A 45,219-nucleotide genomic window follows, 5' to 3' on the forward strand; every position below is an offset into this window, starting at 1 on the left:
GGGGGGCGCCCCGCCGGGGGGCGCGGGGGGCGGGGCCGCCGCGTCCTTCCCCCCCCCCCGCGCCGCCCGGCCCCCCCCCCCCCCCCCCCCCCCGCGGGGGGGGGGGGGGGGCCCCCCCCCCCCCCCCCCCCCCCCCCCTCCCCTCGTCCCGCCTCAGCGCCCGTCGGGCGCGTGCAGCTCACCCGAGCGCGCCACCCGCGCGTACCAGCGGGCGCTGGACTTCGGGGTGCGCTCCAGGGTGTCGTAGTCCACCCGGACCGCGCCGAACCGCTTCGCGTAGCCGTACGCCCACTCGAAGTTGTCCAGCAGCGACCAGAGGAAGTAGCCGCGCACGTCCACCCCGTCCGCCATCGCCCGGTGCACCGCCTCCAGGTGCGCGTGCACATAGGCGGCGCGCTCCGGATCGTGCACCGAACCGTCCGGACCGACCACGTCCTCGTACGCCGCCCCGTTCTCGCTGATCACCAGCGGAAGATCGGGGTACGCCGCGGAGACCCGGGTCAGCAGGTCGTACAGCGCGCTCGGGTCGACCGCCCAGCCCATCGCCGTCGGCTCGCCCGGCGCCCGGTGGAAGGCGACCGAGTCCGCCCCCGGCCACGGCGAGTGCTCGCTGTGGCCGTGGCCGTCGTCCTGCGGCTTCTCCGTGCCCTCCGGCACCGACGAGACCACCGTCGGCGTGTAGTAGTTGATCGCGAGCAGGTCCAGCGGCTGGTGCGCCGTCGCGGCGTCGCCGTCCCGGACGAAGGACCAGTCGGTGAGGTGCGCCGTGTCGGCGAACAGGTCCTCCGGGTAGGCGCCCTCCAGCATCGGCCCCAGCCAGATCCGGTTGCCGACGGCGTCGATGCGACGGGCCGCCTCCAGGTCCTCCGCCGAACCGGTCAGCGGCCGGATCTCGTGCAGGTTGAGCGAGACCGCGATCTGCCGGTCCGCCGGCAGCGCGGCCCGCAGCGCCTGGACCGCGAGACCGTGCCCGAGGTTGAGGTGGTGGGCGGCGCGCAGCGCGGCCACCGGATCGGTCCGGCCCGGCGCGTGCACCCCGGAGCCGTACCCCAGGAAGGCACTGCACCAGGGCTCGTTGAGCGTGGTCCACCGCTTCACCCGGTCGCCGACGGCCGCGGCGACGATCCCCGCGTACTCGGCGAACCGCTCGGCGGTCGCCCGCTCCGGCCAGCCGCCCGCGTCCTCCAGCTCCTGCGGCAGGTCCCAGTGGTAGAGCGTCAGCGCCGGCTCGATCCCGGCGGCGAGCAGCTCGTCGACGAGCGCCCGGTAGAAGTCCAGGCCCTTCTGGACCGCCGGGCCCCGGCCGGTGGGCTGGACGCGGGACCAGGAGACGGAGAACCGGTAGGCGTTCAGGCCGAGTTCGGCCATGATCCCGACGTCCTCGCGGAACCGGTGGTAGTGGTCGACGGCCACGTCACCGGTGTGGCCCTCGAAGACCTTGCCGGGGGTGTGCGAGTAGGTGTCCCAGATGGAGGGGGTACGGCCGTCCTCCGCCGCCGCTCCCTCGATCTGGTACGCGGCGGTGGCCGCGCCCCACAGGAAGTCGGCGGGGAAGGAGCGGACGGCGGTGAGCGGCCGGGTTTCGGGCGCGGTCATAGGAGAGGGCTCCCAACAGGGGTACGGGGGTTACGGAGACGAGTGGCCGGTCAGCTCTTGACGGCGCCGGCCGTGATGCCGCCGACGATGTGCTTGCCGAGGAGGGCGAAGACCAGCAGCAGCGGCACGGTGGAGATCAGGGCGCCGGTCAGCACCACGGCGTGGTCGACCGTGTGGTTGCCCGCGCCGAGACCGGCGAGCGCCACCTGCAGCGTGGGACTGCCGTCCGGGGTGAGCGCGATGAACGGCCAGAAGAAGTCGTTCCAGGCCTGGACGAAGACCAGCATGCCGAGCACGGCCATGGCCGGCCGGGCCACGGGGAAGACCACGTGCCAGATGATCCGGAGGCTGTGCGCCCCGTCCATCCGGGCCGCCTCCACCAGCTCGATCGGCAGCGCCTCCAGCAGGAACTGGCGCATGAAGAACACGCCGAAGGCGGCGACCAGCGAGGGCAGCACGACCGACTGCAACTGGTCGAACCAGCCGAGGTCCGTGATGATCTGGTAGAGCGGGATGACGCTGAGCTGCGGCGGGATCGTCATCGTGGCGACCACCAGCGAGAGCAGCATCCCCCGGCCCCGGAAGGGCAGTTTGGCGAAGGCGAAGCCGGCGAGCGTGGAGAACAGCACGGTGGACAGCGCCACCAGGCTCGCCACGACCGTGGTGTTGACCAGCGCCTCGCCCATGTCGACCTGGTTCCAGGCGAAGCTCAGGTTGTCCAGGAGCCGCTTGCCGGGCAGCAGCGGCGCCGGGGCCTCCACGACCCGCTCGCCGGTGTGGGAGGCGGCGACCAGGTTCCAGTACAGCGGGAAGAGCGAGACGAACGCGGCGACGACGAGCAGGACGTACGTCACCGGCCCGGCGTGGTGCTGGCGGCCGGCCGACCGGCGGAAGCGGCGCACAGGGGCGGGGGTTTCGAGTGTGCGGGCCATGAGGTCATCTCCCCGGCTTCGTGCGGTCGCGGCGGGAGAGCAGCGCCTGGACGCCGCCGATCAGGAGGAGGAGCAGGAGCATGACCCAGGCGATCGCGGAGGCCTGCCCGAGGGCGCCGGTCACCCAGCCCTTCTCGTACATCAGCAGGCTCAGCGTCTGGAACTGGTTGCCGCTGCCGCCGCTGATGCCGACGCTGCCGCCGAAGAGCATCGGCTCGCCGAACAGCTGGGTCGCGCCGATGGTGGAGACGATGATCGTGAACAGGATCGTCGGACGGATCGACGGGATGGTGACGCTGAGGAACTGCCGCCAGCGCGAGGCGCCGTCGAGCGCGGCCGCCTCGTAGAGGTCCTGCGGCACGGCCTGCATCGCGGCCAGGTAGATCAGCGCGTTGTAGCCGGTCCAGCGCCAGGTGACGATCACCGAGATCGCGATCTGCGCCGGCCACTTGGACGACTCCCAGTCCACCGGGCCGACGCCGACCCAGCCGAGGAGGCCGTTGACCATCCCGTAGTCGGTGTTGAACAGCTGGGCGAAGACCAGGGTCGCCGCCGCGATCGAGGTGGCGTACGGGGCGAGGATCGCGACCCGGAAGAAGCCGCGGCCGCGGAGCCGGTAGTTCAGCAGGTGCGCCAGGCCCAGGGCCATGAGCAGCTGGGGAACGGTCGAGATGACCCCGATGGTGAAGGTGTTGAGGAGCGCGTTCCAGAAGAACTCGCTGGTCGCGAGGTCGGTGTAGTTCTCCAGGCCCTTCCACGTCGGGTCGCCGCCGAGCTCGACCCGGTTCAGCGAGAGCCAGCCGGTGTAGAGCAGCGGGAAGAGTCCGAAGGCGGCGAAGGTGAGGAAGAAGGGGGCGACGAAGACGTACGGGATCGCCTTGATGTCCCAGCGGTAGAGCCTGGCGCGCAGGCCGGCCGGGGCCCCGCGGCGGCCGCGGGGCCGGCCGGGGGAGGGGGGCGGTGCGGCGGGCGGCGGGGAACCGGCCCGCTTCGCCCGAACGGAGGTGGCCACGGGGGCGTCCTTCCAGGTCGATGCGTGCGGTGGTGCGGACGGTGCCGGTCCGCCGCTCGCGGGCGGCGGACCGGCAGGTGTCCCCGCGTTACTGGTCGATCTTGTCGTCGACCAGCTTCTTGACGTTCTCCCAGGCCTTGGCCGGGTCGGTGCCGCGCTGCTCGATGTCGAGGATGCCGTTGTCGGTGAGGAAGGTCTTCACCTGGCCGTCGTAGCGGCTGATGGTGGCGGGCGTGATGCCGTTGGCGGCGCCGGCGAAGATCTTGCCGACCGGTGTGTCGCCGAAGTACGGCAGCTTCGCCTCCTGGACCGCGGAGGAGAGGAGCGTGTCCTTGGACGAGGGGATGTTGCCGTTGACCGCGAACACCTTGGCGTGCTGCTCGGGGGCGGTCAGCCAGGCGGCCAGCTCGGCGGCCTCCTTGGTGTGCTTCCCGGCCTTGGGCACGGCGAGGAACGAGCCGCCCCAGTTGCCGGCGACCGGCGGCGCGGCGATGTCCCACTTGCCCTGGTTGGCGGGGCCTGCCTGGTCCTTGATGATGCCGGTCATCCAGCTCGGGCAGGCGACCGTGGCGAACTTCGAGTTCTTGAAGGCCGCGTTCCACGTCCCCTTCTCGTCGAACTGGCGCAGCTTGGCGGTGAGTCCGCCCTGGGCCGCCTTCACGGCGGTCTCCCAGGCCTTCTTCACGCCGGGGCTGTTCTCCCAGTCGAGCTCGCCGCTCGCGTTGGCGTACTGCACCGGGTCGCTGGAGACGACGGCGTTGAAGAGGCCGCTCGCGGAGTCGTGGAAGGCGGTGCCGGCGGGCGCGGCCGCCTTGTACTTCTCGCCGGTCGCGAGGAACTTGGACCAGTCGCCGGCCCACAGCCTGCCGACCTCCTCGCGGGCGGTGGGCAGCTTGGCCTTGGCGAAGAGCTCCTTGTTGTAGCAGATGGCCATGGGGCCGATGTCGGTGCCGAGGCCGATGACCTTGCCGTCGGCCGTCGTCGCCTGCTTGACCTTCCAGTCGAGGAATTCGCCGAGGTCCGCGCCGCCCTCCTTGCCCAGGTCGACCCACTTGTTCGCCATGGCGGGGCCGGTCGCCTCGGCGATGTAGCCCACCTCGACGGCCTGGATGTCGGCGACGCCGCTGTTCTGGGCGAGACGCAGCTTCAGCGTGTCCCAGTACTTCTGGCCGTCGGAGACGTTCGACTCCTCGATCTTGATGTTCGGGTGGAGCCGCTCGTACTCGGAGTAGAGCTTGGCGCCGGTCTTGTCGTCGTAGCCGAAGGAACCGAAGGTCCCGATCCGCAGCGTGATCTTTCCGGCGCCCTTGCCGCCCGCGGCGGCGCCGTCGTCCTCGTCGCTGCCGCAACCGGTGAGCAGGGCCGTGCCGGTCACGACGACGGCGACCGCCGCGATCGCCGCACGGCGTCCGCGTCTGCTGCTGGAAGTGCGCATTCCACTCTCCTCGTCCAAGGTGGTGCTCTTCGTGCGCCAAAGGGTCCGGCCGGCCGATCGCGGCTCGGCGGAGGCCGCCAGGACCTGATGCAAGGCTGTGTCGCGTCCCGATGGGAGCGCTCCCACGTCGTTGCCGGAAGGTTGCTGCCTGGGGGGTGCGAGTGTCAAGACGTGAACGCGGATTCGTTACCGGAAGGTTTTCCCGGGGTTTCGCGGCCCCCCGCAGGGGTTTGAGTCGTCATCTCCTGAACGCGGGCGCGTGGCGCGGCGGGTGACGGTGGACTAGTGTGGGAGCGCTCCCATCCGCCTGGGGATCATCCCGGCGGAGGGGCGGCGCGTTGTCCTACGAGGGGAGTTCGGGAGTCGTGAACGGACGGCAGAGCGGCAGACCCACCCTGGAGCAGGTCGCGGCCCGGGCCGGAGTCGGCCGGGGCACGGTCTCCCGGGTCATCAACGGCTCCCCGCGGGTGAGCGAGCGGACCAGAACGGCCGTCGCCCGCGCCGTCGCCGAACTCGGCTACGTGCCCAACCAGGCGGCCCGCGCCCTGGCCGGCAGCCGCACCGACGCCGTCGCCCTGGTGATCCCCGAGACCGAGGCGCGGCTCTTCGCCGAGCCGTACTTCCTCGACCTCATCCGCGGGGTCAGCGCCGAACTCGCCGCCGCCGACAAGCAGTTGCTGCTGACCCTCATCCGCAGCGAACAGGAGCGGCAGCGCTTCGAGCAGTACCTCGCCGCGCAGCGCGTCGACGGGGTGCTGCTCGCCTCGGTGCACGGCGACGACCCGCTGCCCGACCGCGTCAGGGAACTGGGCCTCCCGGTCGTGCTGAACGGCCGCCGCGCGGAGGCCGAGTCCGTGCCGTACGTGGACTCCGACAACATCGGCGCCGGCCGGACGGCCGTCGCCCACCTGGTGGGGCGCGGCCGGAGCCGTGTCGCGACCGTCACCGGCCCCCTCGACATGTACGTGGCGCGGGCCCGGCTCGGCGGCTACCGGGCGGGCCTCACGGAGGCCGGACTCACACCCGACGAGGGCCTCGTCGCGGCCGGCGACTTCACCGAGGAGGGCGGCCGGCGGGCCATGCGGGAGCTCCTGGACCGCCGGCCCGACCTGGACGCGGTCTTCGCCGCCTCCGACGTGATGGCGGCCGGCGCGCGGAGCGTCCTGCGGGAGGCGGGCCGCCGGGTGCCGGAGGACGTGGCCCTGGTCGGCGTCGACGACTCGGCGGTCGCCCGGCTCATGGACCCGCCGCTGACGAGCGTGCGGCAGCCCATCGAGGAGATGGGCCGCACCATGGCGCGGATGCTGATCCAGGACGGGGCCGGCACCCCGGACCGGCCGAGCAGGGTCCTTCCCACGGAGCTGGTGGTGCGGGGGTCCTGCTGACGGCCCTCCCGGCCCCGGCGGCCGGGGCCTCCGTCACCACGGCTCGTACGCGGAGAGGGACGGGGTGCCGCCGCCCGGGTGGACGGCGATGAGCAGGTCCCCGTACGGAAGCACTTCCCGGGCCGGGGCCTCCAGGTCGCGGAAGACGCGCTCCTCCTCGTCGCCGGTGGCGGCGTCGAAGGTGTACAGGACGTCGCCGGACCGGGCGGAGGTCTTCAGCGCCATGACCCGGCCGGCCTCCGCGTGCAGCCCGCCGAGGGTGGAGGCGGCGCCGCCCAGGCCCTCCTCCCACAGCTTGTCTCCGGAGGCCAGGTCGTGCGCGACGACACGTCCCCACCGGCCGCCGCTCGTGAGGTCGTAGACCCGACCCTCCGAGACGGCCACGTCGCCGCCGTCCAGCCTGTGGGGCGGGCCGACCGGCTCGATCCGCGGACCGGGGGTGCCGTCCGGCCCGAAGACGAGGAGGTCTCGGGCGTCGATCCGCAGCACGATCGGCTCGGCGGACACGACCGTCACGATCGACCCGGTGGGGACGCCACGACGGGCGTCGAGCGGGACGGCCCACCGCGCCGATCCGTCCGCCGGATCGAAGGCGGCCACCTTCGTCTCGTCACGGCAGGTGAGGACGGTGACGATCTGCTTCGGGCCGGCGGCCGACACGCCGGGGACGCAGCCCTTCGGCACGGCCGCCGCGCACGACGGTGTCGCCGATGAGCCAGGTGCGGTCCGGGGTGTCCTCCGGCGGGGTCCCGTCGGTGTCGCTCCGCGCCGTCCAGGCCGTCGTCATCGACGACCCCGGCCAGTAGCCCATGGGCTCCAGGAACGCCCAGCCGATGCCGGCGACGAGCGCGAGCAGGAGACCGACGGCGGCCAGGAGGCAGCCAGGCCCTCCTCGCCGTCCGGACGGCTCCGCCGCCCCGCCGTCGCGTTCCCCCTGCGTCCGTCCCGCCATGCGGATCCCCACCCCTGGTCCGGCCGAATCGAGCGATGCGCAGCGTGGGGGAGCGGTGATCGTCCGCACCGCCGGGGGAGGACGCGGAAGGAGAACGGCCGGACGGGGCCCGTGGCCCGTCCGGCCGTTCGCCGTCTCCCCGTCCGGTTCTACGGCCTTCCCGCCGGGGTGTTACAGCGCCGGGTGGGCGTTCTTCAGGAGCTCCTGGAACTGGGCCGAGAACCACTGGCCCGCGAGCGGCGCGTCCGGCAGCGCGCCCGACATGCTGTTCCCGTTACGGACGTTGCCCGTGTACGTCGGGTCGCACATCCGGTCGAAGCCCTTGCCCTCGTTGTTCGGGATCTCCTTGGAGGCGCCGTCGGACTCGCCCGGGGGCTTCATCCAGACGTACGCGTCGATGCCCGCGGCCGGGGCCGCCTGGGGCCGCTCGCCGAGGCCCGCACCGGACTGGTTGCACCAGTTGCCGGGGTTGATGCGCCGGTCGTAGCGACCGCCGTTCACGTACGTGTCGACGCTGGTCGTGGCGCCCGGTCCGGTGGGCCGGGCGGTGCCGCCCCAGCCGTTGCGGGAGGTGTCGATCAGCATGCCGAGGTTGGGGTCGAAGCCGATCGAGACCAGCTTGGCGCGCATGGCCTGGGCGTACGACAGCTCGTCGGTGTACCGGTTCCAGTCCACCCACTTGGACTGCCGTACGGAGACGCCGTTCACGCTGTCGTCGATGGTGAAGTGATCCTCCTTCAGGGCGCTGTAGTTGGCGGTGTTGACGATGAAGCCGTGCACGTTGGAGAGCGTGGAGCCCTCCGCCGTGGCCGCCTGCTTGAACAGTTCGGCGGACGGGCCGAAGTTGTCGTCCCAGCCCAGCCAGCCGTGGTGGCCGGCGTCGAGGTAGTTGTAGACGTTGGCGATCGCGCCGAGCTTCTTGAGCGCGTAGCCGACGCCGGTGATGTAGTTGCCGTTCGCCTTCATGACGTCGCAGTTGGCGGTGGCCGTGGCACGCCCGGAGACGTTGGTGACCAGGTTGGGCAGCGAGTCGAGCTCGACCGTGGTGACGATCCGCAGGCCCGCGTACTTGGAGTCGGAGAGGATCGCGGCGATCGGGTCGATGTACTCGGTCTTGTAGCGGCCGATCTCCGTCGGGCCGAGCTCGCCGTTGGAGGCGAGCGCGGCGCAGTCGCGGCCGGGCAGGTCGTAGACGACCAGCTGGACGACGAGCTCGCCGGAGCCCTTCTGCTTGAGGGCCTCGTCGAGGTGGGCGCGCAGTCCCATGGAGGTGCTCGAACCGTTGATCGCGGCGATCCGGTCCAGCCAGATGCCGGTGGGCTGGTTGGAGACCTTGGTGCCGCCGGGCTCGGCCGCCGCGTGCGCGGACCACTCGGGGTTCACGTACACCTTGGCGCCGGCGTACGGGTTGTCGGCCCTGGTGCCGGCCGGCGGGGTGGTGGGAGGCGTGGTCGGCGGGGTCGTGGGCGGGGTCGTCGGGGGAGTGGTGGGCGGGGTCGTGGGAGGCGTGGTGGTGTTGCAGGTGACGCCGTTCAGCTTGAAGGCGGCCGGCACGGCGTTGGTGCCGCTGTACGAGCCGTTGAAGCCGAAGGAGGTGGAGCCGCCCGTCGCCAGGGTCCCGTTGTAGGAGACGTTCTTGGCGGTGACGGCGGCGCCGGACTGGGTGAGGGTGGCGTTCCAGCCCTGGGTGACCTGCTGGTTGCCGCCGTAGGTCCACTCCAGGGTCCAGGCGGCCACCGGGTCACCGGTGTTGGTGACGGTCACGTTGGCGCCGAAGCCGGTGTTCCACTGGTTGGTGATCTGGTAGTCGACCTTGCAGCCGGGCGCGGCGGCGCCGGCGGTGGCGGTGCCGAAGACCGTGGCGGTGGCTCCGGTCGCGGTGATGAGGCCGAGTGCCGCCAGGAGGGCGGTGCGGCTGGTGCGGCTCATGGGTGGGGGTTCCTCTCAGGGGTTGAGGGCGCGCAGGTGGTCGCGCAGCCCGATGCCGAACGCGGTGGGGGTGCCGTCGTACGAAGTGATCAGGGCGGGACCGGAGTTGCAGTTCCAGGTGTTCCAGGTCCAGCCCAGGTACGAGAGGCCGCGGTCGTCGAACCACTTCATGACGCGGTCGACGAACGCGTGTCCGCAGGTGTTCTCGCCGATCTCGCCCGCGAGGACGGGCACCTCGGCGGCCACCGGGGCGAGGGTGTCGTTCCAGCACGTCTCGTCGGCGCAGGTGTTGAAGTTGTAGACGTGCCAGGCGGCGGCCAGATTGCCCGCCGGATCCGTGGGGCGGTGCGTGAGCCACTGGCTCAGGTCGTTGGAGTACGCCAGGCCCGGGACGAGGACGAGGTTCTTCGCCCCCGTGGCGCGGACGGCGTCCACCAGGTCCTGCATGCCGGCGACCTCGTAGCCGATGCCGGGGCAGGTGCCCCCGTCGCGCCAGCAGGACCAGGCCTGCGCCGCGGTGGAGGCCGCCCGGTCCGGGTAGGGCTCGTTGAAGAGGTCGAAGACGACCCGCTCGTCGTTCTTGAAGGCGTTCGCGACCGAGGTCCAGAACGCCGGGGTGTACCGGGCGTCCGGCATCGGCTTCTGGCAGGTGGCGTGCACGTCGGAGCAGCCCGCCGAGTTGCCGGTGTACTGGCCGTGCGTCCAGTGGAGTTCGACCACGGGGGTCATGCCGTGGGCGAGCACCCTGGCCACCAGGTCCTTGACCGCGGCGACGTAGTTCGCGCCGCGGTACTCGGCCTTGACGTTGTCCAGGCCGAGCCAGCACTCCTCGTTGAGGGGGATGCGGACCGCGTTGGCCTTCCAGTCGGCGATGGCCTTGACCGAGGCGTCGTCGACGGGACCGTCGAAGAAGCCGTGGCCCTGGACGCACATGAACTCGCCGCCGGAGCGGTTGACGCCGAGGAGACGGCGGGTGGCGCCGTTCTGGTCGGTGAACCTGTTTCCGGAGACGCCGAGTTCGGGCGCTCCGGTGACCGGGGTCGGGGTGGTCGGGGGAGTGGTGGGCGGAGTGGTGGGAGGGGTCGTCGGGGTCGTCGGGGTGGGAGTCGGCGTCGTGGGGGTCGGGGTGGGCGTGGGTGTCGGCGCGTTCGTGTCGCACGGGGTGCCGTTGAGCGTGAAGGCGGCGGGGGCCGTGTTGGCGCCCGTCCAGGAGGCGACGAAGCCGGCCGAGACCTTCGCTCCCGTGCCGAGCGAGCCGTTCCAGCTCTCGTTGACCACCGTGACGGACGTTCCGGACTGGGACCACTTGCCGCCCCAGCCCTGACCGACGACCTGGCCGGCCGGGAAGTCGAAACCGAGGCTCCAACCGTCCAGCGCGGCGCTGCCGTTGGTGACGGTCACGGCGCCCTGGTAGCCGCCGGCCCACTGGCCGACGACCGAGTACTCCACCGTGCAGGCGGGTGCGGCCGCGGCTCCTGAGGCCGTACCCGTGACGGCGAGAGCGGTGCTCGCCATCGTGAGCGCCGCTCCTGCGAACAGCGCTGACAGACGTGGGGGATGTCGCATGAGCGAGTCCTCGCAGCGAGGGCACACCCCTGACGGTGTGCCGACTGGATGGAATCGCTCCCACTGGGTCGGGGCAGACCGTAGCGTCAACTGCCGCCAAGCAAAAGAGGAGTTGAGTAAATTCCCCGGCTTTCGGCTTCGACTTCCTCACACATCTTGACGGCGTTGGGCCCCAACTGCACAGTGGGAGCGCTCCCACTGGTTCAGAGCTTGACCGTGCACCTCCCGCTCTTCGCACCCCCGACCTCCCGAGCCGCGAGGAGAACCACCCCCATGGCACGACTTCGTCCGAGAACGCGACCGGGCCGGCGGCTGACCGCGCTGGCCGCGGTGCTCTCCCTCCCCCTCGGCCTCACCGCCGTCGGCGCCACGACCGCCCGGGCCGCCGCCGTCCAGTGCAGCGTCGACTACAGGACCAACGACTGGGGTTCGGGCTTCACCGCCGAACTCACCCTCACCAACCGGGCGTCCGAGCCCCTGAACGGCTGGACGCTGACGTACTCCTACGCCGGCGACCAGAAGCTCACCAACGGCTGGAGCGGCGTCTGGTCGCAGTCCGGCAGGAACGTCACGGTGACCAACGCGTCCTGGAACGGCGCCCTCGCCCCGGGCGCCGCCACCACCACCGGCGCCCAGTTCACCTACAGCGGGACCAACGCCGCCCCGACCGGCTTCGCCGTCAACGGCACCCCGTGCGCCGGTGCCCACCAGGCCCCGGTCGCGGTCCTGACCAGCCCCGCGCCGGGAGCGGTCTACACCGAGGGCGACGCGGTGCCGCTCGCCGCCACCGCCGCCGCGGCCGACGGCGCCACCGTGAACAAGGTGGAGTTCTACAGCGGCACCACCCTCCTCGGCACCGACACCACCGCGCCCTTCACCTACGGCGCCACCGGCCTCGCCACCGGCGCCCACTCCCTCTACGCCAAGGCCTACGACACCCTCGGCGCCTCCGCCGAGTCGGCGCCCGTCGGCATCACCGTCGCCGCCGGGCCCGCGCTCGTCGCCTCCCCGACCCAGCTCGGCGTGCGCCAGGGCGGCACCGGAACCTTCGACCTGAAGCTCTCCACCGCCCCGACGGCCAACGTCACGGTGAGCATCGCCCGTACCTCCGGCAACACCAACCTCACCGCGACCCCGGCCACCCTCACCTTCACCCCGGCGAACTGGAACACCGCCCAGAAGGTGACCGTCGCCGCCGCGGCCACCGGCACCGGCTCCGCCGTCTTCACCGCGACCGCCCCCGGCCACGCCAAGGCCGAGGTCACCGTCGCCCAGCTGGCCGCGGACTCCACGTACGACGCCCGCTTCCTCGACCTCCACGGGAAGATCACGAACCCGGCCAACGGCTACTTCTCGCCCGAGGGCATCCCGTACCACTCCGTGGAGACCCTGATCGTCGAGGCCCCCGACCACGGGCACGAGACGACCTCGGAGGCGTACAGCTACCTCATCTGGCTCCAGGCCATGTACGGCAAGATCACCGGCGACTGGACCAAGTTCAACGGCGCCTGGGAGACCATGGAGAAGTTCATGATCCCCACCCACGCCGACCAGCCCACCACCGGCTCCTACAACGCCTCCAAGCCGGCGACGTACGCCCCCGAGTGGGACCTCCCCTCCCAGTACCCGGCGAAGCTCGACTCCGGCGTGACCTCCGGCTCCGACCCGATCGCCGCCGAGCTCAAGAGCGCCTACGGCACCGACGACATCTACGGCATGCACTGGATCCAGGACGTCGACAACGTCTACGGCTACGGCAACGAGCCCGGGAAGTGCTCCGCCGGACCGACGGCGACCGGCCCCTCGTACATCAACACCTTCCAGCGCGGCCCCCAGGAGTCCGTCTGGGAGACCGTCACCCACCCCACCTGCGACAACTTCTCCTTCGGCGGGAAGAACGGCTACCTGGACCTCTTCACCGGAGACTCCTCCTACGCCAGGCAGTGGAAGTTCACCGACGCCCCCGACGCCGACGCCCGCGCCGTCCAGGCCGCCTACTGGGCCGACCTCTGGGCCAAGCAGCAGGGCAAGGGCTCCCAGGTCGCCGCGACCGTCGGCAAGGCCGCCAAGATGGGCGACTACCTGCGGTACGCCATGTTCGACAAGTACTTCAAGAAGATCGGCAACTGCGTCGGACCCACCGCCTGCCCGGCCGGCACCGGCAAGGACAGCGCCCACTACCTGCTGTCCTGGTACTACGCCTGGGGCGGCGCCACCGACACCTCGGCCGGCTGGTCCTGGCGCATCGGCTCCAGCCACAACCACAGCGGCTACCAGAACCCCCTCGCCGCCTACGCCCTCAGCTCCTACGCCCCGCTCAAGCCCAGGTCGGCGACGGGCGCGGCCGACTGGGCCACCAGCCTCGGCCGGCAGCTGGAGTTCTACCGCTGGCTCCAGTCGGACGAGGGCGCCATCGCGGGCGGCGCCACCAACAGCTGGCAGGGCCGCTACGCCACCCCGCCGGCCGGCACCCCCACCTTCCACGGCATGTACTACGACGAGAAGCCCGTCTACCACGACCCCGCGTCCAACCAGTGGTTCGGCTTCCAGGCCTGGTCCATGGAGCGGGTCGCCGAGTACTACCAGCAGACGGGCGACGCCAAGGCGAAGACCGTCCTCGACAAGTGGGTCTCCTGGGCGCTGTCCAAGACCACGATCAACCCGGACGGCACCTACCGCGTCCCCTCCACCCTCCAGTGGTCCGGCGCGCCCGACACCTGGAACGCGGCGAACCCCGGGGCCAACGCCGGACTGCACGTCACCGTCGCCGACTACACCGACGACGTCGGCGTCGCCGCCGCCTACGCCAAGACGCTCACCTACTACGCGGCCAAGTCCGGCCACGCCGAGGCCAAGCGCGTCGCCAAGGCCCTCCTCGACGGCATGTGGGACCACCACCGGGACGCGCTGGGCATCGCCGTCCCGGAGACCCGCGCCGACTACAACCGCTTCGACGACCCCGTGTACGTGCCGAGCGGCTGGACCGGCACCATGCCGAACGGCGACGCGGTGAACTCCACCTCCACCTTCGCCTCGATCCGCTCCTTCTACAAGGACGACCCGGCCTGGCCGAAGGTCGAGGCCTACCTGGCGGGCGGAGCCGCCCCCGTCTTCACCTACCACCGGTTCTGGGCCCAGGCGGACATCGCCCTGGCCATGGGCTCGTACGCGGAGCTGCTCGAATAACAGCCCGCCCCGCGAGAGCGGGCTCCGCGTACGACGAGGCCGGGCGGTCCCGAGAAGGGCCCGCCCGGCCTCCGGCCGTCCGCACGCCGGTGCGACGCTCCCGCGCCGGTGCGACGTTCCCGCGCGGGGCGGGACGTGAGGATTCGGCAACACCCACGCCATACGAAACACGGCGGAAACTTCCGTGTACGCATCGCGAAATGCGCCGCCACGAGGCTCTCCCCGAACCCGTAGGAGGAGACCTTCGATGCCCCTCGCCGCCGCACCCCGGCTCGACACCGGCGACACCGCCTGGCTGCTCGTCGCCACCGCGCTCGTTCTGCTGATGACCCCCGGCCTGGCCCTGTTCTACGGGGGCATGGTCCGTACGAAGAGCGTCCTCAACATGCTGATGATGAGCTTCGTGTCGATCGCCCTCGTCACGGTGGTCTGGCTGGTCGCGGGCTACTCGCTCGCCTTCGACGACGACGCCTTCGCCGGCCTGGTCGGAGGCGCGGGTCACCTCGGTCTGGCGGGCATCGGTCCGGACACCCTCACCGGCACGGTTCCCACGTTCCTCTTCAGCACCTTCCAGCTGACGTTCGCGATCATCACGGCGGCGCTGATCAGCGGCGCGGTCGCGGACCGCACCAGGTTCGCGGGCTGGCTCGTCTTCGTGCCGGTGTGGACGCTCCTCGTATACGTTCCCGTGGCGCACTGGGTGTGGGGCCCCGGCGGCTGGATCGCGCACTCGCTGGGCGCCCTCGACTTCGCGGGCGGACTCGTCGTCGAGATCGCGTCGGGCGCCTCCGGCCTCGCCCTGTGCCTGGTGATCGGTCCGCGCATCGGCTTCAAGAAGGAGGCGATGCGGCCGCACAACCTGCCGATGGTGCTGCTCGGCGCGGGGCTCCTCTGGTTCGGCTGGCTCGGCTTCAACGGCGGTTCGGCGCTCGGCGCGAACGGCCTGGCCGCCGCGTCCCTCCTCAACACCCTCGTCGCCGGGTGCACCGGCCTGCTCGGCTGGCTCTTCGTCGAGCAGCGGCGCGACGGTCATCCGACCACCTTCGGCGCGGCGTCCGGCGCGGTCGCGGGGCTCGTGGCGATCACCCCGGCGTGCGGGGTCGTCGGCATGCCCGGGGCGGCCGCGGTCGGTCTCGCCGCGGGCGTCGTCTGCTCGTACGCGGTCGCCTGGAAGTTCCGCTTCGGGTACGACGACTCGCTCGACGTCGTGGGCGTGCATTTCGCCGGTGGTGTCGTCGGCACGCTGCTGATCGGCCTGTTCGCGACCTCGGAGATGACCGGCGGCGAGGAGGGGCTGTTCTACGGCGGCGGGGCCGCCCAGCTCGGTCGGCAGGCCCTCGCGGTGGCGGCCGTGGCGGCGTACACCTTCCTCGTCACCTACGGGATCGGCAGGGTTCTCGACCGGGTGATGGGACTCCGGGCCTCCGCCGAGGAGGAGGTGACGGGACTCGACCAGACGGTGCACGCCGAGACCGCCTACGATCACGGCGTGCTCGGCCACGGTGGCTCGCCGCTGCACGCCGCGTCCCCCGTCACCTCGCTCGTCAAGGACAGGAAGCCCTCCGCATGAAGCTGATCACCGCGATCGTCAAGCCGTTCCGCCTTGACGAGGTGAAGAACGCGCTCCGGGAACTCGGCGTCAACGGGCTCACGGTCACCGAGGCCAGCGGCTACGGGCGCCAGCGCGGGCACACCGAGGTGTACCGGGGCGCCGAGTACCGGGTGGACCTGGTCCCCAAGGTCCGCATCGAGGTCGTCGTCGAGGACGCCGACGCGGACCCGGTCATCGACGCCCTCGTCCGCGCCGCCCACACGGGCAGGATCGGCGACGGCAAGGTGTGGGCGGTGCCGGTGGAGACGGTGGTGCGCGTGCGCACGGGGCAGCGCGGCCCGGACGCGCTCTGACGCACGGGCGACGCGGGGGAACCGTCCCCGACCGGGAGACCTCTTTCCGGGTCGTCGCGACGCCGGATCGGTGCACACACGCATAACCGTGCCGCCCACACGGTATGTACGCCCGCACACGCGTCGCCCTCACCACCCGTGCCCCACCGGCCTGGCCTCCCGGGGTGGTGCCGAGCCCGAGGAGGACCCCATCGCCGGAACCCCACCGCAGCCCCGCTCGGCGGACGCTCCGGGAAGCCAGCCTCAGGAAGCCGACCTGCTGCGGACCATGCTGCGGCGACCCGAGTACCGCAGGGGACTGGTGTTCTCCGGGCTGATCGGCGTCCCGGTGGCGCTTCTCGCCTTCTGGTTCCTCGTGGCGCTGCACCAGCTCGAACAGTTCGTCTGGACGGACTGGCCCGAAGACCTGGGCTGGAAGCAGGCCCCCTGGTGGTGGGGGCTCGCACTGCTGCCGGTCGCCGGCCTCGTCGTCGGCCTGGTGGTCGCACGCCTTCCCGGCCGGGGCGGGCACGTTCCGGCCGGCGGGCTGCATTCGGGCGGGGTCTCGAAGGCGGCACTGCCCGGTGTCGTCCTCGCCGCGGTCGCCGGTCTTCCGCTGGGCGCCGTCCTGGGCCCCGAGGCGCCGCTGATCGCCCTCGGAGGGGGGCTGGCGCTGTTCTTCGCCGGCCTGGCCCGGGCACCGCAGACGGAAGCGAGCACGGCGCTGCTCGGCGCCGCCGGAGCGGCAGCGGCCATTTCCGCGCTCTTCGGGAACCCGGTGGTCGGCGCCGTGCTGCTCATGGAGGTGGCCGGGGTCGGCGGACCGCAGCTGTTCGCGGTGATGCTGCCGGCCCTGCTGTCCAGCGGCGTGGGAGCGTTGATCTTCACCGGGTTCGTCCACTGGACGGGACTGGAGACGGGGAGCCTGGACATCGGCCTGCCCGAGCCGCCACCGCTCGACGCGGCGGACGTGCTGTGGGTGCTCGTGGTGGCGCCCGCTGTCGCGTTCGTCGTCCACTGGACCCTCGTGGGCGGCCGGTTCGCGGCACGCTTCGTGGTGAGCCGGATCGTCCGGAACACCGTCCTCTGCGCGACGGGCGCGGCGGTCTGCGTCACGCTCTACGCCGTCACCACCGGCCGCTCGCCGGCGGAGGCGGCCCTGTCCGGCGAGGCCACGCTGTCCGACCTGGCGCGGGACCCCCACGCGTGGTCGGTGGGCGCCCTCGTCGCGGTGCTGGTCTTCAAGGGGCTGGCGTACGTGCTGTGTCTGGGCAGCCTCCGCGGCGGCCCCGTCTTCCCCGCCCTGTTCCTGGGCGGGGCGACCGGAGTCCTGCTGGCCCCGCTGCCGGGCCTGGGCCTTGTGCCGGCGATGGCGGTCGGCATGGCGGCCTCGGTGACCGCGGCCCTGCGGCTGCCCGTGAGCAGCGTGATCCTGGTCGTCCTCCTGCTGGGCAACGTCGAGACGGTGGCCCTGGTCGTGCTGGCCGCCGTCCTGTCCTTCGTCGTCACCGAGCTCCTGCCGCAGGGTCCCCGCGTCCCCGCCTTCGGCGAGCGGCCGGCCGGGCGGGCGAACCGGCCCTCGTCCCGGCGGCCATGAGCCGCCGGGGGCGGGGCCGGGCCCGGCCCCGGCGGTCAGGAGGAGAGGAGCCTGCTCTTCTGGGCCGCGAACTCCTCCTCGGTCAGGATTCCCTGCTCCTTCAGCTGCCCGAGTTCCTTGAGTTGAGCGATCTTGCTGCTCATGTCGTCGCCCGGCACGGGAGGCGCCGGCGCGGGAGGTGCCGGCGCGGCGGCCGGTGGCGGCGCGTACTGTTCGGACGCCGCCACGTCCTGCTGGGCCCATCGGCCCGCCTGGCGCCGCGAGACCCTGTTGGAGACGGCGGTCGCCGTCCCGGCCACTACCGCGGTGCGCGCCACACCTCGAAGAAGTCCTGGCATGTCGGTCCTCCTTGGCCGCAATTCGAGTGGATCGGCTTTCCCGGCGGTCCGGGGGCCTTCGCGCGCCCCGAGGCCGCCTCCCCGGGGCGGCCGCACGACGGCGATCGTCCGCCGGTGTCAGGCGGCGGCGGTGCCGCCCGCCGCCTCCTCGGCCTCCAGCGAGGCCAACAGGGCCTGTACGGGGATGCGCCCGCCGGCCACGAGCTGCGCGCCGCCGCGCCGCAGTTCCCGTGCGAGGGGGGCGGCCCAGAGGTTCTCGTAGACGAGGATGCCGGCGGAGTTGCCCGGTTCCAGGGCCGCCCCCGCCTCGTCGAGGTCGTCCTGTCCGAGGAGCCCGGACGAGGAGCCCTCGAACACGGACAGGTCCAACTCGCCGTCGGCGTCGAAGTCCCGAAGCGTCATGCCGACGACACTGCCGTCGGCGTCCTTCCGGACGAACACGAGATCGAGAATGCGGACGATGCCTCTGTCGACCAGATCGAGGAGCATGGGCAGCCCCTTGCCCGTCATGCGATTGCCGGGAAACTCGATGACCAGGAAGTCCACCGGTCCCATGTCCTCGAATTCGTCGAATTCGTCGCTCATGACCACTCCACACGCGGTTGGGGAGGACCTGACCGAACCCGCCCCCGTCCGTGTCGCACGTCGGCGGGCGCGACCGGGGGCAGTCCTGATCCCATTCGAGCATCCGCCGGAGCGCTTCGCACGTTCGCGGGAGGAGATCCGGGCGTCGGCGTCCTCACGACCCTTCTGGACAGCCCGTCGGGCCGCCGCCTAGGGTCGGGAGCCGAAGCGGGCGGCTCGACGGGGGCTGTCGCCCGGAACACCGGGAACCGTCCAGGAGCACGCGCGTGGTCACCCTCGCCGCCCGCCACCCCGGGCTCTCGGCCGGCACCGTCCGCCGCGTGCCCGGCGGCAGACGTTCCCTGTCCGCCCCCACCCGCGAGCGCGTCCGGCACGGCATCGACGCCCTCGCCCTCCCGCGCCGCCAGGGACGTGCCGTGCCCGAGGACGTGCCCGTCGTCTCCCTCCGTCCCGACCAGGTCGCCGTGCACGCCTCCGTGCCGTTCACCTCGGTCTCCGTACCGGTTCAGGAGAGGGGCCGGGCGGCCGTCGAGCGGCCCGTCGCGCGCCTGTCGGGCCGGGCCCCGCGCGGCAGGGAGCGCATCGCGCCCCGACCGACGCCCCGTGCGAGCACGGACCCGGCGACCGCCGCGGCCTCGTGATCACGGAGGACGCCGGATCCGAGGACGGCGCGACGGAGTTCCGGGCCTTCTTCGAGCGCCACTACGCGGAACTCGCGCGCCTCGCCCACCTGCTGACCGGCGAGACCGACGCCGCCGACGACGTGGCCGCCGACGCCATGCTCGCCCTCTGGAACCGCTGGGACCGCGTCCGCGCCGCCGACCACCCCGCCGCCTACGCCCGGGGCGTCGTCGCCAACCTCGTCCGCACCCGCATCCGCGGCACCGTCCGCGAACGGCGCCGGATCGCCGCCTTCTGGGACCGGCGCCCGGAGCACACCGAGGACCCGGACGTACCCGCCGTCCTCGACGTCCGCACCGCCCTGCGCGCCCTGCCCTTCCGCAAGCGCGCCTGCGTGGTGCTCCGGCACGCCTTCGACCTCTCCGAACGCGACACCGCCCTCGCGCTCGGCGTCTCCGTCGGCACGGTCAAGAGCCAGACGGCCAAGGGCATGGCGGAACTCCAGCGGCTGCTCGGCGACAGGGCCGCCACCGAACTCGCCGCGGGAAGGCGCTGATGGACGAGGCACGGATCCGCCGCGAACTGCGGGAGGCGGCGCTCGCGCACCGGCCCGACCGCGCCCGCATCCTCGCCCGGGTGGAGCGGGGAACGGCCGCGCCGGCCCCGGCCGGGCGTCGCGGCCGACCGCCGCGCCCGTGGTCCGGACGCCGTCGGCCGTCGGCCGTCGCGGTCGCCGTGGCCGCTGCCGTCGCCGGGGTCGTCGGCCTCGGCGGCCTCGCGGCGACCACCCTGGGCGACCGGCCCGCCGGGCCCGCCACCGTGCTGCCCGCGCCGGGCCCGACGGCCCGGGCGGCCGGCACGATCGACCCCGGCGGCAACCGCTGGTGGGCGCAGAGCGACCTCGCCGTGACGACGGAGGCCCCGCTCGCCGGCCTCACCGTCGAGCTGAGGGTCGCGCAGACCGGCGGTGTCGTGAGCACCGGCCACTGGCGCACCCGGCCCGCCGAGGACTTCACCGTCACGGTGACCGAGGAGCCCCGCGCCCTGGTCTACCGGTGGACCCTCGAACGGGGTCGTACGGTGCCGCCCGGCCCCCACACCTTCGCCGCCCAGTACGACCACGCCGAGGGCGTACGGGACGCCTCGGCCGACACGTACACCGTCCTCCTCACCGGTTCCGACGGCGGCCGCACCACCCTCCGGGGCGGCTTCGGTCCCCGGGGCGGGTCCTGAACGACTTGCGGTTGACGCAGCGGCAACTCCTACGGTCTTCGTACGGGGCCGGAGACACCGGCCCCCGGCGAGGAAAGGACACCGTCATGGCCTGGTCGATCGCGGAGGTGGCCCGGATGTCCGGGGTGACCTCCCGGACGCTGCGGCACTACGACGAGATCGGCCTGCTGGCGCCCGCGTGGACCGCGGGCGACGGGCACCGGTACTACGAGGAGCCCCAGCTGCTGCGCCTCCAGCAGATCCTGCTCATGCGGGAGCTGGACCTCGGCCTGCGCGAGATCCGGGAGGTCCTGGACAGCGGGGCCGACCGCGTGACCGTCCTGCGCGAGCACCACGCCCGGCTGCTCGCGGAGCAGGACCGGCTCGGCACTCTGGCCCGCACGGTCGCCCGCACCATCGCCGAACTCCAGGAGAGCGAGGACCAGGACATGGTGAGCATCAACCGCCCCGAGAACCTCTTCGAGGGCTTCCAGCCCGACCCCGACATCGAGGCCGAGGCGCGGGAGCGATGGCCGGAGGCGTACGAGCGGACCCGGCAGGTCGTCGAAGGGATGAGCCCGGAGACCACCGAGCAGTGGCAGCGCGAGGCCACCGCCCAGATGGTCCGCTTCGCCGAGCACATGGCCGCCGGCACGCCGGTCGACGACCCGGCGGTCCAGGCCGAGGTGGAGGCCCACCACGCGGTCGTCAGCCGCTTCTGGACCCCGAACGCCGAGGCGTACCGGGGCCTGGCCCGGACCTACGCCGAGGACCCGCGGTTCCGCGAGAACTTCGACAGGATCGCCGTCGGCCTCGCGGAGTACCAGCAGCGGGCGATGAACGTCTACGCGGACACCCGCCTGAGCTGAGAACCGACCGGGCCCCTCGGGGAGGCGCTGTGCCCCCCCGAACGGGGCGCCGGGCCCCCCAACGGGGCGCCGGGCCCCTCACGGAGCACCGGGTCCCCAGGGGCCCGGTCGTCCGCGACTCCCGGTCGACCCCCTCTCGCCCGTGCGGCGGAGGGGGTTCGGTCCGGTGGGGGATCCGCCGGCGGGCCGGGGGCGGGATCGTCGTCGGTGACGGGCCGACCACCGGCCCCCGGCACCGAGGACCCCGCGATGAAGACGCCCTTTCGCAGTGAAGACCGGGCACCGGCCGCTCCAGGCCGGTTCCGCACCGTCTGGCGGGCCGCCCACGAGCCCGTCCCGGGCGTCTCGCGCCGCACCCGTGTCCTCGCGTACGCCGTGCCGTTCACCGTTCTCCCGGCCGGACTCTGGCGCCTCCCGGCGGCCTTCGACGCCGGGATCGGCATCGGCGAGCGGGCGTACGTCGTCTTCCTCTCGCTCTTCTCCGAGGCCGTCGCGTTCACCGCGATCGGCCTCGTCGCCCGGTGGGGCGAGGTCGTCCCCGCCTGGGTCCCGGTCCTGCGCGGCCGCCGGATCCCTCCGGCCGCGGTGCTCGTCCCCGCCGCCCTCGGGTCCACGGCCCTCACGCTCCTGTGGACCGTCCTCGCCCTCACCACCCAGGTCATGGGCACCACGATCCGGGGCGACGCCCTGCCCTCCGACGTCCCGAGCGAGAGCGGCGGTTGGGAGGCAGCCGTCTTCTACGTCTGCTACGCCCCGCTCGTGCTGTGGGGGCCCCTGCTGGGGGTGCTCACCGTCGCGTACGGCAGGCGTCGGGTCGGCGGCGGACGTCGAGGGACAGCTGGACCATGACGACTTCGGCGGCCACGGCATCCGGGCCGCCACCCCCGGCGCCCTCACCGACAACGCCCTCGTCCCCGAGACCACCCGGGCGCAGACCGCGGGCGAGCTCGCCGTGGCCGCGTACGACGTCGGGAACCTCGACCCGACCGGCCCGCAGGCCGAGTTCGACCGGCTCGCCGCCGGGATCGTCGGCAACCTCGCCCCTTCCGGCATTGACACCGACGGCGTGTGAATCGTCATGATCTTGGTGTTGGTGCCGGTCGGGGACGTGATGACAAGCTGCGTCCATGGACATCTTCACGACGGACAACGGCGCGGTACGGGGCTTCCGGTCGTCCCCCGACGTCGTCGCCGTGCTCGGAATCCCCTACGCCGCACCGCCGTTCGGCGCCCGCCGGTTCCGGGAGCCCGCCCCGGCCGCCCCCTGGACCGGAGTACGGGACTGCACGGCCTTCGGCCCCGTCGCCCCGCAGTCGGCGGAGCTGCCGGGCTCTCCCGTGTGGTCGCCCGGCGACGAGGACGTCCTCACCGTCAACCTATGGACCCCGGCCCCGGACGGCGGCTCCCTGCCCGTCCTGGTCTGGATCCACGGCGGCGCCTACACCTTCGGCTCCTCGGCCCAGCCCGACTTCGACGGCGACGCCCTGGCCCGCGCCGGACTGGTCGTGGTCACCCTCAACCACCGGATCGGCTTCGAGGGGTTCGGCCACGTCCCGGCCGGCGACGGGGCCGCCCTCCCCGACAACCGGGGGCTGCTCGACCAGGTCGCGGCCCTGCGCTGGGTGCGGGAGAACATCGCCGCGTTCGGCGGCGACCCCGGCGACGTCACGGTCGCGGGCCACTCCTCCGGGGCCGCGTCGGTCGCCTGCCTCATGGTGATGGACCGGGCCCGCGGCCTGTTCCACCGCGCCGTTCTCCACAGCCCCGCCAGCCCCCACTACACGCGGGACATCGCCGCCGCGACCACCCGCGAGATCGCCGCCGCGGCCGGTTGCCCGGCCACCGCCGAGGGCCTCGCCGCCGCCACTCCCCAGGCACTGCTCGCCGCCGCCGACCGGGTCGTCGAGGCGTACCGGCGCGACCCCGCCTCCGGATCCCGCCACTACGACCCCTCGCTCTACGCCCCCGTCCTCGACGGAGACGTCCTGCCCGTCGACCCCCTCACGGGTCTGGCCGCCGGTGCGGGCCGGGAGGTGGAACTCCTGGTCTGCCACACCACGGAGGAGTACCGGCTGTTCGACGCCGTCGGCAGCAGCGCCGAGGTCACCACCGAGGAGCAACTGGCCGCGTTCGCGCAGGACTTCGGCCTCCCCGACGGGCTGGTGGACGGCTATCGCGCCGTGCTGCCCGACGCCCCCGTGCTCGACGTCTACCTGGCCGTCTTCGGCGACCTCCTCTTCGGGGAGTACGCCCACCGGCTCGTCGAGCAGCACGTCCGGGGCGGCGGCCGGGCGTTCCTGTCCCACTTCGACCGGCGGCGCACCGGCCCGCACGGACTTGTGCGGGCCTGGCACTGCGCGGACGTCCCCTTCGCCTTCGGCAACGTCGACAAGGAGTGCGCGACCTTCCTCATCGGCGGTGCCCCCACCCCCGCCGACCACGACCTGGCCCGCCGGATGGTGGGCGCCTGGGCCGGCTTCGCCGCCGACGGGGACCCGGGCTGGCCGCCGTACGACCCCGCCGCCGGGCAGGCGAAGGTGTGGCGGACCGACGAGGACGACGAGCACGAGGTGCCCGCCGCTCCCCGGGAGCTCTGGGCGCGGGCCGAGTTCCCCCTCCTCCGCCCGTGAGGCCCGGGGCGGCCCGCCGGACGCGGGGCCGCGGCGCCCGGGACCTTCGACCGCCGCGGTCTCGCGGGTGATGACACGCTGACCCGACACCGGACCCCTCGTCAGGTCCGACCGGCCTTCCACTCGCGGGCGAGCGTCGCGTAGACGTACTCGCTGCCCCAGCGCTCGCCGTCGAGGTCGTTCTCGACGAGGTGCGCCTCCCGGCGCATGCCGAGGCGCTCGCACACGCGCACCGACCCGGTGTTGAGGACGTCGAGGCGGGCGAAGAGCCGGTGGGCGCCCAGCTCGGCGAAGGCCGACCCGGCGGTCGCACGCGCCGCCTCGGTCGCGTAACCCCGGCCTTCGTACGCCGGGTTGAGGGACCAGCCGATCTCGACCTGGCGCGTCCGCGCACCCGCGAGCTTCAGGGTGACCTCGCCGACGACCTTCGCCTCGCCGGCCGGGCAGACGGCGACCGCCAGGGCGTCGCCGTCCTCGGCCCACGCCGTGCCGGCCGTGCGTCGCGCCAGGAGCTGCGCGCACTGTTCACGGGTGAGCGGCGGACGGTAGAGGTAGCGGGCGACGTCGGGGAGGCCCTGATACGCGTACAGGTCGTCGAGGTCGTCCGGTGTGAACCGGCGCAGGAGGAGCCGTTCGGTGCTGACGGGCAGCGAGAGCGTGGTCATCGATCCGGTGTTTCTCCCCCGAGGGCCACCCCTTCGGACCGGGTGACCGGACCGTGGAGCTCCTCACGACTCGTCTTCCTGGGCGACAGCGCCGTTCTAAACCCTTGCCACCGGCTGCGCAACCGTAATTCCGTCGACGTGACGAGCGACGTGACGAGGCGTCACCGGGTCCGTCCGGCTCGTCCTCCCCGCATTCGGCCGTTCCTCGCGCGCCGGTGGGCCCCACGGGTGCGCGGGCCCGCGTGGACGGCGGGCCCGCACCGGTGAACCGCTGCTCAGCCGGCCTGGCCGGTCGGCATGATGGTGACCTGCTGGAGGTTCACCCGCGGCGGCAGCGCGGCGATGAAGCCGACGGTCTCCGCGACGTCCTGCGCCGTGAGCCACTCCATGGTCTCCTTGGAGCCGGCCAGCCAGTCCAGGGCGCCCTGGTCCGTGACGTGGCTCTGCAGCTCGGTGCCGACGATGCCCGGCTCGATCGCCGAGACGCGCACCTTCTTCGCGCCCAGCTCGGCCCGGAGGTGACGGGAGAGGTGGGTCACGTACGCCTTCGTGCCGGAGTAGACGGCGAAGTTCGGGAAGATGTTCTGCGCCGCGATCGAGGAGGTGTTGATCAGGTCGGCCACACCGCGTTCGGCGGCGGCCCTGACCAGCTGCGGGGTGAACGCGCCGATCGCGTTCATCAGACCGGTGATGTTCAGGTCGATCTGCTGCTTCCACTGGCCCGTCGCCAGCTCCTCGATCGGGGCGGGCAGCATGACGCCGGCGTTGTTCAGGAGCAGATCGGCACCGCCGAACTCGGCCTCCACCCGATCGGCGGCGGCCTGCAGAGCGGCGGTGTCGGTCACGTCGGCGGCGATCGCCACCGCGCTGCCGCCGTCCTTCTCGATGCGGGCGACGAGGTCCGCCAGCCGGTCGGCACGCCGCGCCAGGACGACGACGAGGGCACCCAGGGACGCCAGGTGTTCGGCGGACGCCTCGCCGATGCCGCTGGAGGCGCCGGTGACGACCGCGACGCGACCGGCCAGGGGCTGGGACATGGTGTTCGTGGACATGCTGCGTACCTTCCGAGGAACGGGAGAGTGTGAGATCGCGGTCGGCTCTGTCGGCCGCACATCCAGCACACCACCCGGACGACCCCCTCGGGACGGCACGACTGGCCCTGCCCGAACTGGTACTCGCAGGGCCACCTTCGAGCGGACACGGCACCGCTGACGCGCTCACACTGGAGGCATGGACCGCACCAAGGAAATCTCCGGCTTCCTGCGCTCACGTCGCGCGCGCATCACCCCGGAAGAGGTCGGGCTGCCCTCCGACGGGCGCGTCCGCCGCGTTCCCGGCCTGCGCAGGGACGAGGCGGCCCGCCTGGCCGGCGTCAGCACCGAGTACTACACGCGTCTGGAGCAGGGCCGGGCGGGCAACCCCTCCACCGAGGTCCTGGAAGCGATCGCCGGCGCCCTGCGGCTGGACGAGACCGAACGCGAGCACCTCACCGACCTCCTGCGGTCCGGCGCCGGGACCCGGACCGCGCGCCGCGCGCCGGCCAGGGCCCAGCGGGTCCGGCCGGGCCTGCACCTGATGCTGGAGACCCTCGACCACGTGCCGGCCTTCATCCTGGGCCGGCGCACCGACGTGCTGGCCTCCAACCGGCTCGCCAGGGCGGTCCTCACCGACTTCGACGCCCTGCCCGCCACCCGCCGCAACCTGGCGCGCTACTACCTCCTGGACCCCCGGGCCCGCGAGCGCGTGGGCGACTGGGAACGGATCGCCGCGGAGACGGTGGCCATCCTCCGGCTGGAGGCGGGCCGCTACCCCCACGACCGGCAGCTCGCCGACCTCGTCGGCGAACTCACCCTCCAGTGCGCCGAGTTCACCGACTGGTGGAACGACCACCGGGTGCTGCGCCGCACCCACGGCACCAAGCGCTACCACCACCCCCTCGTCGGGGACCTGCACTTCTCCTACGAGTCCTTCCAGGTCCCCGGCGACGCGGAACAGACCCTGTGCGTCTACAACGTCGAACCCGGCTCCGAGACCGTCCGGTCCCTCCGGGTCCTGGACAGCTGGACCGCACCCGAGGTCACGGCACCCGCCACCCCACACCCCGGCTGACGCCACCGGAGCCCGCCCGCCCCGACGGGCGGCCGGGCGGAGCGGCGTCCGCACCGTGTCCGACCCATGTCTGAACCGTTCAGTCTTGACGGTGAACTGATCGGTGTAGTTCCCTCCTTCCCGGGGGCGGCGCGGGCCGCCGGCCGGGACGAGGGAGGGCGGAGAGATGTTCGCGGTGGTGTACCGGTGGCGGGTGAGGCCGGGCAAGGAGCAGCTGCTCGCCGACGGCTGGCACCGGGTGACCATGGCGATCCACCAGGAGTGCGGCAGCTACGGCTCCCGGCTCCACCGGGCGGACGACGGCACCTGGGTGGCGTACGCCCGCTGGCCCGACCGCGAGACGCGGGAGAAGTGCGGGACCCCCGACCCGGAGGGCGAGGCGATGATGCGCGAGGCGATCGCGGAGTACTTCCCCGAGACGCGCCTCACCCTCGTCGACGACCTGCTCGCCGAACCGGAGAGCGACTGAACCGAGACGCTCCTGGCGCGGATCGCGGGCGAGGACCCGGCGACGGTCATCCTGCCGACGGAGCCCGTACGCCGCGAGTCGGCGTGGCGGGGCGGCCGGAGGAGCGGCCCGCCAGCCTCCGGTCACCAGGAGGACCTCCAGGGTGCGCGGCCCGTGCACGCCCTCCACCCGGTCCAGTTCGATGTCGCTCGTCGCGGACGGCCCGGAGATCCAGGTCAGCGGACGCCCCGGATCGAGCCGGGGGAGCGCGAGCGGCACCGAGGCCACGACCTGCTCCGGGGCCCGTACGACGCAGAGGTGCAGGTCGGGGACGAGCGTCAGCGCCCGGCGGCCCTGGCCCGGACCGCCGTCCAGGACGATCGTGCCGGTCTCGGCGATCGCCACCGCGCACCCCGTCACCACGGCGTCGGCGCCGTCCAGTTCGTACGGGGTCAGCCGTGGCTCGTCGAACCGCCGCACGGCCCCGGTCGCGGCGAGCCACTCCTCGGGCAGCCCGGGCGGCACGACGACCTCGCGCGCGCCGCGTTCCGCGAGCAGCCGGGCGACCAGGGCGGCGACGCCGTCGGGCGTCGTGCGGTGGACGTGGGCCCGGTAGTCGACGAGGTTCTCGTGGAGCAGGTCGAGGAGCCGGGCCGGGTCGTCCGAGGTGTGGGCGGTCCGGTAGTCGCGGGCGACGGGCGCGGCCTCGGGGGCGTCCGCGACGGCGGACCGGATCCGGGCGAGGATCCGCTCGCGGGAGTTCTGGCTCATGCGCGGTTCTTCCTCCACCAGTCGCGGAACGGCTCGGCCGGGAGTTCGGGCAGGTCGCGGTGGTCGGTCCACTGGCGGGCGCCCGGCCCCGGCAGCCGCTTCGGAAGCGCCTTCCGGGCCGCGGACGCGAGCCGTTCGCCCGCCGCGAGCGCGCCGGGGTGGTCCAGGACCCAGGTGGACGCCTTGATCGCGGCCCGCTCCAGGCGGTGCCCCCTGCCGCCCTCTCCGGCCACCCTCTCCCGCAGGTGCACCAGGACCTCGGGGATGTCGATGGCGACGGGGCACACGTCGTAGCAGGCGCCGCACAGCGAGGAGGCGTACGGCAGCGAGGCGTCGACCTCGCTCGCGGTGCCCCGCAGCTGCGGGGTGAGGATCGCGCCGATCGGACCGGGGTAGACCGAGCCGTACGCGTGACCGCCGGCCCGCTCGTACACCGGGCAGACGTTGAGGCAGGCCGAGCAGCGGATGCAGCGCAGCGCCTGGCGCCCCACCTCGTCCGCGAGGGCGTCGGTGCGGCCGTTGTCGAGGAGGACGAGGTGGAAGGTGCTCGGTCCGTCGCCGTCGGTGGTGCCGGTCCACATGCTCGTGTACGGGTTCATCCGCTCGGCCGTCGAGGAGCGGGGGAGCGTCTGGAGGAAGACCTCCAGGTCCTGCCAGGTCGGCACCACCTTCTCGATGCCGACGACCGAGATCAGGGTCTCGGGGAGGGTCAGGCACATGCGGCCGTTGCCCTCGGACTCGACGACGACGAGGGTGCCGGTCTCGGCGACCATGAAGTTCGCCCCGGAGATCCCGACCTTCGCCCGCAGGAACTTCTCCCGCAGGTGCAGCCGGGCCGCCTCCGCCAGGTCGGCCGGGGTGTCGCTCATCCCCTCCGGTGCCGGACGGCCCCAACGGCCCATCTCCGTGCGGAAGATGTCGCGGATCTCGCTCCGGTTGCGGTGGATGGCGGGGACGAGGATGTGCGAGGGCCGGTCCTCGCCGAGCTGGACGATCAGCTCGGCCAGGTCGGTCTCGTAGGCCCGGACGCCTTCGGCCTCCAGGTGTTCGTTGAGTCCGATCTCCTGCGTGGCCATGGACTTGACCTTGACGACCTCGGTCTCGCCGGTGGCCTTCACGAGGTCCGCGACGATCCGGTTGGCCTCGGCCGCGTCCGCCGCCCAGTGCACCGTGCCGCCCGCCGCCGTCACCGACTCCTCCAACCGGAGGAGATGGGCGTCGAGGTGACGGAGCGTCTGGTCCTTGATCCGCTTTCCGGCCTCGCGGAGCGCGGCCCAGTCGTCCAGCTCGGCCACCGCCCGCGCCCGCTTGTCCCGGATGGTGTGGGTCGCGTGCCGCAGGTTGGCGCGCAGCGTCGGGTTCCCGACGGCCGACCGCGCGGCCTCCGGGAAGGCCGGCATCCCCAGGAAAGCCCGCCCGTCACCCGACCGCCGCCCCTCGGCGAGCGCTGACGCGCGCACCTCCTTGTCCTTCACTTCCAGGGCTCCTCTTCCGTGCTCGCCAGGATCTCCGCCAGGTGCAGCGCCCGCAGCGGCGCCTCCCGGCGCCTCAGCATGCCGCCCACGTGCAGCAGACAGGAGTTGTCCGCGCCGCACAGGACCTCCGCGCCCGTGGACAGCGCGTTCGTGATCTTGTCGGCGCCCATCGCCGCCGAGACGTCCGGGTTCTTCACCGCGAACGTGCCGCCGAAACCGCAGCACTCCTCCGCGCCCGGCAGCTCCACGAGCTCCAGGCCCTTCACCGCCTCCAGGAGCCGGCGCGGCCGGTCCCCGAGCCCGAGGAGCCGCAGGCCGTGGCAGGACGGGTGGTACGTCACCCGGTGCGGGAAGTACGCACCGACGTCCGTCACGCCGAGCACGTCCACCAGGAACTCCGTCAGCTCGTGCACGCGCGGCACCAGGGCCGCCGCCTCCGCTCCGAACCGCCCGTAGTGGCGCCGCACCATCGCCGCGCACGAACCCGACGGGGTCACCACGTGGTCGTAGCCCTCGAAGGCCCGCACCGTGCGCCGTACGAGCGGTGCGGTCTCCGCGCGGTAGCCCGTGTTGAACTGCGGCTGCCCGCAGCAGGACTGGGCCGCCGGGAAGTCGACCGCCACGCCGAGCCGTTCGAGGAGCCGGACGGTGGCCACGCCCGTCGACGGGAAGACGGCGTCGTTGACACAGGTGACGAAGAGGGCGACACGCATCACTGGTTCCTCGGGGACGGTCCGGGTCGGGCGGCGGCCCCGTCCCAGGCGGTGCCGTCGCCCTGCGGTACGTAGTGTCGCAGGGCCGCCCGGCAGACGGCTCAGCGCACGCCGAGCAGGTGCTCCAGGGCCAGCTGGTCCAGGTGCTCGAAGGCCATCGAGCGCTCCGCGGCCGCGTCCGGGTCGAACGTCTCGTACGCCGTGGGGTCGGCCAGCAGCGCCGCGAGGCCGTCGGCGGCTGTGGGGACGGCCAGCTCGGGCAGCCGGGAGGCGGCGAGGGCCGCCACGACCTCCGGGTCGGCGCGGAAGGCCGCCGCGCGGTCCTTGAGGATCAGGTAGTTCCGCATGCAGTTCTTCGCGGACTCCCACACCCCGTCGAAGCCGTCGGTGCGGACCGGCTTGAAGTCGAAGTGGCGCGGGCCCGTGTAACCGGCCGTCTCCAGCAGGTCCACCAGCCAGAACGCCTGCCGCAGGTCGCCCGCGCCGAAGCGGAAGTCCTGGTCGTACTTGATGCCCGACTGGCCGTTCAGATCGATGTGGAACAGCTTGCCCGCCCACAGCGCCTGCGCGATGCCGTGCGGGAAGTTGAGCCCGGCCATCTGCTCGTGGCCGGTCTCCGGGTTCACGCCGACGAGCTCGGGGCGCTCCAGGCGCTCGATGAAGGCGAGGGCGTGCCCGATCGTGGGCAGCAGGATGTCGCCGCGCGGCTCGTTCGGCTTGGGCTCGATCGCGAAGCGCAGGTCGTAGCCCTGCTCGGTGACGTACTGGCCGAGCAGGTCGAAGGCCTCCTTCATCCGGTCGAGCGCGACCCGGACGTCCTTCGCGGCGCCGGACTCGGCGCCCTCCCGGCCGCCCCAGGCGACGTAGGTGGTGGCGCCGAGCTCGACGGCCAGGTCGATGTTGCGGAGGGTCTTGCGCAGGGCGAACCGGCGCACGTCCCGGTCGTTGGCGGTGAAGGCGCCGTCCTTGAAGACGGGATGGGCGAAGAGGTTCGTGGTCGCCATGGGCACCGCGAGCCCGGTGCGGTCCAGGGCGTCCCGGAAGCGCTTGACGATCGCCTCGCGCCCGGCGTCCGGCGTCCCGAAGGGGATCAGGTCGTCGTCGTGGAAGGTGATGCCGTACGCGCCGAGGGCGGCGAGCCGCTCGACGGCCTCCACGGGGTCGAGGGCGGGGCGGGTCGCCTCGCCGAAGGGGTCGCGGCCCTGCCAGCCGACGGTCCACAGACCGAAGGTGAAGCGGTCCTCGGGGGTGGGCGAAAAGCTCGTCATGGCGTCTCCCTGCTCCTGGCGCCCTGCTACTGGCGACCGGATTTGTTTTCTGAGATAACTAATACGGGACGGGGCCGGTCCTGCGCCAGCCCCCACGAGCTGAGAGACGAGGTACGGACATGCCCGCGAGCCGCTCCGTCGTGATCGGCGTGGACAGCTCCACGCAGTCCGCCAAGGCCGCCGCCGTCGACGCCGACACCGGCGAACTCCTCGCCCTCGGCCGCGCCCCGCACACCGTCACCGGCTCCGCCGGGGCGCGCGAGAGCGACCCCGAGGAGTGGTGGACCGCCCTCGCCGCGGCCGTCCGTACGGCGGTGCGGGAGGCGGGCGTCCCGGCGGCCTCCGTCACCGGCATCGCCGTCGCCGGGCAGCAGCACGGCCTCGTCGCCCTCGGCCCCGACGGCCGCCCCCTCCGCCCCGCGCTGCTCTGGAACGACACCCGCTCCGCGCCCCAGGCGGCCGCCCTCGCCACCCGCCTCGGCGGCCCCGCGTCCTGGCAGGACCGGACCGGATCGGTCCCCGTCGCCGCCGTGACCGCCGCCAAATGGCAGTGGCTGCGCGAGCACGAGCCGCAGCACGCCGACGCGACGACCGGCATCCGCCTCCCGCACGACCACCTCACCGAACGCCTCTCCGGAACCGCCGTCACCGACCCCGGGGACGCCTCCGGCACCTGCTGGTACGGCACCGCCACCGGCGCCTACGACCCCGACGTCCTCGACCTCGTCGGCCTGGATCCGGCCCTGCTGCCGGCCGTCGCCCCCTCCGGCGCCACCCGCGTCGGCACCCTCACCCCGGCCGCCGCCGAGGCGCTCGGCCTGCCCCGCACGGTCGCCGTCGCCGCCGGGACCGGCGACAACATGGCCGCCGCCGTCGGACTCGGGCTCGGCGGCGCGGGCCTGCTCGACCACCCCGTCGTCAGCCTCGGCACCTCCGGCACCGTCTTCGCCGCGACCCGCGCCCGCCCCGCCGCCCCCGGCCTCGCCGGCTTCGCCGCCACCGACGGCACGTACCTCCCGCTCGGCTGCACCCTCAACTGCACGCTCGCCGTGGACCGGTTCGCCACGCTCCTCGGCCTCGACCGCGAGGACGCCGCACCCGGCGGCGACGTCGTCGTCCTCCCGTACCTCGACGGCGAACGCACCCCCGACCTCCCGCACGCCGCCGGGCTCGTCACCGGCCTCCGGCACGGCACCGACCCCCGGGCCGTCCTCGGCGCCGCCTACGAGGGCGCGGCCTTCACCGTGCTGCGCGCCCTCGACGAACTCCTCGCCGCCTGCGGCCTCGACCCGGCCGCCCCCGGCGTACGGGACCGCCCGCTGCGCCTCATCGGCGGCGGTGCGCGCGGTCGGGCCTGGACGGAGACCGTCCGGCGACTCTCCGGCCGCCCCCTGGTCGTCCCCGCCGCCGACGAACTCGTCGCCCTCGGCGCCGCGGCCCTCGCCGCGAGCGCCGTCACCGGCTCCGACCCCGTCGCCCTGGCCACCGCCTGGGGCACGGGCACGGGCGCGCTCCTGCCCCCGGTCCCGCGCGACGAGGAGACCTGGAACCGGATCGCGGCCGTCCTCGCCGCGGCGACACCGACGCTGCTGCGCTGACGCGCGAAGCCCTGTCCGACCCGCGCACCCCTCCCGTGATCGTCGTGCGGCGAGACGAGGGGGAGAACGCCGCGTGCGACCCGTCGGGAATGCTGTACCTTCTGATTCCTGCATGATCATTCGCATGCGCACCGTCCACCGGGGGGAGACGGCCGAACCGCCTCACCGCCCTGTGCACCGAAAGGGCTGAGGATGAGGATCGCCAAGACGGCCACGGCCGTGCTGCTGGCGGGCGGACTGATCGGCGCACTGTCGGCGTGCGGGTCCGGCGCCGACGGCGCACCGGGCGGCGGAGCCGCCGGCGGGGGAGCCGACGGCACGGCCGGCGTCGCCCTCACCAGCAAGATCACGGCGCCCGAGGCCTTCGACACGGGCAAGGGGTGGGAGGTCAAGGCCGACTGGCTGCCCGAGGGCCAGCCCTTCCCCTTCGCGGTCTCGGCGAAGAGCGGCACGGTCGCCTATCTGGACAGGACGGAGCAGGGCTACGTCCTGACCGTCCGCGAGGCCGCGTCCGGCAAGCTGCTGTCGACCGGAAAGCCCTGGCGGGCCCCGAAGCTCACCGAGGAGCAGAGCGCGGACCACACCTCGGTGCTCGCGGTCCCCCGCATCTCCCTGATCACGGGCGGCGGACGCGAGTTCTTCGCCGTGTGGGCGCGCGGCGAGAAGCGGAAGGACGAGCTCCATGACTTCCGGCAGGCCGTCTCCGCGGCCTTCTACCCGGCCGACGCGTCCGGGAAGGACGTCGCGCCGGCCGGCTCCGGGGACGTCGAAGCGCCGGACGGCGAGTTCGACAACCAGGTCAGCGTGTTTCCCGGTCCGGGAGGCCTGCTCGTCAGGTCCTCCTCCGACAACTTCCTGATCTCGCCCGACGGGAAGGTCACCGACAACGGCGACGCCAAGGTCAGGATCGGCGGGCAGCCGGTGGACGGCGACTACCACATGGTGTTCCCCGGCCGGGACGGACTGGTGACCAACAACAGGCACGAGGGCTCAGGGCAAGGCGGGTTCGGCGTCGACGGCGGCTGGGACAGCGCGAAGGCGGTTCCGCCGGGCGTCGAGGCGGTCGTCGAGTTCGAACCGGTCGTGAACTCCGTGGAGCGGGTCCCCAACGGCCACATCGTCGGCGCCGCCGGCGACCTCCTGATCGCCGGGTGGGGCAAGGGGAGGAAGGAGAGCTCCGCCGTCACGGTGAGCGAGGAGATCTCCGCCGTGCACGACCTGGCGACCGGAAGGGTCCGGGCCACCGCCCCGTGCGAGACCGCGAGCACCTCGTACGCCGCCGGCGTCCCCGAGGTGACGGACCGGGACGACGTTCCGCCCGCGCTCTCCCCCAGCGGGCGCTATCTGGTCAAGGGCGGCAACGTCTTCGACCTGCAGACGGGCAAGGGCACGTGCGCCGACCAGGGCGAGGACGCCAAGAAGATCATCCTCTCCTCCGTCGGCGACGACGGCACCGCCTACGGCATCGCCGGGGAGGACGCCCCGCGGATCCCGGTCTCCGTCTCCGCGGCCACCGGCGCCGCCGAGCCCCTGTCGGAGACGACCACGACGCCGACCGCCATGGCCAAGGGCGCGGGCGTGTTCCTCACGCACGCCGGACAGGACACGATGCGCATGGTCGTCCTCGGCCTGCGGCACTGACCATCACGGCGAGGCGCCCGCCCCCGCCCGGTGGGTCGGGACCGCCCGGGCGGGTCGGGTCCGCCCGGCGGGTCCGGGCCCGCCCCGCCGTCGGGCGGGGCCTCCCGTTGTCGGTGGCGCCGCATAGGGTCGGGCCGTTCGGCCCGACCACCGGGCCGCCGGAGCAGGGGATGTGCAGCGGTGAGCATCCACGTCCATTTCCGCGCCGTCGCGGCATCCGGGATCCAGGAGGACCACACCTGGCTCGCGGCGTACCTGGCGAAGGCCTGGGACGACCACGCCGACGAGTGCGCGGCGGGCATCGCCACCTCGATTCCGAAGGTCTGGCACTTCGTCGACGACCTCTACGCGGCGGCGGCCGACCTCGTCGGCAGAGGCGCCGGCGAGCCCTGGACGCTGCCGGTCCACGGCGGCCGTCCCGTGGCCCACGGCGCGGGCGCCGACCTCCACGACCCGCCCATGATCTTCATGGACCCGCCCGAGGTGGCACGGGCGGCGGACTTCCTGACGGCCGTCTCCTTCGGCGCGCTCTGGAACGTCGCCGGCGGGAGGCTCGGTGGCGGCGGCCCGCAGGAGGCGCTCGCCAAGGAGGAGTACCTCGGACACCACGAGTCGCTCCGGAGCTTCTACGCGCGGGCCGCCTCGTCGGGCCACGCCGTGGTCAAGGTCGTGTGGGCGTGAGACGGCGACGGCGGTGGTACGCGATCGCCACCGCCGCGAGCAGCGGGGCCCAGGCCACGAGCGGGAGGTAGCAGGCGTGGAGCAGGGTCTGCTGGAACGGGCTCAGCGTGAGGTTGTCGGGGGAGGCCGGGCCGATGCCCGCGTACGCCACGTACACGAACCAGCAGGTGAGGGCGGCGAGTCCGCACGCCCCGGCCAGCGCGGCGAAGGTCGCGCCCCGGGCGCCGACCGGCCGCCCGCCGAGGAACGGCAGCCGGCGGGGGAACACCTCGCCCCACTCGCGCACCAGACCCAGCGTCAGGAAGGCGAGCAGCTCGGCGAGGACGGTGAGACCGAGCTGGTAGACGGCCAGACCGAGGCTCGGGTCGTCGACCCGGGCCACCGGCGCGCCGAACGTCAGGGCGACCCGCCAGAGGCCCGACGGCAGGACGAGCAGTGGCACGGCGTGGGCGGCGACGGCGGCCCAACGGGGCACGTCCGGCAGGGCCTTGAGCTTCATCATGCCGTCCACACTGCCGCCGTGCCCGCCGTCCCGGCATCGCCCCGGCGGCCGTGCCGTCTCCCCCGCGCGGGGGAGACGGCATCCTTCCGTCAGGCCCCCGCGGCAGCCGTGACCCGGTGCTGGTGGACGCGCAGGTGCAGGGTCGCCAGGTCGAGCAGCGGGGTCGCCACGCCGAGGGCGCGGGCCCGGGCGGTCAGATCGCCGAAGAGGTGCTCGACCTCGGTCGGGCGGCCCGCCGCCAGATCGCGGTAGAGCGACGGCACCATCGGCGAACCCGACGCGGACACCACGGCGAGCGTCGCCGCCCGCTCCTCCTCCGGTACGGGGTGCCCGGCCGCGGCGGCGACCGCGGCGGCCTCGTCGAGCAGCGCCGGGCCGAGGGCGGGGCCGCCCGGCGCGTCGTACACCTCGCCGACCGTGCCGCGCATCAGGCTCGTCACCGCGCCGAACGTGGTGATGAACACCCACTTGTGCCACATCGCCGTGAGGACGTCGGCCGGCACCGGCGCGTCGATCCCCGCCCCGTCGAGGACCTTCCGGATCCGCTCCACGCGCGCGGAGACCGTCCCGTCCTGCTCCCCGAAGGCCAGATGGGCCAGCGGTGCGAGCCGCCTGATGTCGCCCGAGTCGTCCAGGACGGTCACCACCTTGGCCACGCCGCCGAGGACGGCCGACGCGCCGAAACGGGCGTTGAGCGCGTCCACGTGGGCGAGGCCGTTGAGGAGCGGTACGACCGCCGTGTCCGGCCCGACGGCCGGAGCGACGTCCTCGATCGCCCGGTCGAGCCCGGTGGACTTCACCGACAGCAGGACGAGGTCGTACGGCTCGCGCAGCTCGTCGGCCGTGACGAGTCGGGGCTCCACCCTCCACTCCTCCTCCCGGCCCACGACCCGCAGCCCGCGCTCGCGCAGCGCGGCCGCCCGGGCCGGGCGGACCAGGAAGGTGACGTCCTCGCCGGCACGGGCGAGCAGGGCACCGAAGTAGCCACCGGTGGCACCGGCGCCGACGACCAGGATCTTCATCGGGACGAACCCTTCGTGAGGCGCCCCTGGGGCGCGGTGACGAACAGCGGGGTGAGCAGCCGGTGCGGGCGGGCGAGCGCCGCCGTCACCGGGTCGTCGTCCGGGCCCGGGGCGGCGAGCCCCGGGCCGGGGGCGACCAGGACGTCCTGGACGGGCACGGTCGCGCCGCAGTCGGTGCAGCGCCCGTCCGCTTCGAGCGGCGCCTCGTCCCGCGCGTGCAGGAAGACGCGGCGCGGGCCGCCCTCCGCCGCGTAGAACTCCTCGCCCCAGGCGGTGAGCGCCCGGACGGCCGGCCAGAGCGCGACGCCCTTGGGCGTGAGCCCGTAGACCTCGCGGCGGCCCGTGCCCGTCCCGGGGCGGCGCGCCAGGACGCCCGCCTCGGTGAGGGCGGCGAGCCGGTCGGTGAGGACGGCCCGGGGGACGCCCAGGTGCGCGGCGAACTCGCCGAACCTGCGGACCCCGTAGAAGGCGTCGCGCAGGATCAGCAGTGTCCAGCGCTCGCCGACGATCTCCATCGAGCGGGCGAGGGCACAGGTCTGACCGCGGTAGTCGCGCGGAAGCGTCATGGGCGGAGCCTAACGCAGAAGAGTTCGGTCACCGAACCGTTTTCGTGCGGGCGAAAGGGACGACTAGGCTCTCGCTCACCATGAACCAGCCCCCGGAACCCAAGGCCGACAAGTCGGGAGTGCGCCGGCACAACCTGAGCCTCGTCCTGCGGACCGTCCACGAGGCCGGCGAGACGACCCGCGCGGCCGTCGCCGCCCGCGTCGGGCTCACCCGGCCCGCCGTCTCCTCCCTCGTCGAGCAACTCCTCGACCTCGGCCTCCTCGTCGAGTCGGGCAAGACCTTCAGCGGGCAGGCGGGACGGCCGGGAACCGTGCTCAAACCGGCCGACACCGGCCCCGCCGGCCTCGGCGTCGAGATCAACGTCGACTACGTCACGGTCCGCGTCGTCGACCTGACCGGCACCGACCGCGTCCGCCGCACCGAGCACCTCGACAACCGGGACGCCACGGCCGCCGACGTCCTCGCCCGCGCCGCCCGCATCGCCGCGGACGCCCTGGACGCCGCGGCCGAACGGCACCTCGCCCCGGCGGGCGCCGGACTCGCCCTCCCCGGACTCGTCTCCGGCGGGACCGTCCGGCAGGCCCCCAACCTCGGCTGGAACGAGGTCCCCGCCGAGGCCCTCTTCGCCGAGGCGCTCGCCGCCCTGCGCCCCGGCACCGCCGGCCTCCCCGTCGCCTCCGACAACGAGGCCAACATGGCGGCCCTCGCCGAGCTGTGGTCCGGCGAGCTCGGAGACCTCCGCACCTTCCTCCACCTGACGGGGGAGATCGGCGTCGGCGGCGCGGTCGTCGTCCACGGCGAACTCCTGCGCGGAGCCCACGGCTTCGCCGGCGAGATCGGACACCTCGTCGTCGACGCCGAAGGCCCGCGCTGCCGCTGCGGCTCACGCGGCTGCCTGGAGCAGTACGCGGGACAGGCCGCCCTCCTCGCCGCGGCGGGCGCCACCGACGTCCCGGACCTCGCCCGCCGCGCCGGGACCGGGGAACCGTCCGCCCTCGCCGCCCTCGCCGACGCCGGCCGGATGCTCGGCCGCGCCCTGTCGGGAGCCGTCAACCTCCTCGACCCCGAGGCCGTCGTCCTGGGCGGCATCTACCCGCGGCTGATGCCCTGGCTGGCCCCCGCCGTCGCCGGGGAACTCGCCACCCGGGTCGTCTCCGGCCTCTGGACCCCGGACACGGAACGCCTCCGCCCGGCGTCCGCCACCACCGACGCGTCGCGCGGGGCGGCGGCCCTCGTCCTCCACGACGTCCTGTCCGACCCGCTGGCGTACGCGCCGCGGTAGGCCCCGCGCCGCCGGCCGCTCCCGGCCCGGATCACGATCGGGGAGAACCGGCGGACGGCGGCGGACCGCCCTCACCCCTGGTCCGGGCCGCCGCTGCGGGCGGAGAAGACGGCGACGCCGACCGGCCGGTCCCTCGGCCACGGCTCGACGACGGGCCGTTGTCAGTGGTGGCCCCTACCGTTCTCACCATGACGACGACCTATCTGGAGCTGTCGCAGGACGGCGGCGGTGCCCACAAGTTCTACGAAGTGACCGTCGAGGACCTCGCGGTGTCGGTCCGTTACGGCCGGATCGGCTCGGACGGGCAGACCCAGCGGTCCACGTTCCCGACGGCGGCGAAGGCGCAGGCCGCGGCGGCGAAGAAGATCGGCGAGAAGGTCCGCAAGGGATACGCCCCGGCCGTCCGCGGACAGCGCGCCGCGCGCCCCGTGACGCGCCGCGAGGTCACCTCCGCGCCCTCCACCGCGCGGGCCGTCGCCCCCGTCCTGTGGCGCTTCCGCACCGGCTCGGCCGCCTTCGGCATCCACGTCGACGAGGAGCGCTGCTGGGTGGGCAACCAGGCGGGTGACGTCTTCACCCTCGACCGCGGCGGCGAGGTGCAGGCTCGCTTCAGCCTGCCGGACGGCGTCAAGTGCCTGGTCGCCGACGACTTCTGGATCTACGCGGGCTGCGACGACGGCAAGGTGTACGACCTCTCGTCCAAGCTCCCCTTCGCCGCCTACGACATCGCCACCGACGTCGACATCTTCTGGCTCGACATCCACGAGGGCGTCCTGCACGTCGCCGACCGCTCCGGCCGGCTCACCGTCATCGACCACGAGGACGAGCACCAGTGGGCGCGCGGCGGCCAGGGCGAGCACGCCTGGATGGTCCGCGCCGACGGCGACGCCGTCTACTACGGGGACACGCGGGGCGTCGCGGCCCACGCGCCGGACGGCGGCGGCGAGCTGTGGCACACGGCCACCGACGGCGCGGTCCTCTTCGGCTGGCAGGAGGACACCGCGGTCTACGCGGGAACGGGCCGCAGGAAGGTGCAGCGGCTCGCGAAGAAGGACGGACGCGTGGAGGCGGTGTACTCCTGCGACAGCCCGGTCTACTCCTGCGCCACCTCGCCCGGCGGCCGGTTCGTCTTCGCGGCCGACTCGGCCTCCTCCGTCTACTGCTTCGCGGAGGACGGCACCCGCCTGTGGAAGCTGGGCACGGGCGGCGGTTCGGCGCTCTCCATGCAGTACCGGGACGAGCGGCTCTACCTGGTGACGACGGACGGTTCGCTGGTCTGCGTGGACGCGAGCGAGGCCGCGATCGAGGCGGCCCAGCAGGGCACGGTCCCGGTCGCGCGGGACGTCAAGCTCGCCGCCGCCCTGCCGGTGTACGAGCCGGCCACGACCGCGACCGCCGTGACCGCCGTCAGCGACGCGCCGGCGGGCTCGGTGGTCGTGGAGTGCGTGACCGAGTCGGGCCGGACCAGGGTGCGGGTCGTCTCGCAGGGGTACGAGACCGGGTGGAACGTGCAGTTCCCGCGGGCGATCCGCGAGCCCGGCGCGCGGTACGTGGTGGACGCCCTGCACCCGGCCGCGGGCGGCTTCTACCGCGTGCGCGGCGACATCCGGCGGCTCCTGTGACCGTCGGCGGAGGGGGCGGCTCGGGCGTGTTCGAGGCGGCCACGGGCGACGGGCCGCCGCTGCCCCCGGCCGAGGCCGAGCAGCGCTCCAGGGAGATCCGCGCGGCCGTCGACGGACTGCTCCAGATCAGACGGCTGACCCTGCGCGAGGGCGGCGACCCGAGGGCCGTGCCCGCGGACTGGGAGCGCCGGAGGCCGGTCCGCGCGGTGGCCCTCGCCCTGGAGGCCGGCGGGATCACGCCCTCGGCCGTGGACGCCGCCGGGTCCCGCCTCTCCACCGGATACCGCGTCAGGGCGGGGGAGCGGCCCGGCACGGCGGTGGTGGAGTGGCTGGGGCCGTCGGGGGCGGGCGCCGCCCAGGAGGAGGCGGAGGCGCTGGGCGGCTGCGTGCCGGTCCTGGCGCGGCTCGGCTGGGAGGCGCTCCTCTACAAGGGGCCGCGCGGCCGCCGCTTCCTGGAGGTGGAGCCCATGGCCCGGTGAGCCCCAGCCGTCAGGCGATCGAGGCGGAGACGATCGCCGAGACCGCGATGTTGCAGGAGGCCGTCACCCAGACCGCCGGGTGCGGCTCGGGGTCGACGAGCGTGGCGCCGAGCTTCCCCGGTGTGACCAGGTCGACGACGAGGAAGGCCACGCCCATCATCACCAGGCCGAGGAGGCCGAACGCGGCGGTGGAGACGAGGCCCTTGCCGAAGTGGTCGTACGTCGTCCAGATCGAGGTGAAGACGATGCCGCCGATCCCGAGGAGAGCCGAGCTCAGCAGGATCGCGGCGTTGCGGTTGCGGTCCTCCCAGATCTGGCGCCCGAGCTTTCCGGGGGTCAGCAGGTCCACGAGCACGATGCCGAGGATCAGCAGGACCACGCCGAGGGCGCCGTAGGCGCCGGCCCGGCCGAGGCCGTTGACGATGTCGCTCATGAAGTGCCGGCTCCGAAGGTTGCGATCACGGGGGATCGGTGGTCAAGGACCGGCAAAATGTAGCGCACGGGTGAACGGAGTCCGCCGCCCGCCCGGAGCTCGGGCGGACGGCGGACGGCGGACGGAGACGGACGGAGGCGGCGAGTCCCGCGGGGGCACGTCGGGCGGATCACGGCCGGGGCCCCCGGTCCGACGGACCTCCCTAGGCGCCTGGCGGAAGGTCCTTGGCGTGGGAGCGGACCATGAAGGCCGTGACGACCTCGGCCGTGCCGACGGCGATGAGCCAGATGCCGCCGAGGAGAGTGAGCACCGTCGCCGACTCCAGCGGGGACACGATCAGCACGACTCCGGCGAGCGCGCTGACGACGCCGAGGAAGACCTGCCAGCCGCGCGCCGGCACCGCCGGGTCGGAGGCCGCCGCCACGGTCTGGGTGATGCCCCGGAACAGCCAGCCGATCCCGATCCACAACGCGAGCAGCAGGGTCGACTGCGTGGCGCCCCGGAAGCAGAACAGGCCGAGCAGGATCGAGATCGCGCCGCTGATGAAGGCCATGACCCGCAGTGCGGTGGTGGTGTGCGTGCCGAAGGCGGCGACCAGTTGCACCACACCGCTGAGCAGCAGGTACAGACCGAAGAGCACCCCCACCACCCGCAGGGTGGCCTCGGGCCAGGCCAGCACCATGACGCCGAGGATCAGCGAGACGAGGCCGGCGACGAGCAGGGCCTGCCAGGCGAAGCCCGCGAGGAGCCCCAGGGGGCCGAGTGGCCCGTCCCCTCGTGCGGAGCGGCCGTACGGACTGTCATGAGTCTGTGTCATGGAACCGCACCGGTCCTTTCGTTGCGGGTGACGGCGGGGTCAGAGGGGAGTGGCGTAGGAGCTCAGGAAGAGGGCTTCGGCCAGCGCCATGTGCTCGATCTCGGAAGGGTCCACGCTCTCGTTCGGCGCGTGGATGAGGCAGCCCGGCTCCTCGACGCCGATGAGGGCGATCTCCGCCGCCGGGAACTGCGCGGCGAGCACGTTGCACAGCGGGATCGAGCCGCCCTGCCCCGACTGGACCATGTCCTTCCCGTACGCCTCGCGGAGCGCCGCCCCCAGGGCCCGGTAGGCGGGGCCGTCGGTGTGCGCCCGGAAGGGCTGCCCGGCGCTCTCCGCCTCCACCTCCACCCGGGCGCCCCACGGGGCGGCCGAGGTCAGATGGTCCGTCAGGGCGCGCAGGGCGTCGTCCGCGTCGACCCCCGGCGGCACCCGCAGGCTGACCCTGGCCCGTACCTTCGCCTGGATCGCGGCCGAGGAGCCCACCACCGGCGGACAGTCGATGCCGAGGACGGTGACGGCGGGCCGGGCCCACAGTTCGTCGGCGACCGAGCCCGTCCCGACGAGGGACACCCCGTCCAGTACGCCCGCATCGGCACGGAACTGCTCGACCGGGTAGTCCACCCCGTCCCAGACGCCGTCGCCGGGCAGTCCCTTGATCGTGGTGTTGCCGTGCTCGTCGCGGAGGCTGTCGAGGATCCGTACGAGCGCGGCGAGGGCGTCGGGTGCCGGGCCGCCGAACATGCCGGAGTGCATCTCGCCCCTGAGGGTGGAGACGGTCACGACGACGTTGGTGAGCCCGCGCAGCGAGGTGGTGGCGGTGGGCAGGCCGAGCGAGAAGTTTCCGGTGTCGCAGACCAACAGGGCGTCGGCGGCGAACAGTTCGGGACGCAGCGGCACGAGCCGCTCCAGGCCGCCCGTCCCCTGCTCCTCCGAACCCTCCGCCACGAACTTGACGTTCACCGGGAAGCCCCGGCCCTCGGGCCCGCCGAGGGCGCGCAGCGCCGTCAGGTGCATCACGATGTTGCCCTTGCAGTCGGCGGCGCCGCGTCCGTACCAGCGCCCGTCGCGCTCCGTGAGCTCGAAGGGCGGGGTCCGCCAGGCGGCGTCGTCGAGGGGCGGCTGCACGTCGTAGTGGCAGTAGAGCAGCACCGTCGGCGCCCCCTCGGGGCCCGGCGCGTGCCCCACCACCGCGTCCGTGCCGTCCGGGGTCGTCACCCGGCGCATGTCCCGGAGCCCGGCCTCCGTGAAGGCCCGCACGAGGAAGTCGGCGGTCTTCGCGCACTCCTCGGGCGGAAACTGGCGCGGGTCGGCGACGGAACGCATCGCCACCAGAGCGGTCAGGTCCTCCTTCGCCCGGGGCATCAGCGCCCGGACCTTCTCCCGCAGGGCTGCGGACTCGGTGGACTCGGCGGACATGCGTACCCACTTCCCTCGGGGACGAAAGCCCACCCAGTCAAGCAAGAGGGAGTAAAGGCCGCAAAACATGACTCAAGTGGCCCATTCCGAGTGGGTCCCGGAGGGCGAAGGAGGGCGATCGGGACGAAGGTGGGGGCGTACGCGTCCGCCTCCCGCACCTGGAGAACCCCATGGGCCACCTCAATCGACGCGATCTCGGACTGCTGGTGCTGAGACTCGGCACCGGTGCCGTGCTCGCCGCGCACGGCACGCAGAAGCTCCTCGGCTGGTTCGGCGGCGGCGGCCTCGAAGGCACCACCAAGGCGATGGAGGCCATGGGCTTCAACCCGGGCCGCGAGAGCGCGATCGCCGCCGGCCTCGGCGAGGCCGGCGGCGGCGTCCTCCTCGCGCTCGGCCTCGCCACCCCGGCCGCCGGCGCCGCCGCGGCGGGTGCCATGGCCGGAGCCGTCGCCGTCCACGCCCCCGCCGGCTTCTTCGCCCAGGGCGGAGGCTACGAGTACCCGGCCTTCCTCGGCTTCACGGCCGCAGGGATCGGCATCGCCGGCGCCGGACGCTACTCCCTGGACCACGCCACCGGACACGTCCTCGACCGCCCCTGGGTGGTGGCCGCCGCCTTCCTCGGCACGGCCGTCGCGGCCGCGGCCGTCGTCGGCCGCCGCGCCGCGGAACAGGCGTCCCCCGACACGGACTCGGGCGCGGATTCCGCCCCGGAAGCGGAATCCGAGCAGGCCTAGGGGACGTCCTCAGGGGACCCGCACGCGTCCGCCGCGCGGGAGGGTTAGGCTCGCCGCAGAAGGAAGGGACGGGCGCCGCACATGAAGATCGATCTGACGGACACCGACTCCAGCAAGATCAACAAAGCGATCCTGCAGGGCCGCAGGGCCGTCGGCACACCCGCCGTCGGCGCCGTGCTCACCCTCGTCGTCGTCACCGACGAGGAGAACGCGTACGACTCCGTCAAGGCGGCGAACGAGGCCTCGCGGGAACACCCCTCCCGCACCCTCGTCGTCATCAAGCGCCACGCCCGCACCCCTCGCGAGCGGTACGTGACGCGCCTCGACGCCGAGGTCAGGCTCGGCTCCGACGCCGGATCGGGCGAGACGGTCCTGCTCCGGCTGTACGGCGAAGTCGGCGCCCGCGCCGACTCCGTGGTCCTGCCGCTGCTCCTGCCGGACGCGCCCGTCGTCGTCTGGTGGCCCGTCGACGCCCCCGAAGTGCCCTCCCAGGACCCGCTGGGCTCGCTCGCGCAGCGCAGGATCACCGACATGTACGCCGTCGAGGACCCCCTCACCGCCCTGGAGAAGCGCGCCGCCTCGTACGCCCCCGGCGACACCGACCTCGCCTGGACCCGGCTCACCCCGTGGCGTTCGATGCTGGCCGCCGCCCTCGACCAGGCGCCGCTCACCGTCACCTCCGCCGCCGTCGAGAGCGAGGCGGAGAACCCCAGCGCCGAACTCCTGGCCCGCTGGTTCGAGGTCCGGCTCGGCGTGCCCGTCGACCGGGTCGTCACCGACGGGCCCGTCGTCACGGCCGTCCGCATGGGCACCGCCGACGGCGAGATCCGCATCGACCGGCCCGAGGGGCCGGTCGCGCACCTCGCCATCCCCGGACAGCCCAGCAGGGTCCTGGCGCTGAAGGTCCGGTCCACGGCGGAGCTGATCGCGGAGGAGCTTCGCCGCCTCGACCCGGACGAGGCCTATGCGGCGGCCCTGCGCGGCCGCCCCTGACGCCCCGCCCACACGGGAGCGGTGCGCTTCCGCCGCCTCCGGTGCGGGCCGCACACCCTACGGGACGACGCCCCCGCCCACCTCCGTGCGAGCCCGCGCCTTGCGGGACGGCGCCCCTGCCCGTGGGGGCGCGCGCCGTCGGGGCGGTGCCCCCGCCCACCCGCCGTGTGGGCAGTCGTCCCGCTGGGGCGGGACGGGTGGGCACACGGGACGGCGCCCTTCAGCGGCGCCTCCGCGTCCCGCGCCTGAACCCG

The 45,219-nt window shown here is 73.5% G+C and carries 42 protein-coding genes and 1 pseudogene; 21 read left to right on the forward strand and 22 right to left on the reverse strand.

Translation table 11 applies throughout. The features are described 5' to 3' along the window. Positions 1-153: 153 nt before the first annotated feature. From ACIGW4_RS13750 to ACIGW4_RS13765, 4 genes are all read right to left on the reverse strand, one after another. Positions 154-1,596 (reverse strand): GH1 family beta-glucosidase, encoded by a 1,443-nt coding sequence (locus tag ACIGW4_RS13750; protein ID WP_123456470.1) that lies wholly within the window; start codon positions 1,594-1,596, stop codon positions 154-156. A gap of 50 nt (positions 1,597-1,646) precedes the next feature. Then, positions 1,647-2,528 carry a carbohydrate ABC transporter permease gene (locus ACIGW4_RS13755; RefSeq protein ID WP_123456471.1) on the reverse strand — a complete coding sequence of 294 codons (882 nt, stop codon included), beginning with the start codon at positions 2,526-2,528 and terminating at the stop codon, positions 1,647-1,649. A 4-nt stretch (positions 2,529-2,532) separates the two neighbouring features. Beyond that, positions 2,533-3,540, reverse strand: a complete 1,008-nt coding sequence (locus ACIGW4_RS13760) for a carbohydrate ABC transporter permease (protein ID WP_399580340.1) — start codon at positions 3,538-3,540, stop codon at positions 2,533-2,535. A gap of 88 nt (positions 3,541-3,628) precedes the next feature. Continuing rightward, positions 3,629-4,975 (reverse strand): ABC transporter substrate-binding protein, encoded by a 1,347-nt coding sequence (locus ACIGW4_RS13765; protein WP_123456473.1) that lies wholly within the window; start codon positions 4,973-4,975, stop codon positions 3,629-3,631. Between the two features lie 365 nt (positions 4,976-5,340). Here ACIGW4_RS13765 and ACIGW4_RS13770 point away from each other — a divergent pair, with 365 nt between their 5' ends. Continuing rightward, positions 5,341-6,360 carry a LacI family DNA-binding transcriptional regulator gene (locus ACIGW4_RS13770; RefSeq protein WP_399580342.1) on the forward strand — a complete coding sequence of 340 codons (1,020 nt, stop codon included), beginning with the start codon at positions 5,341-5,343 and terminating at the stop codon, positions 6,358-6,360. 33 nt (positions 6,361-6,393) lie between these two features. Here ACIGW4_RS13770 and ACIGW4_RS13775 read toward each other — a convergent pair whose 3' ends face one another. From ACIGW4_RS13775 to ACIGW4_RS13790, 4 genes are all read right to left on the reverse strand, one after another. Beyond that, positions 6,394-7,020 carry a PQQ-binding-like beta-propeller repeat protein gene (locus ACIGW4_RS13775; protein WP_399580345.1) on the reverse strand — a complete coding sequence of 209 codons (627 nt, stop codon included), beginning with the start codon at positions 7,018-7,020 and terminating at the stop codon, positions 6,394-6,396. Further along, entirely contained in the window at positions 6,971-7,312 is a 342-nt protein-coding gene (locus ACIGW4_RS13780) for a hypothetical protein (protein ID WP_399580346.1), read from the reverse strand. Before ACIGW4_RS13780 ends, ACIGW4_RS13775 begins: the two co-directional genes overlap by 50 nt. Positions 7,313-7,483: 171 nt before the next feature. Next, positions 7,484-9,241, reverse strand: a complete 1,758-nt coding sequence (locus tag ACIGW4_RS13785; RefSeq protein ID WP_123456476.1) for a glycoside hydrolase family 6 protein — start codon at positions 9,239-9,241, stop codon at positions 7,484-7,486. A 15-nt stretch (positions 9,242-9,256) separates the two neighbouring features. Then, the gene (locus tag ACIGW4_RS13790) at positions 9,257-10,756 is read right to left on the reverse strand and encodes a cellulase family glycosylhydrolase (RefSeq protein ID WP_399580349.1); all 1,500 of its coding nucleotides are present in this window, start codon (positions 10,754-10,756) and stop codon (positions 9,257-9,259) included. A gap of 324 nt (positions 10,757-11,080) precedes the next feature. On the opposite strand from ACIGW4_RS13790, the gene ACIGW4_RS13795 reads away from it, so the two are divergent. The 4 genes from ACIGW4_RS13795 (at position 11,081) to ACIGW4_RS13810 (ending at position 17,474) form a co-directional block, all read left to right on the forward strand. Then, positions 11,081-13,993, forward strand: coding sequence for a glycoside hydrolase family 48 protein (locus tag ACIGW4_RS13795; protein WP_123456478.1), 2,913 nt, complete (start codon positions 11,081-11,083; stop codon positions 13,991-13,993). 247 nt (positions 13,994-14,240) lie between these two features. Beyond that, positions 14,241-15,563: an ammonium transporter gene (locus tag ACIGW4_RS13800; protein WP_359592234.1), complete on the forward strand. Its 1,323-nt coding sequence runs from the start codon at positions 14,241-14,243 to the stop codon at positions 15,561-15,563. Continuing rightward, entirely contained in the window at positions 15,560-15,898 is a 339-nt protein-coding gene (locus ACIGW4_RS13805) for a P-II family nitrogen regulator (RefSeq protein ID WP_123456480.1), read from the forward strand. The genes ACIGW4_RS13800 and ACIGW4_RS13805 overlap by 4 nt, the downstream gene beginning before the upstream one ends. Positions 15,899-16,166: 268 nt before the next feature. Then, a complete protein-coding gene (locus tag ACIGW4_RS13810; RefSeq protein WP_123456481.1) occupies positions 16,167-17,474 on the forward strand; it encodes a chloride channel protein in 1,308 nt (435 codons plus the stop codon). Between the two features lie 35 nt (positions 17,475-17,509). Here the strand turns inward: ACIGW4_RS13810 and ACIGW4_RS13815 are convergent, their stop codons facing one another. Beyond that, a complete protein-coding gene (locus ACIGW4_RS13815) occupies positions 17,510-17,812 on the reverse strand; it encodes an SHOCT domain-containing protein (protein WP_359592231.1) in 303 nt (100 codons plus the stop codon). A gap of 117 nt (positions 17,813-17,929) precedes the next feature. Continuing rightward, positions 17,930-18,397 carry a DUF6325 family protein gene (locus ACIGW4_RS13820; protein WP_185094697.1) on the reverse strand — a complete coding sequence of 156 codons (468 nt, stop codon included), beginning with the start codon at positions 18,395-18,397 and terminating at the stop codon, positions 17,930-17,932. 266 nt (positions 18,398-18,663) lie between these two features. Here ACIGW4_RS13820 and ACIGW4_RS13825 point away from each other — a divergent pair, with 266 nt between their 5' ends. The 6 genes from ACIGW4_RS13825 (at position 18,664) to ACIGW4_RS13850 (ending at position 23,729) form a co-directional block, all read left to right on the forward strand. Further along, positions 18,664-19,038, forward strand: coding sequence for a substrate-binding domain-containing protein (locus tag ACIGW4_RS13825; RefSeq protein WP_399580352.1), 375 nt, complete (start codon positions 18,664-18,666; stop codon positions 19,036-19,038). Next, the gene (locus ACIGW4_RS13830; protein ID WP_399580353.1) at positions 19,035-19,574 is read left to right on the forward strand and encodes a SigE family RNA polymerase sigma factor; all 540 of its coding nucleotides are present in this window, start codon (positions 19,035-19,037) and stop codon (positions 19,572-19,574) included. Before ACIGW4_RS13825 ends, ACIGW4_RS13830 begins: the two co-directional genes overlap by 4 nt. Beyond that, complete coding sequence (locus ACIGW4_RS13835; protein ID WP_399580355.1) at positions 19,574-20,251, forward strand: hypothetical protein; 678 nt, start codon at positions 19,574-19,576, stop codon at positions 20,249-20,251. Before ACIGW4_RS13830 ends, ACIGW4_RS13835 begins: the two co-directional genes overlap by 1 nt. Before the next feature lie 86 nt (positions 20,252-20,337). After that, complete coding sequence (locus ACIGW4_RS13840) at positions 20,338-21,099, forward strand: MerR family transcriptional regulator (protein ID WP_398709173.1); 762 nt, start codon at positions 20,338-20,340, stop codon at positions 21,097-21,099. A gap of 249 nt (positions 21,100-21,348) precedes the next feature. Next, positions 21,349-21,948, forward strand: a complete 600-nt coding sequence (locus ACIGW4_RS13845) for a hypothetical protein (RefSeq protein WP_399580357.1) — start codon at positions 21,349-21,351, stop codon at positions 21,946-21,948. A gap of 278 nt (positions 21,949-22,226) precedes the next feature. Continuing rightward, the gene (locus tag ACIGW4_RS13850) at positions 22,227-23,729 is read left to right on the forward strand and encodes a carboxylesterase/lipase family protein (protein ID WP_398709169.1); all 1,503 of its coding nucleotides are present in this window, start codon (positions 22,227-22,229) and stop codon (positions 23,727-23,729) included. Positions 23,730-23,830: 101 nt separating this feature from the next. Here ACIGW4_RS13850 and ACIGW4_RS13855 read toward each other — a convergent pair whose 3' ends face one another. Together ACIGW4_RS13855 and ACIGW4_RS13860 are read right to left on the reverse strand one after the other, a co-directional pair. Next, entirely contained in the window at positions 23,831-24,394 is a 564-nt protein-coding gene (locus ACIGW4_RS13855; RefSeq protein ID WP_123456487.1) for a GNAT family N-acetyltransferase, read from the reverse strand. Positions 24,395-24,669: 275 nt separating this feature from the next. After that, complete coding sequence (locus ACIGW4_RS13860) at positions 24,670-25,446, reverse strand: SDR family oxidoreductase (protein ID WP_359592223.1); 777 nt, start codon at positions 25,444-25,446, stop codon at positions 24,670-24,672. Positions 25,447-25,624: 178 nt separating this feature from the next. Between ACIGW4_RS13860 and ACIGW4_RS13865 the strand changes: the two genes are divergently transcribed. Both ACIGW4_RS13865 and ACIGW4_RS13870 read left to right on the forward strand, forming a co-directional pair. Then, the gene (locus ACIGW4_RS13865; protein ID WP_359592222.1) at positions 25,625-26,503 is read left to right on the forward strand and encodes a helix-turn-helix transcriptional regulator; all 879 of its coding nucleotides are present in this window, start codon (positions 25,625-25,627) and stop codon (positions 26,501-26,503) included. Positions 26,504-26,669: 166 nt separating this feature from the next. Further along, the gene (locus ACIGW4_RS13870) at positions 26,670-26,972 is read left to right on the forward strand and encodes an antibiotic biosynthesis monooxygenase (protein ID WP_398709164.1); all 303 of its coding nucleotides are present in this window, start codon (positions 26,670-26,672) and stop codon (positions 26,970-26,972) included. Between the two features lie 123 nt (positions 26,973-27,095). On the opposite strand, the pseudogene ACIGW4_RS13875 reads toward ACIGW4_RS13870, so the two are convergent. The 4 genes and pseudogenes from ACIGW4_RS13875 to xylA all read right to left on the reverse strand — a co-directional run. Next, positions 27,096-27,722, reverse strand: a pseudogene (locus ACIGW4_RS13875) (lactate utilization protein C); the annotation flags it as partial. Next, positions 27,719-29,122, reverse strand: a complete 1,404-nt coding sequence (locus ACIGW4_RS13880) for a lactate utilization protein B (RefSeq protein ID WP_399580389.1) — start codon at positions 29,120-29,122, stop codon at positions 27,719-27,721. The pseudogene ACIGW4_RS13875 and the gene ACIGW4_RS13880, both read right to left, overlap by 4 nt. Before the next feature lie 71 nt (positions 29,123-29,193). Next, on the reverse strand, positions 29,194-29,910 hold the full coding sequence (locus ACIGW4_RS13885) for a (Fe-S)-binding protein (RefSeq protein ID WP_359592220.1): 717 nt from the start codon (positions 29,908-29,910) through the stop codon (positions 29,194-29,196). Between the two features lie 101 nt (positions 29,911-30,011). Further along, on the reverse strand, positions 30,012-31,178 hold the full coding sequence (gene xylA, locus ACIGW4_RS13890) for a xylose isomerase (RefSeq protein WP_123456493.1): 1,167 nt from the start codon (positions 31,176-31,178) through the stop codon (positions 30,012-30,014). 119 nt (positions 31,179-31,297) lie between these two features. On the opposite strand from xylA, the gene xylB reads away from it, so the two are divergent. The 3 genes from xylB to ACIGW4_RS13905 all read left to right on the forward strand — a co-directional run bounded on the left by xylB (position 31,298) and on the right by ACIGW4_RS13905 (position 35,098). Next, positions 31,298-32,776 carry a xylulokinase gene (xylB, locus tag ACIGW4_RS13895; RefSeq protein WP_359592218.1) on the forward strand — a complete coding sequence of 493 codons (1,479 nt, stop codon included), beginning with the start codon at positions 31,298-31,300 and terminating at the stop codon, positions 32,774-32,776. Positions 32,777-32,968: 192 nt separating this feature from the next. Next, complete coding sequence (locus tag ACIGW4_RS13900) at positions 32,969-34,417, forward strand: hypothetical protein (protein ID WP_123456495.1); 1,449 nt, start codon at positions 32,969-32,971, stop codon at positions 34,415-34,417. Between the two features lie 180 nt (positions 34,418-34,597). Further along, a complete protein-coding gene (locus ACIGW4_RS13905; protein ID WP_399580361.1) occupies positions 34,598-35,098 on the forward strand; it encodes a DUF1877 family protein in 501 nt (166 codons plus the stop codon). Here ACIGW4_RS13905 and ACIGW4_RS13910 read toward each other — a convergent pair. The 3 genes from ACIGW4_RS13910 to ACIGW4_RS13920 form a co-directional block, all read right to left on the reverse strand. Then, complete coding sequence (locus ACIGW4_RS13910) at positions 35,079-35,600, reverse strand: hypothetical protein (RefSeq protein ID WP_123457608.1); 522 nt, start codon at positions 35,598-35,600, stop codon at positions 35,079-35,081. The two genes, ACIGW4_RS13905 and ACIGW4_RS13910, sit on opposite strands and share 20 nt — an antisense overlap. A gap of 89 nt (positions 35,601-35,689) precedes the next feature. Continuing rightward, positions 35,690-36,622, reverse strand: a complete 933-nt coding sequence (locus ACIGW4_RS13915; protein WP_399580364.1) for a ketopantoate reductase family protein — start codon at positions 36,620-36,622, stop codon at positions 35,690-35,692. Further along, on the reverse strand, positions 36,619-37,188 hold the full coding sequence (locus tag ACIGW4_RS13920; RefSeq protein WP_123456498.1) for a helix-turn-helix domain-containing protein: 570 nt from the start codon (positions 37,186-37,188) through the stop codon (positions 36,619-36,621). Before ACIGW4_RS13920 ends, ACIGW4_RS13915 begins: the two co-directional genes overlap by 4 nt. 80 nt (positions 37,189-37,268) lie before the next feature. Between ACIGW4_RS13920 and ACIGW4_RS13925 the strand changes: the two genes are divergently transcribed. The 3 genes from ACIGW4_RS13925 (at position 37,269) to ACIGW4_RS13935 (ending at position 40,572) form a co-directional block, all read left to right on the forward strand. After that, on the forward strand, positions 37,269-38,471 hold the full coding sequence (locus tag ACIGW4_RS13925) for an ROK family protein (protein WP_399580366.1): 1,203 nt from the start codon (positions 37,269-37,271) through the stop codon (positions 38,469-38,471). 188 nt (positions 38,472-38,659) lie between these two features. Further along, positions 38,660-40,093 carry a WGR domain-containing protein gene (locus ACIGW4_RS13930; protein WP_359592213.1) on the forward strand — a complete coding sequence of 478 codons (1,434 nt, stop codon included), beginning with the start codon at positions 38,660-38,662 and terminating at the stop codon, positions 40,091-40,093. Positions 40,094-40,119: 26 nt separating this feature from the next. Continuing rightward, the gene (locus ACIGW4_RS13935; RefSeq protein ID WP_359592212.1) at positions 40,120-40,572 is read left to right on the forward strand and encodes a hypothetical protein; all 453 of its coding nucleotides are present in this window, start codon (positions 40,120-40,122) and stop codon (positions 40,570-40,572) included. 10 nt (positions 40,573-40,582) lie between these two features. On the opposite strand, the gene ACIGW4_RS13940 is transcribed toward ACIGW4_RS13935, so the two are convergent. From ACIGW4_RS13940 to ACIGW4_RS13950, 3 genes are all read right to left on the reverse strand, one after another. Beyond that, positions 40,583-41,005 (reverse strand): DUF350 domain-containing protein, encoded by a 423-nt coding sequence (locus tag ACIGW4_RS13940; RefSeq protein WP_123456502.1) that lies wholly within the window; start codon positions 41,003-41,005, stop codon positions 40,583-40,585. Positions 41,006-41,207: 202 nt separating this feature from the next. Beyond that, a complete protein-coding gene (locus ACIGW4_RS13945; RefSeq protein WP_123456503.1) occupies positions 41,208-41,822 on the reverse strand; it encodes an HdeD family acid-resistance protein in 615 nt (204 codons plus the stop codon). Between the two features lie 39 nt (positions 41,823-41,861). Further along, the gene (locus tag ACIGW4_RS13950; RefSeq protein WP_399580369.1) at positions 41,862-43,238 is read right to left on the reverse strand and encodes a dipeptidase; all 1,377 of its coding nucleotides are present in this window, start codon (positions 43,236-43,238) and stop codon (positions 41,862-41,864) included. 170 nt (positions 43,239-43,408) lie between these two features. Here ACIGW4_RS13950 and ACIGW4_RS13955 point away from each other — a divergent pair, with 170 nt between their 5' ends. Both ACIGW4_RS13955 and opcA read left to right on the forward strand, forming a co-directional pair. Next, a complete protein-coding gene (locus tag ACIGW4_RS13955) occupies positions 43,409-43,972 on the forward strand; it encodes a DoxX family membrane protein (protein WP_123456505.1) in 564 nt (187 codons plus the stop codon). 81 nt (positions 43,973-44,053) lie between these two features. Continuing rightward, positions 44,054-44,965 (forward strand): glucose-6-phosphate dehydrogenase assembly protein OpcA, encoded by a 912-nt coding sequence (opcA, locus tag ACIGW4_RS13960; RefSeq protein ID WP_123456506.1) that lies wholly within the window; start codon positions 44,054-44,056, stop codon positions 44,963-44,965. Positions 44,966-45,219 lie beyond the last annotated feature (254 nt).

The sequence above is a fragment of the Streptomyces sp. NPDC053513 genome (assembly GCF_044544765.1).
Lineage (GTDB): Bacteria > Actinomycetota > Actinomycetes > Streptomycetales > Streptomycetaceae > Streptomyces > Streptomyces litmocidini.

What these genes read in the sequence shown, in the direction of transcription:
- ACIGW4_RS13750 (WP_123456470.1), bottom strand. Translation starts at nt 1,596, where the DNA reads ATGACCGCGCCCGAAACCCGGCCGCTCACCGCCGTCCGCTCCTTCCCC.
- ACIGW4_RS13755 (WP_123456471.1), bottom strand. Translation starts at nt 2,528, where the DNA reads ATGGCCCGCACACTCGAAACCCCCGCCCCTGTGCGCCGCTTCCGCCGG.
- ACIGW4_RS13765 (WP_123456473.1), bottom strand. Translation starts at nt 4,975, where the DNA reads ATGCGCACTTCCAGCAGCAGACGCGGACGCCGTGCGGCGATCGCGGCG.
- ACIGW4_RS13780 (WP_399580346.1), bottom strand. Translation starts at nt 7,312, where the DNA reads ATGGCGGGACGGACGCAGGGGGAACGCGACGGCGGGGCGGCGGAGCCG.
- ACIGW4_RS13785 (WP_123456476.1), bottom strand. Translation starts at nt 9,241, where the DNA reads ATGAGCCGCACCAGCCGCACCGCCCTCCTGGCGGCACTCGGCCTCATC.
- ACIGW4_RS13790 (WP_399580349.1), bottom strand. Translation starts at nt 10,756, where the DNA reads ATGGCGAGCACCGCTCTCGCCGTCACGGGTACGGCCTCAGGAGCCGCG.
- ACIGW4_RS13795 (WP_123456478.1), top strand. Translation starts at nt 11,081, where the DNA reads ATGGCACGACTTCGTCCGAGAACGCGACCGGGCCGGCGGCTGACCGCG.
- ACIGW4_RS13800 (WP_359592234.1), top strand. Translation starts at nt 14,241, where the DNA reads ATGCCCCTCGCCGCCGCACCCCGGCTCGACACCGGCGACACCGCCTGG.
- ACIGW4_RS13805 (WP_123456480.1), top strand. Translation starts at nt 15,560, where the DNA reads ATGAAGCTGATCACCGCGATCGTCAAGCCGTTCCGCCTTGACGAGGTG.
- ACIGW4_RS13810 (WP_123456481.1), top strand. Translation starts at nt 16,167, where the DNA reads ATGCTGCGGCGACCCGAGTACCGCAGGGGACTGGTGTTCTCCGGGCTG.
- ACIGW4_RS13815 (WP_359592231.1), bottom strand. Translation starts at nt 17,812, where the DNA reads ATGCCAGGACTTCTTCGAGGTGTGGCGCGCACCGCGGTAGTGGCCGGG.
- ACIGW4_RS13820 (WP_185094697.1), bottom strand. Translation starts at nt 18,397, where the DNA reads ATGAGCGACGAATTCGACGAATTCGAGGACATGGGACCGGTGGACTTC.
- ACIGW4_RS13835 (WP_399580355.1), top strand. Translation starts at nt 19,574, where the DNA reads ATGGACGAGGCACGGATCCGCCGCGAACTGCGGGAGGCGGCGCTCGCG.
- ACIGW4_RS13840 (WP_398709173.1), top strand. Translation starts at nt 20,338, where the DNA reads ATGGCCTGGTCGATCGCGGAGGTGGCCCGGATGTCCGGGGTGACCTCC.
- ACIGW4_RS13845 (WP_399580357.1), top strand. Translation starts at nt 21,349, where the DNA reads ATGAAGACGCCCTTTCGCAGTGAAGACCGGGCACCGGCCGCTCCAGGC.
- ACIGW4_RS13850 (WP_398709169.1), top strand. Translation starts at nt 22,227, where the DNA reads ATGGACATCTTCACGACGGACAACGGCGCGGTACGGGGCTTCCGGTCG.
- ACIGW4_RS13855 (WP_123456487.1), bottom strand. Translation starts at nt 24,394, where the DNA reads ATGACCACGCTCTCGCTGCCCGTCAGCACCGAACGGCTCCTCCTGCGC.
- ACIGW4_RS13860 (WP_359592223.1), bottom strand. Translation starts at nt 25,446, where the DNA reads ATGTCCACGAACACCATGTCCCAGCCCCTGGCCGGTCGCGTCGCGGTC.
- ACIGW4_RS13865 (WP_359592222.1), top strand. Translation starts at nt 25,625, where the DNA reads ATGGACCGCACCAAGGAAATCTCCGGCTTCCTGCGCTCACGTCGCGCG.
- ACIGW4_RS13870 (WP_398709164.1), top strand. Translation starts at nt 26,670, where the DNA reads ATGTTCGCGGTGGTGTACCGGTGGCGGGTGAGGCCGGGCAAGGAGCAG.
- ACIGW4_RS13880 (WP_399580389.1), bottom strand. Translation starts at nt 29,122, where the DNA reads ATGCCGGCCTTCCCGGAGGCCGCGCGGTCGGCCGTCGGGAACCCGACG.
- ACIGW4_RS13885 (WP_359592220.1), bottom strand. Translation starts at nt 29,910, where the DNA reads ATGCGTGTCGCCCTCTTCGTCACCTGTGTCAACGACGCCGTCTTCCCG.
- xylA (WP_123456493.1), bottom strand. Translation starts at nt 31,178, where the DNA reads ATGACGAGCTTTTCGCCCACCCCCGAGGACCGCTTCACCTTCGGTCTG.
- xylB (WP_359592218.1), top strand. Translation starts at nt 31,298, where the DNA reads ATGCCCGCGAGCCGCTCCGTCGTGATCGGCGTGGACAGCTCCACGCAG.
- ACIGW4_RS13900 (WP_123456495.1), top strand. Translation starts at nt 32,969, where the DNA reads ATGAGGATCGCCAAGACGGCCACGGCCGTGCTGCTGGCGGGCGGACTG.
- ACIGW4_RS13910 (WP_123457608.1), bottom strand. Translation starts at nt 35,600, where the DNA reads ATGATGAAGCTCAAGGCCCTGCCGGACGTGCCCCGTTGGGCCGCCGTC.
- ACIGW4_RS13915 (WP_399580364.1), bottom strand. Translation starts at nt 36,622, where the DNA reads ATGAAGATCCTGGTCGTCGGCGCCGGTGCCACCGGTGGCTACTTCGGT.
- ACIGW4_RS13920 (WP_123456498.1), bottom strand. Translation starts at nt 37,188, where the DNA reads ATGACGCTTCCGCGCGACTACCGCGGTCAGACCTGTGCCCTCGCCCGC.
- ACIGW4_RS13925 (WP_399580366.1), top strand. Translation starts at nt 37,269, where the DNA reads ATGAACCAGCCCCCGGAACCCAAGGCCGACAAGTCGGGAGTGCGCCGG.
- ACIGW4_RS13930 (WP_359592213.1), top strand. Translation starts at nt 38,660, where the DNA reads ATGACGACGACCTATCTGGAGCTGTCGCAGGACGGCGGCGGTGCCCAC.
- ACIGW4_RS13940 (WP_123456502.1), bottom strand. Translation starts at nt 41,005, where the DNA reads ATGAGCGACATCGTCAACGGCCTCGGCCGGGCCGGCGCCTACGGCGCC.
- ACIGW4_RS13945 (WP_123456503.1), bottom strand. Translation starts at nt 41,822, where the DNA reads ATGACACAGACTCATGACAGTCCGTACGGCCGCTCCGCACGAGGGGAC.
- ACIGW4_RS13950 (WP_399580369.1), bottom strand. Translation starts at nt 43,238, where the DNA reads ATGTCCGCCGAGTCCACCGAGTCCGCAGCCCTGCGGGAGAAGGTCCGG.
- ACIGW4_RS13955 (WP_123456505.1), top strand. Translation starts at nt 43,409, where the DNA reads ATGGGCCACCTCAATCGACGCGATCTCGGACTGCTGGTGCTGAGACTC.
- opcA (WP_123456506.1), top strand. Translation starts at nt 44,054, where the DNA reads ATGAAGATCGATCTGACGGACACCGACTCCAGCAAGATCAACAAAGCG.